The 57,671-nt window shown below is 45.4% G+C and carries 49 protein-coding genes (1 of these 49 running past the window's edge); 7 read left to right on the top strand and 42 right to left on the bottom strand.

All coding sequences use genetic code 11. The annotated features are described in order from the left end of the window. From L2755_RS10735 to L2755_RS10720, 4 genes are all read left to right on the top strand, one after another. Window positions 1–31: the 3' end of a response regulator gene (locus tag L2755_RS10735; protein ID WP_248980691.1), read on the top strand. It extends 767 nt beyond the left edge of the window; only the last 31 of its 798 coding nucleotides appear in the window; its start codon lies beyond the left edge, outside the window; it ends in the stop codon at window positions 29–31. Between the two features lie 136 nt (window positions 32–167). Further along, window positions 168–440, top strand: a complete 273-nt coding sequence (locus L2755_RS10730) for an HU family DNA-binding protein (RefSeq protein WP_248980690.1) — start codon at window positions 168–170, stop codon at window positions 438–440. Between the two features lie 251 nt (window positions 441–691). Next, window positions 692–1,387 (top strand): TorF family putative porin, encoded by a 696-nt coding sequence (locus L2755_RS10725; RefSeq protein WP_248980689.1) that lies wholly within the window; start codon window positions 692–694, stop codon window positions 1,385–1,387. A 477-nt stretch (window positions 1,388–1,864) separates the two neighbouring features. Then, on the top strand, window positions 1,865–2,044 hold the full coding sequence (locus tag L2755_RS10720) for a hypothetical protein (protein WP_248980688.1): 180 nt from the start codon (window positions 1,865–1,867) through the stop codon (window positions 2,042–2,044). 84 nt (window positions 2,045–2,128) lie between these two features. On the opposite strand, the gene L2755_RS10715 is transcribed toward L2755_RS10720, so the two are convergent. The 6 genes from L2755_RS10715 to pmbA form a co-directional block, all read right to left on the bottom strand. After that, window positions 2,129–3,499 carry an alanine/glycine:cation symporter family protein gene (locus L2755_RS10715; protein ID WP_248980687.1) on the bottom strand — a complete coding sequence of 457 codons (1,371 nt, stop codon included), beginning with the start codon at window positions 3,497–3,499 and terminating at the stop codon, window positions 2,129–2,131. 240 nt (window positions 3,500–3,739) lie between these two features. Beyond that, the gene (arsJ, locus tag L2755_RS10710) at window positions 3,740–4,966 is read right to left on the bottom strand and encodes an organoarsenical effux MFS transporter ArsJ (protein ID WP_248980686.1); all 1,227 of its coding nucleotides are present in this window, start codon (window positions 4,964–4,966) and stop codon (window positions 3,740–3,742) included. 656 nt (window positions 4,967–5,622) lie between these two features. Then, window positions 5,623–6,633 carry an ArsJ-associated glyceraldehyde-3-phosphate dehydrogenase gene (locus tag L2755_RS10705; protein ID WP_248980685.1) on the bottom strand — a complete coding sequence of 337 codons (1,011 nt, stop codon included), beginning with the start codon at window positions 6,631–6,633 and terminating at the stop codon, window positions 5,623–5,625. Between the two features lie 64 nt (window positions 6,634–6,697). Continuing rightward, entirely contained in the window at window positions 6,698–7,735 is a 1,038-nt protein-coding gene (gene arsB, locus L2755_RS10700; RefSeq protein ID WP_248980684.1) for an ACR3 family arsenite efflux transporter, read from the bottom strand. A 33-nt stretch (window positions 7,736–7,768) separates the two neighbouring features. Then, the gene (locus L2755_RS10695; protein WP_248980683.1) at window positions 7,769–8,113 is read right to left on the bottom strand and encodes a metalloregulator ArsR/SmtB family transcription factor; all 345 of its coding nucleotides are present in this window, start codon (window positions 8,111–8,113) and stop codon (window positions 7,769–7,771) included. 313 nt (window positions 8,114–8,426) lie between these two features. Beyond that, window positions 8,427–9,767, bottom strand: coding sequence for a metalloprotease PmbA (gene pmbA / locus L2755_RS10690; protein WP_248980682.1), 1,341 nt, complete (start codon window positions 9,765–9,767; stop codon window positions 8,427–8,429). A gap of 446 nt (window positions 9,768–10,213) precedes the next feature. On the opposite strand from pmbA, the gene yjgA reads away from it, so the two are divergent. After that, window positions 10,214–10,756, top strand: coding sequence for a ribosome biogenesis factor YjgA (gene yjgA / locus L2755_RS10685; protein ID WP_248980681.1), 543 nt, complete (start codon window positions 10,214–10,216; stop codon window positions 10,754–10,756). Window positions 10,757–10,904: 148 nt separating this feature from the next. Beyond that, complete coding sequence (locus tag L2755_RS10680; RefSeq protein WP_248980680.1) at window positions 10,905–13,487, top strand: Ig-like domain-containing protein; 2,583 nt, start codon at window positions 10,905–10,907, stop codon at window positions 13,485–13,487. A 156-nt stretch (window positions 13,488–13,643) separates the two neighbouring features. Here L2755_RS10680 and L2755_RS10675 read toward each other — a convergent pair whose 3' ends face one another. From L2755_RS10675 to L2755_RS10500, 36 genes are all read right to left on the bottom strand, one after another. Next, entirely contained in the window at window positions 13,644–14,687 is a 1,044-nt protein-coding gene (locus tag L2755_RS10675; protein WP_248980679.1) for a hypothetical protein, read from the bottom strand. Window positions 14,688–14,710: 23 nt separating this feature from the next. Then, window positions 14,711–15,298: a hypothetical protein gene (locus tag L2755_RS10670; RefSeq protein ID WP_248980678.1), complete on the bottom strand. Its 588-nt coding sequence runs from the start codon at window positions 15,296–15,298 to the stop codon at window positions 14,711–14,713. A gap of 71 nt (window positions 15,299–15,369) precedes the next feature. Next, window positions 15,370–16,503 carry an ABC transporter permease gene (locus tag L2755_RS10665; protein ID WP_248980677.1) on the bottom strand — a complete coding sequence of 378 codons (1,134 nt, stop codon included), beginning with the start codon at window positions 16,501–16,503 and terminating at the stop codon, window positions 15,370–15,372. A gap of 1 nt (window position 16,504) precedes the next feature. Next, window positions 16,505–17,659, bottom strand: a complete 1,155-nt coding sequence (locus L2755_RS10660) for an ABC transporter permease (protein WP_248980676.1) — start codon at window positions 17,657–17,659, stop codon at window positions 16,505–16,507. Window positions 17,660–17,693: 34 nt separating this feature from the next. Further along, the gene (locus L2755_RS10655; protein ID WP_248980675.1) at window positions 17,694–18,665 is read right to left on the bottom strand and encodes an HlyD family secretion protein; all 972 of its coding nucleotides are present in this window, start codon (window positions 18,663–18,665) and stop codon (window positions 17,694–17,696) included. Next, window positions 18,655–20,046, bottom strand: coding sequence for a TolC family protein (locus L2755_RS10650; protein ID WP_248980674.1), 1,392 nt, complete (start codon window positions 20,044–20,046; stop codon window positions 18,655–18,657). Before L2755_RS10650 ends, L2755_RS10655 begins: the two co-directional genes overlap by 11 nt. A gap of 139 nt (window positions 20,047–20,185) precedes the next feature. After that, on the bottom strand, window positions 20,186–21,634 hold the full coding sequence (tldD, locus tag L2755_RS10645; RefSeq protein ID WP_248980673.1) for a metalloprotease TldD: 1,449 nt from the start codon (window positions 21,632–21,634) through the stop codon (window positions 20,186–20,188). 115 nt (window positions 21,635–21,749) lie between these two features. Beyond that, window positions 21,750–22,589: a carbon-nitrogen hydrolase family protein gene (locus L2755_RS10640; protein WP_248980672.1), complete on the bottom strand. Its 840-nt coding sequence runs from the start codon at window positions 22,587–22,589 to the stop codon at window positions 21,750–21,752. Then, window positions 22,513–26,592 (bottom strand): YhdP family protein, encoded by a 4,080-nt coding sequence (locus L2755_RS10635; protein ID WP_248980671.1) that lies wholly within the window; start codon window positions 26,590–26,592, stop codon window positions 22,513–22,515. The genes L2755_RS10640 and L2755_RS10635 overlap by 77 nt, the downstream gene beginning before the upstream one ends. Continuing rightward, a complete protein-coding gene (gene rng, locus L2755_RS10630; RefSeq protein WP_428847793.1) occupies window positions 26,592–28,058 on the bottom strand; it encodes a ribonuclease G in 1,467 nt (488 codons plus the stop codon). The genes L2755_RS10635 and rng overlap by 1 nt, the downstream gene beginning before the upstream one ends. A 143-nt stretch (window positions 28,059–28,201) precedes the next feature. After that, on the bottom strand, window positions 28,202–28,798 hold the full coding sequence (locus L2755_RS10625; protein ID WP_248980669.1) for a Maf family protein: 597 nt from the start codon (window positions 28,796–28,798) through the stop codon (window positions 28,202–28,204). 101 nt (window positions 28,799–28,899) lie between these two features. Further along, window positions 28,900–29,388 (bottom strand): rod shape-determining protein MreD, encoded by a 489-nt coding sequence (mreD, locus tag L2755_RS10620; RefSeq protein WP_248980668.1) that lies wholly within the window; start codon window positions 29,386–29,388, stop codon window positions 28,900–28,902. Further along, window positions 29,385–30,272 carry a rod shape-determining protein MreC gene (mreC, locus tag L2755_RS10615; RefSeq protein ID WP_248980667.1) on the bottom strand — a complete coding sequence of 296 codons (888 nt, stop codon included), beginning with the start codon at window positions 30,270–30,272 and terminating at the stop codon, window positions 29,385–29,387. Before mreC ends, mreD begins: the two co-directional genes overlap by 4 nt. Before the next feature lie 40 nt (window positions 30,273–30,312). Next, window positions 30,313–31,362 carry a rod shape-determining protein gene (locus L2755_RS10610; RefSeq protein WP_248980666.1) on the bottom strand — a complete coding sequence of 350 codons (1,050 nt, stop codon included), beginning with the start codon at window positions 31,360–31,362 and terminating at the stop codon, window positions 30,313–30,315. Window positions 31,363–31,534: 172 nt separating this feature from the next. Further along, on the bottom strand, window positions 31,535–35,662 hold the full coding sequence (locus L2755_RS10605; protein ID WP_248980665.1) for a DUF6701 domain-containing protein: 4,128 nt from the start codon (window positions 35,660–35,662) through the stop codon (window positions 31,535–31,537). After that, the gene (locus tag L2755_RS10600; RefSeq protein WP_248980664.1) at window positions 35,655–36,155 is read right to left on the bottom strand and encodes an MSHA biogenesis protein MshP; all 501 of its coding nucleotides are present in this window, start codon (window positions 36,153–36,155) and stop codon (window positions 35,655–35,657) included. The genes L2755_RS10605 and L2755_RS10600 overlap by 8 nt, the downstream gene beginning before the upstream one ends. Next, window positions 36,145–37,044 carry a PilW family protein gene (locus tag L2755_RS10595; protein WP_248980663.1) on the bottom strand — a complete coding sequence of 300 codons (900 nt, stop codon included), beginning with the start codon at window positions 37,042–37,044 and terminating at the stop codon, window positions 36,145–36,147. The genes L2755_RS10600 and L2755_RS10595 overlap by 11 nt, the downstream gene beginning before the upstream one ends. After that, window positions 37,044–37,682: a type IV pilus modification PilV family protein gene (locus L2755_RS10590; protein WP_428847792.1), complete on the bottom strand. Its 639-nt coding sequence runs from the start codon at window positions 37,680–37,682 to the stop codon at window positions 37,044–37,046. The genes L2755_RS10595 and L2755_RS10590 overlap by 1 nt, the downstream gene beginning before the upstream one ends. Beyond that, the gene (locus L2755_RS10585; RefSeq protein ID WP_248980661.1) at window positions 37,645–38,112 is read right to left on the bottom strand and encodes a pilus assembly FimT family protein; all 468 of its coding nucleotides are present in this window, start codon (window positions 38,110–38,112) and stop codon (window positions 37,645–37,647) included. Before L2755_RS10585 ends, L2755_RS10590 begins: the two co-directional genes overlap by 38 nt. Before the next feature lie 422 nt (window positions 38,113–38,534). Further along, entirely contained in the window at window positions 38,535–39,023 is a 489-nt protein-coding gene (locus L2755_RS10580) for a type II secretion system protein (RefSeq protein ID WP_248980660.1), read from the bottom strand. Window positions 39,024–39,038: 15 nt separating this feature from the next. Beyond that, window positions 39,039–39,566 (bottom strand): type II secretion system protein, encoded by a 528-nt coding sequence (locus L2755_RS10575; protein WP_248980709.1) that lies wholly within the window; start codon window positions 39,564–39,566, stop codon window positions 39,039–39,041. Between the two features lie 79 nt (window positions 39,567–39,645). Next, the gene (locus L2755_RS10570) at window positions 39,646–40,251 is read right to left on the bottom strand and encodes a pilin (RefSeq protein WP_248980708.1); all 606 of its coding nucleotides are present in this window, start codon (window positions 40,249–40,251) and stop codon (window positions 39,646–39,648) included. Between the two features lie 73 nt (window positions 40,252–40,324). Beyond that, entirely contained in the window at window positions 40,325–40,816 is a 492-nt protein-coding gene (locus L2755_RS10565) for a hypothetical protein (protein ID WP_248980659.1), read from the bottom strand. Between the two features lie 21 nt (window positions 40,817–40,837). Beyond that, on the bottom strand, window positions 40,838–42,058 hold the full coding sequence (locus tag L2755_RS10560) for a type II secretion system F family protein (RefSeq protein ID WP_248980658.1): 1,221 nt from the start codon (window positions 42,056–42,058) through the stop codon (window positions 40,838–40,840). Further along, a complete protein-coding gene (locus L2755_RS10555) occupies window positions 42,058–43,794 on the bottom strand; it encodes a GspE/PulE family protein (protein WP_248980657.1) in 1,737 nt (578 codons plus the stop codon). The genes L2755_RS10560 and L2755_RS10555 overlap by 1 nt, the downstream gene beginning before the upstream one ends. After that, window positions 43,791–44,966 carry a tetratricopeptide repeat protein gene (locus tag L2755_RS10550; protein WP_248980656.1) on the bottom strand — a complete coding sequence of 392 codons (1,176 nt, stop codon included), beginning with the start codon at window positions 44,964–44,966 and terminating at the stop codon, window positions 43,791–43,793. The genes L2755_RS10555 and L2755_RS10550 overlap by 4 nt, the downstream gene beginning before the upstream one ends. Continuing rightward, the gene (locus L2755_RS10545) at window positions 44,963–45,871 is read right to left on the bottom strand and encodes an ExeA family protein (RefSeq protein WP_248980655.1); all 909 of its coding nucleotides are present in this window, start codon (window positions 45,869–45,871) and stop codon (window positions 44,963–44,965) included. Before L2755_RS10545 ends, L2755_RS10550 begins: the two co-directional genes overlap by 4 nt. A 2-nt stretch (window positions 45,872–45,873) precedes the next feature. After that, window positions 45,874–47,544: a pilus (MSHA type) biogenesis protein MshL gene (gene mshL, locus L2755_RS10540; protein WP_248980654.1), complete on the bottom strand. Its 1,671-nt coding sequence runs from the start codon at window positions 47,542–47,544 to the stop codon at window positions 45,874–45,876. 4 nt (window positions 47,545–47,548) lie between these two features. Then, window positions 47,549–47,884, bottom strand: coding sequence for an MSHA biogenesis protein MshK (locus tag L2755_RS10535; protein ID WP_248980653.1), 336 nt, complete (start codon window positions 47,882–47,884; stop codon window positions 47,549–47,551). Beyond that, window positions 47,865–48,521, bottom strand: coding sequence for a type II secretion system protein M (locus tag L2755_RS10530; protein ID WP_248980652.1), 657 nt, complete (start codon window positions 48,519–48,521; stop codon window positions 47,865–47,867). The genes L2755_RS10535 and L2755_RS10530 overlap by 20 nt, the downstream gene beginning before the upstream one ends. Further along, a complete protein-coding gene (locus L2755_RS10525; protein ID WP_248980651.1) occupies window positions 48,521–49,132 on the bottom strand; it encodes a PilN domain-containing protein in 612 nt (203 codons plus the stop codon). Before L2755_RS10525 ends, L2755_RS10530 begins: the two co-directional genes overlap by 1 nt. Continuing rightward, the gene (locus tag L2755_RS10520) at window positions 49,129–50,010 is read right to left on the bottom strand and encodes a type IV pilus biogenesis protein PilM (RefSeq protein WP_248980650.1); all 882 of its coding nucleotides are present in this window, start codon (window positions 50,008–50,010) and stop codon (window positions 49,129–49,131) included. Before L2755_RS10520 ends, L2755_RS10525 begins: the two co-directional genes overlap by 4 nt. Window positions 50,011–50,222: 212 nt before the next feature. Next, complete coding sequence (gene csrD / locus L2755_RS10515; protein ID WP_248980649.1) at window positions 50,223–52,139, bottom strand: RNase E specificity factor CsrD; 1,917 nt, start codon at window positions 52,137–52,139, stop codon at window positions 50,223–50,225. A 148-nt stretch (window positions 52,140–52,287) separates the two neighbouring features. Then, a complete protein-coding gene (locus L2755_RS10510) occupies window positions 52,288–53,538 on the bottom strand; it encodes a malic enzyme-like NAD(P)-binding protein (protein ID WP_248980648.1) in 1,251 nt (416 codons plus the stop codon). Window positions 53,539–54,197: 659 nt separating this feature from the next. Further along, window positions 54,198–54,410, bottom strand: a complete 213-nt coding sequence (rpmE, locus tag L2755_RS10505) for a 50S ribosomal protein L31 (RefSeq protein ID WP_202286633.1) — start codon at window positions 54,408–54,410, stop codon at window positions 54,198–54,200. 178 nt (window positions 54,411–54,588) lie between these two features. Further along, window positions 54,589–55,314, bottom strand: a complete 726-nt coding sequence (locus L2755_RS10500) for a FimV/HubP family polar landmark protein (protein ID WP_248980647.1) — start codon at window positions 55,312–55,314, stop codon at window positions 54,589–54,591. Between the two features lie 120 nt (window positions 55,315–55,434). On the opposite strand from L2755_RS10500, the gene priA reads away from it, so the two are divergent. Further along, the gene (priA, locus tag L2755_RS10495; RefSeq protein WP_248980646.1) at window positions 55,435–57,630 is read left to right on the top strand and encodes a primosomal protein N'; all 2,196 of its coding nucleotides are present in this window, start codon (window positions 55,435–55,437) and stop codon (window positions 57,628–57,630) included. Window positions 57,631–57,671: the final 41 nt, after the last annotated feature.

Below are 57,671 nucleotides of genomic sequence, written 5' to 3'. Positions count from 1 at the left end.
ACAAATCCTCTATCAACTGCTCGAAGAGTAGAAAAACTGAGAAATCCTTCCTGTTTTTGACTTTAAAAGCCATTTCATAGGCTTAAAGCGCTTTTCAAATGCAAAAGCTTGTGGCATGTTACATAACGCTACTAACAATAAATCTACGGAAAGAAGAGACGATTCAAATGAATAAGACTGAACTTGTTGCAAAAATGGCTGAATCTGCGGAATTAACGAAAGCTGAAGCCGCACGTGCATTAAAATCTTTTGAAGAAACTGTTGCAGAAGCGATGAAGAATGGAGAGAAAATCTCTATTGTTGGTTTTGGCTCTTTTGAAACATCAGAGCGTGCAGCTCGCATAGGTCGTAACCCACAGACTGGTAAAGAGATCCAGATCCCTGCGGCGACAGTACCTAAGTTTAAAGCGGGTAAAGCGCTTAAAGACAGCGTTAACTAATCACAACTCTTGTGATTTATATAAAACCTCCTTATTAGGAGGTTTTTTTATATCTGTTCTTTGGCTTGCAGTGCCATCTCAGCTTAAACTTTGCACTAATCCAGTGCCACCCGCCCTAAATTGAATCAATTCCGATAACAAGACAGCCTACATAACAATTAAAGACCTGTTTCATAAGGCTAATTTTTTTGGCTTACTCCTTGCTACACCCTCTATGCGTTTAAAAATAATAATTTTCATAGGGGAAGAGAATGAACAAGCTATTTATCAATACCGCTACGCTTGCAGCTACTGCGCTAATGAGTTTAGCGGCGCATGCCGCAGTAGAGGCCAATATAGGTGCCACATCTAACTACTTATGGCGCGGTATTACTCAAACCAATGATGCCGCTGCCGTTCAAGGTGGCATTGATTACAGCCACGATTCAGGCTTCTACGCTGGAACATGGGCATCTAATGTCGATTTTGGTAACGAGACCAGCTACGAGATTGACTTTTATGCTGGCTTTGCTGGCAGCATAGGTGAGGAATTTGGTTATGACATAAACTATCTTTATTATGCTTACCCAGATGCGGATGATAGCGTTGATTTTGGCGAAGTCACAGCGGCGGTGAGTTGGAAATGGATCGAAGTTAGCTACAGCCATGTGGTCAACGCAGGCGGAGACGTCACAGGTGATCCCACACTAGATGAAAAAGAGATGGGCTATGTGCAAACAACATTGAGCTACCCTATCTCAGACACCCTCTCTATTGCTGCGCACTACGGTTACTCAACCGGTGATGTGGTAACGGCTTGGTACAGTAGCGAGGATTACGCTGACTATTCGATTGTACTGAGTAAAGATACAGATTTTGGTAGCGTCTCTTTCAGGGTAAGCGATACCGACTTAGAGGATGATGACGCCAAAGTACTTGTCGGTTATAGCTATAGTTTCGACTTGTAATATCTATCAAACTTTAGATAATAGACCAGCGGTTGCACCGCTGGTCTAAACTACTTCGAATTTCACTAAAATCACGCATATTGAGCTAGCACGGGACTAGAACTCCTTTTTATTAACGGTTGTCGCAGTTCTTTCTCAACCGCAGAAAACACCATCAGTCTAAAATATTGCTCATTAGCACTTCCGATAATCTAAGCATATATTTTCAGTTTTAAGTTATTAAATTCCACAAAAATCACCTATCACACCTTTTTATCGCTTTTTATTGAACAAACTGTAATTTTGTTACATAGATCGCATATTTTTGCCTGACCTCCTGCTAAATTCCTTCTTAAGCGCTCACTAATGTGGCTTGTAATAATGGCCAATGTGAGCACGATAAAATCTGTTATTAACCTAGCGGTATCAATAATATTTTCTTTATTCGACAACCATAAAATGTCAGGAAAATAGGTACTCAAATAAGAGGAATTCGTGATGGCTCAGATATTAGATTTTGTGCCCAACGATGTAGAAGTGGAATCATTTACAGCGCCCAAAAACAAAAAGGCTGCTGATGATTTAGCGCATCAGAAAGATGTAAAGAAACGCTTAGAGGCTTATTTAGAAAGAACCCAGCTCAACAGAGCGATAGGCGAAGATGAATTTTGGGCTTAATACCCCTGGTATAAGCGTAAAAAAGCTCCTGAATCAAATCCAGGAGCTTAGTCATATCACATCAGCAAAAATCACATAAAAAGCTTACTGCTCAGCAGCTTCTGCTTCACGCTTCTTAAGGAAGTACTCTTTCGTCAACGCAAATACCACAGGACTGAGTAATGCCAAGGCGATTAAGTTAGGTATTGCCATCATCGCATTCAATGTATCTGCGAGCAGCCAAATAAACTCTAACGAACTTACCGCGCCTAATGGCACTACGATTGTCCAAAGAACTCTAAAGGGCTTAATGGCCTTCACACCAAACAAGAACTGCACACATTTCTCGCAGTAAAAGCTCCAACCTAATATGGTTGTGAATGCAAACACACTCAAGGCGATGGCCACCACATAATTACCTAATGGAAACGCTTGAGAGAAGGCAAAAGAGGTCAATGCGGCGCCATTTTCACCAGAGGTCCAAGCGCCGGAGACAATAATCGCTAAACCGGTAATCGTACAAACGATTAAAGTATCAATGAACGTCCCTAACATCGCCACTAACCCTTGAGCTACTGGGTTATTGGTTTGCGCTGCAGCGTGAGCAATTGGCGCACTACCAAGACCGGCTTCGTTAGAAAACACACCACGTGCCACACCAAAGCGAATCGCTGCCCAAACTGCTGCGCCGGCAAAACCACCCTGAGCCGCGACAGGGTTAAAGGCACTGTGGATAATCAGTTGAAAAGCGGCTGGAATTTCAGCAGCATAAACCACCAACACTGCGATACCAGCGCCGATATAGAATATCGTCATAATCGGTACAAGTTTACCGGCAACATCAGCAATACGTTTAATGCCGCCCATCAATACTGCACCAACTAGCACCATCAGTACCACACCGGTAACCCAGGTCGGTACGCCAAAGTTACTGCTTAACGCATCAGCGACAGAGTTAGCCTGTACGGTGTTACCAATACCAAATCCTGCCAGAGCACCAAACAACGCAAATGCAGTGCCTAACCAAGCCCACTTAGCGCTAAGACCATTTTTGATGTAATACATTGGGCCACCGACGTGGTTACCATTGTCATCAACTTCACGATATTTAACCGCGAGCACTGCTTCTGCAAATTTGGTTGCCATGCCGACTAATGCCGTACACCACATCCAAAAAAGTGCACCAGGGCCACCAATAAAAATAGCGGTAGCAACACCAGCAATGTTACCGGTACCTATCGTTGCCGAGAGTGACGTCATTAGCGCGTTAAACGGGCTAATCTCACCCTTCATGTTCTTATCTTTGTCAGGAATACGACCAGACCATAACAATTTAAAGCCAGTGCCTAGTTTTAAAATTGGCATAAAACGCAGACCAATAGTGAGGAATAACCCTACCCCTAAGATCAAGACCAGCATAGGAGTCCCCCACACTACATCGTTGATCATGCCAATAAATTCAGTAATAGCTTCCATTCAAACCTCGTCGATACAGATTATTTATAGTTATTTTTTATCGTTTTATTTTTAGGATTTAGGGCTTTTTGATCTTCCCCAACCAGAGCAAGGTCAAAAGGTCCTAACCAGTTGCGCCAGTTCAAACAATACACATCTGCGCAAACAGAGTACAACGAAATGTTAACCTTTGAAAAGACTGCAACCAAGAAAGGCAGTTGAGCAAAATGATAATGGCGCTATTAAACGAGACAAAGTAATTTATAAAGCAGAGTTTGTTCTAGGCAACTTAAAAGAGATTAAATAGGTCAACAGCAAAAAAAACGTTGAGACGGCTAAACAAGTCCCAAGTCCGGCAACTTGATAAACCCAGCCAGACAGTAGCGTCCCGACCAGCCTACCCATAGCATTCGCCATATAGTAAAAACCAATATCGAGCGATACACCATCATCACCGGCGTAACTCACGATAAGATAGCTATGCAACGATGAGTTGATAGCAAACACAGCGCCAAACAGCATCAACCCTGTGATTAATGCAAACTGCGGCTGCAGCCAACCAGTAAACATTACCGCAGCTAATATTGCAGTGACCAGTGTTAACAATCCGGCCCATCGCGTAGCGGTAGCACCATCAGGCGTCTTTGCACCACGACCTCGAGTCAATAGCGGCGCAGCAGACTGCACCACACCATAACCGATAACCCATAGTGCTAAAAAGGAACCAACACTACTGTGTTCCCAGCCTAGCTGACTGGCCAAAAACACCGGCAGAGCGATCACAAACCACACATCTCTTGCGGCGAATAAAAATAAACGTGCTGCCGATAGAATATTAACCCGACGGCTTTTAGAAAATATCTCGGTAAACTTAGGCTTAGATTTTGCCCTACCTAAGTCCGCTTTCAAGTTCAATACACTGTATAACCAAACAATAAACAGCAGTGCTGCCATGATGGCTACAGCACCTGTAAAACCTACTAGCGTTAATAACAGGCCGCCTAAAAAGAACCCTGCACCTTTAAGTGCATTTTTCGAACCGGTAAGCATCGCAACCCAGCGATAAAGCTTAGCTTCAGCATCTTTGGGGACTAAGGTTTTAATCGCACTTTTAGCGCTCATTTTATTGAGATCTTTTGCTATCCCAGAAAGCGCCTGCGCGGCCATAACCCAAGCTACTGTTAGCATAGCGCTCGGCAGCAATAACATCGACAGCGCGACGATCTGCAAGCCTAAGCCGATGTTCATGGTGCGATTAAGACCCAACCTAGCCCCTAACCAGCCGCCAACAAGATTAGTAATAACGCCGAAGATCTCATAGAACAGAAACAACATGGCAATCGCTAACGGGGTATAGCCTAAATCATAAAAATGCAGCACCACCAACATACGCAGCGCGCCATCGGTTAAGGTAAATGCCCAGTAGTTTCCCGTCACCAGCAAGTACTGACGAATACTCTCAGGCAACAAATGATATTTTGCTAACACAGATTTACCTACCTATCAAAAACGATTATGAGCAACTTGGTCACAAGGAACCAAGGTAAAGCCCCCTCAAATAACTTGCCCCGTCACCAGCAGCAGATATTGACGAATACTCTCAGGCAACAAATGATATTTTGCTAACACAGATTTACCTACTTATACCTATCAAAAACGATTATGAGCAACTTGGTCACAAGGAACCAAGGTAAAGCCCCCTCAAATAACTGCCCCCGTCACCAGCAGATACTGACGAATACTCTCAGGCCGCAGACCGATTATTCTTTTACCGTCTTTGCCTTCTCGGCTTTCCTCTGCTCTTCCGGCTTTAATCCTGCTTTATCCGGCTCTATCCTGCTTCACCTATCACTGAATCCAACTTCCCCGTCACCAACAGATATTGACGAATACTCTCAGGCCGCAGGCCGATTATTCTTTTACCGTCTTTGCCTTCTCGGCCTTACCCTGCTCTTCCGGCTTTAATCCTGCTTTATCCGGCTCTATCCTGCTTCACCTATCACTGATCCAACTTCCCCGTCACCAACAGATATTGACGAATACTCTCAGGCCGCAGGCCGATTATTCTTTTACCGTCTTTGCCTTCTCGGCTTTCCTCTGCTCTTCCGGCTTTACCCAGCTCTCCCTGCTTTCCCCTGTTTCTCCTATGATTGATCCAACTTCCCCACCATAATCGCTAGTTCAGCAGTGCGGTTGGCATATCCCCACTCATTGTCATACCACACATACAACTTCACTTGCGTGCCATTCACCACCATCGTCGATAGCGCATCTATGATGCTCGAGCGCGGATCGGTTTTGTAATCAACCGATACTAATGGACGCTCCTCAAAACCAAGAATATCTTTCAGCTCTCCTGCTGCGGCTTCTTTTAGTAAGGCATTAACTTCTATTTCAGTTGTCTCACGCACCAGCTCAAAAACACAATCTGTTAGCGAGGCGTTGGCAAGTGGGATACGCACAGCGTGGCCATTGAGCTTACCTTTAAGCTCAGGGAAAATATGAGTAATAGCAGTAGCGCTGCCGGTGGTGGTTGGTATCAGACTTAAGCCACAAGCGCGGGCACGTCGTAAATCTTTGTGAGGGGCATCGAGAATCGTTTGGGTGTTGGTAATGTCATGTATGGTGGTCATCGAACCATGTTTAATACCAATTTTTTCATGAATGACTTTTACCACTGGCGCTAAACAGTTAGTGGTGCATGACGCCGCAGTTACAATAGGGTGAATATCTTTATTGTAGAGGTCTTGATTGACGCCCATGACCACGTTAAGCACGCCATCTTCTTTTACTGGCGCGGTAACAACCACTCTTTTAACGCCTTGATCAAGATAGGCTTGCAGCAAGGCTTTGGTTTTCATCACCCCAGACGCTTCAATCACCACATCGCAATTTGACCAGTCAGTCGCGGCAATGGTTTTATTGCGGCTGGTAGTGATACGACGCTGACCAACAACAATGTCATCACCTTCGGCTACAGCCTCCTCGCTCCAACGACCATGTACCGAATCAAATGTCAGCAAGTGCGCCAATGTAGCGGCATCACCCGCGTGGTCATTAATCTGTACAAACTCGACATCCTGATTGTGCCAAGCCGCTCTTAATGCCAAACGCCCCATTCTGCCGAAGCCATTTATTCCAATTTTGATTGTCATTGTCGTTTCTCAACCTTAAATATGATTAAACCCAAATAGACTTTTTTAACTCAAATAAGTCCTACTAAGCTGTGGATGCTTCATCTGCAACAAACAGATGTCGACTGCGATTGAATATTGCCACTAGCGATAACATCACCGGCACCTCAACCAGCACCCCCACCACCGTGGCAAGAGCTGCTCCCGAATGCAGGCCAAACAATGATATCGCCACCGCAACGGCCAACTCGAAAAAGTTAGAGGTGGCAATCATGCAGGCCGGAGCGGCGATTTTATGGCTTAGCTTCATTTTCTTCGCCGCGTAGAAAGCGATAAAAAAGATCCCATAAGTTTGGATCAGTAACGGGATAGCAATTAGAAAAATATCTTGCGGTTGACTCATAATGGTTTCGGCTTGGAAGCCAAACAGCAATACCACGGTAGCTAGCAATCCAACCATAGACCAAGGCTTTAGTTTGCCTACAAATGCACTTAGTTGGTTATCACTGCCCCTCTTCTGTAAAAAATGACGTGTAACCACTCCCGCAACTAACGGTAGTACCACATAAAGACCAACTGATGACAGCAATGTCGCCCAGGGGACTTGTATATCACTCACGCCTAACAGCAGTGCGGTAATAGGCGCAAAAGCGACCACCATGATCAGGTCGTTCACTGACACCTGTACTAGCGTGTAATTGGGGTCACCTTTAGTTAACTGGCTCCAGACAAATACCATTGCAGTACAAGGCGCTACACCGAGTAAAATCATTCCGGCGATATATTCAGTGGCCGTTTGTGGGTCCACTAAATTGACAAAGAAAACCTTAAAGAACAGCCAAGCCAACGCTGCCATCGTAAAAGGTTTAATCAGCCAATTAATCACTAACGTTAGCACGAGTCCCTTTGGACTTTTACCTACATCCTTTACTGCTGAAAAATCAATTTGTACCATCATAGGGTAGATCATTACCCAGATTAAAATGGCAATGACCAAATTAACATGGGCGTACTCGAGCCCTGCAATCAGTGCAAATCCAGCAGGCATTACATTGCCCAGTAGCACTCCGATAACTATAGCAAGACCGACCCACACACTTAAATAGCGCTCAAAAATACCCATAATCTATACCTTATCGCAATAGTCATTATCGAATTAACAGCAACGTAATGCTCTTTCTGGGCGATCGCCCATCTGTAACAGCATGGCTAAGTTAGTCTCTATTAACTCAGGTTGTTGCTGGGCTAGCGTTTGCAAAATGTCATTTGCCCATAGTGGTAGTTCTGGATTGATACGATAAAAAACCCATTGCCCCTGACGTCGATCAACTAACAAGCCCAGTTTTCGCAACTGCGCTAAATGGCGCGAAATTTTGGGCTGGATCTCATCGAGTGCCGTCATCAACTCACAAACGCACAGCTCTGATTCCGACTGGATCAGCAATAAACTGCGTAGTCGAGTGTCGTCGGCGAGTGCTTTAAAAAAGGCTAGTGGTGTCATAGTGTGCTCTTTGCAAACAGTGTTTCGAAAACTAATTTAAGCAGTGTTTTCTTCACTTAAAGAATATACGGCAAATAGTATATATGTTTTTTCATATATTCAAGTGGCAATGACTTATTTTATAAAACAAGGGGAAGTTTGAACATAGATCGCGTAATAAGCTTAGCAAGCCAGTTAACAGAGAAGGCAACACAGAACAGTGACATGCAGATAAATAAAAAAGGGCTTCCAATGGAAGCCCTTATTACAATCAATCACAGCTATTTAGCAGCCGATAATGATTAACTTAACGGACTAAATTGACATAGAAAATTTAACTACCTGCGATTTTCATTTTGTCCATCAAGATCCCGCCAGTACGGATCGACGAGCGTAAATCTCTGTCTTTGGCGACGGCTACAATATTGCTGTACATATCTTTTAGGTTGCCAGCAATGGTGATCTCTTCAACGGGATATAAGATAACGCCATTTTCAACATAGAAACCAGCAGCGCCACGTGAATAGTCGCCCGTGACACTATTAACCCCTTGCCCCATCACCTCGGTAACAATGAGTCCAGTACCCATCTCTTTGACGAGCTCATCAAACGTTTGCCCAGTTGATGACAACGTCCAGTTATAGATCCCACCCGCATGGCCGGTATTTTTCAGGCCTAACTTTCTCGCTGAGTAACTGGTCAGTAGATAAGTGGCCAATCGACCATTATCAATAATCTTACGATCTTGAGTCGCGACGCCTTCGCTGTCATAAGCGGAACTGGCTAATGCACCGACCAATTGCGGTTGCTCATCAATACTAAACCAATCCGGAAAAACCTGAGTATCGATAGCATCTAACAAGAAGCTAGACTTACGGTAGATGCTACCGCCACTAATCGCGCCCACTAGGTGCCCCATCAATCCGCTCGCAATCTCAGGAGAGAATAAAATCGGTAATTGAGTGGTCGCAATTTTTCGGCCGCCTAAACGCTCTGCCGTTTTTTTGGCTGCTGAAGCTCCAACCCACTCAGGTGCTAACAGCTCACTGTATTTTCTCGCTATCGTATAGTCATAGTCACGCTGCATGGCGCCATCAATCTCACCAATAGCAACACAACTTAAGCTATATCGAGAACTGCAATATCCATGCAGAAAACCATGACTGTTGCCATATACTTTTACACTTGAATGGGCACTGGCGCTGGCACCATCAGAGGTTTGCACCCGTTTATCAGTGTCGAGTGCAGCCTCTTCGGCCAATACCGAAATGCGGGTTAACTCTTCCGGTGAAATGTCTTGCGGATGGTAAAGATCGAGTTCTGTAAACTCGGTTGCCATCAGTGATTTATCCGCTAGACCATTATAGGGATCGGCTGAAGTAAAACGGGCAATATCGTCGGCCGCTTTTACCGCTTGTTTAATGGCTGCAGGACTGAGATCTGAAGTCGAAGAGCTCCCCTTACACCCCTCTCTAAAGAGTGTGATCCCCAGTGCACCATCTTTATTAAACTCAACTGTCTCAACCTCTTTCATACGAGTTGAAACAGATAGACCTTGCTGCTTACTAATAGCAACTTCAGCACCTGAGGTGCCTAAGGTTTTTGCATATTCCAGTGCCATTGAAACGGCGTCTTGGAGGGAATCTAATTCGATATCAATGCTAGGTGAGGACACAAATCTACTCTTCAATAATCGGTAATGACATAAGCATAACAAACCCAAAAACCAATCACATTAAATAATACCAATCTCATTAAATATCTGGTCAGTTCAGAGCCGCTCAGGCTTTTCAATTCAAGGCGCATTGGTGAAGAAATGGTTATTTCCTTTTAAGTCAATGCAACGCAGAAGTGGAACGCCTGAGTGGCTCACGTAGTGCGGGCTTCAAAGCCCTGTATGCTATGTTAGATACTTTCGATATAGAATAACTATTAGCTTCAATCATCTGCCTTGCCTACAGGGCTTTGAATTCCCGCTGAATGATCACGTATTTAGTTAAATTGGTATAACTGCCTCAGTTTACTTTTTAGCATACTCTCAACTCACCTAGATAAAATATGGCAGGTCAACTGGCTTTATAAATGTTATTATTAACTTAGTATTTGTAAGAGATTTTAGATATGAAGATTGTCGGTGACTCAGAACATTTCCACCAGCCCTATGACAAAGATGATGACTACGAAAGCAGAGCCGATGCTAAACGTGAAATCGCCATCTACCAAGAGTTAGGTAACAAACTGATTTTACTTAGTAAAACACAGATTGAAAGACTTAATCTTGATGAAATAGTCTATGACAATGTGTTAAAGGCTAAGACGATTAAGATCAATACTGAAGCTTATCGTCGCCACCTGCAATATATTGGTAAATTGATGCGCTACGTCGATATTGAAGAGCTACAGGTCAATATGAAAAACGTGCTTAATCAAAATAGTAATGAAAGTGCTAAGACTAACGTTGCAGATAAAGCCCGAGATCTACTGATCAGCGAAGGTGACACTGCAATTCAGGCATTGCTTGAGAAGCATCCAGCGCTTGAAAGACAAAAGTTACGTCAATTTGTCCGTCAGACAAAAAAAGAGCTCACTAAAAATGCTGATATTGCTTTATCAAAAACAGCAAAAGAGTTTAGTAAATATATCCGTAACGAAATCACAGAATAATCGTTACAATCTAGACATTAGCTCGCTGAATAAGTAGATTATTCAGCGAGCTATTTTTTTGCTCAACGGTAAATGCTAACAGTATCGTTTTGACCAAATTAGTTACCCCTTCAAACAGTACTATCATAGTTGCACAAGGAATTTGCGAATGCGCCTCACCAAAAAGCTGGCCGCCATCCCCTTCACTCTTTTATGTTTATCCGTATTAAGCGGCTGTAATGGCGCTTCAGGTGATAACGAAGATCCGGACACCGGAGGCAATTACAGCCTCGCATTAAGCTTTAAAACCGTTGAGAATGGTGTTTGCGCCGCAGCGACCGATACCCAAAGTTTTGATACTACCGACTCTTTTTGTGCAGTAGCCCAGTTAACACAAGACAGCAGTAACAGAAGTGGAAAACTCATCTCATTTGCAGCTTCTTTTGGCGAGTTATCTGCACCCAATAAGCTAACCGATTCCAACGGCTTAGCCGAAGTAATCATTAGTAATGCTGCCGGTACTGAAAATGCTGGCACATTAGCAGCTAACTTTGCTGAAGGTGAAGCTACAGCCGATGCTAGTCGTAACTATGAATTCACTCAATCCACTGCACCATCAGAGCCGACATTTACTCTTAACAGCGCGATACTTAATGGCACCAATGTAGTCACTCAGTTTAAGGCTGATGAAACGGTACAGTTGCAAGCTCAGTTTTTGGATGAACAAGGACAAGGTGTTGCGGGAAAGAAGGCAACCTTTACTGCGGGCAGCGCTAACTTAAACCCAAGCTCAGCGCTGACAAAAGAAAATGGCATAGCCCAAGTAAGTTATACCCCGACTGACAGCGAGCTTGGCGCCGCCAATATGTCAGTCACACTTGAAGATAATGACAAGACATACCAAAGCTCTGGGCTATACGAAGTGTTAGCTAAGGATGCTGTCAGTGATGATGGAATTATTGTCATTGGCTATTTTGAAGGTGATACCTTTAACGAAAACTCACTTGCTACCACTCTTCCACTCGATAATGGCAGCTATACCGTTAGCGCCGGTGGCACATTTGGGATCACTGCTGATTTAGCGAGCAAAAATGATGACGGTAGTTATACTCGTCTGCAAACACCAACCAGTGTTAACTTCAGCTCGAGCTGTGTTCAGAGTAACAATGCCAGTATTGACTCACCCGTCACCACACTATCTGGTACAGCAAGCACCACATACCAAAACACCAGCTGCAGCGGAAATAGCGAACGTGATGACCAAATCATCGCAACGGTTACAGCGGGCAACCGAATACTCACTGCAACACTCGACTTTACCCTTGCAAGCCAGACACTCGCTAACTTAAGTTTTGTCTCTGCAGAACCGGCATCATTACGCATTAAAGGCGCAGGCGGCACAGGTTCAAGTGAGTCATCACTTATCACCTTTAAAGTATCTGATGCTAATGGCCAGGTTATCGCCCAGCAACAAGTTGATTTCTCGCTTGATACCACAGTAGGTGGCATTAGCTTTGCCAATAGTGCAGCGACCACCACCAGCACCAGCAACTCTGCCGGGCTCGTCAGTGCAACGGTATTATCAGGCACGGTGCCAACACCAGTGCGTGTTGTCGCAACAGCAACAAACAATAGCGAGTCAGTCACCAGTCAGTCTGAACAGTTAACCATTAATACTGGTTTACCACAGCAACTGGGCTTTAGTGTGTCAGCAGACTTATTTAACCCTGAAGCGGGTGACTTCAATGGTGAAAAGGTATCGATTACTGCTTACGCATCAGACAGTTTTGGTAACCCCGCACCGGATGATACCACTATCAACTTTACCGCTGAAGGTGGTCAGATCGTATCAAACTGCTTAACCGTTAATGGCACCTGTAGCGTCGAGTGGACATCGGCCAACGCCCGAGTGCCTGAGCACCGCATTACCGTGCTTGCCTACGCCTTGGGTCATGAGACCTTTTTCGATACCAATGGTAATAACGTTTTTGATAATAAAGTTACCGATCCAATAGAACTAGATGATGGCAGCAAAATCATCGAAGCTTGTTTAAAGTCTAACGGTGATACAACCGTATGCTCAGGTAATGGTATGGATATTGAAACTTACCATTCAGAGGGCTTCGTCGATTTGGGTGATGCATTTCGTGATGATAATGAAAACAAAAAGTATGATTTAGGTGAACCCTACTTTAATACAAGTTCTAATAGTGAATATGTTTGCTTAGATGTAGATACCGATGGAACATGTGGGGATAACAAGTTCAATGGTCCTCAGTGCCAAACGTCAGATATTGAAAACGGGCTTTGCGGCCAAGGGCAAGCTAATAAAACCTATATCCGTAAAGCGCTTATTTTGACAATGTCTGGCTCGCAAGCGCATTTTGAGATACTGCAAGATGGGGTCACCATCTATAGCGACGGTGATGATGCATCAACCATTACCACCAACGCCATTGCTGCTGGAGCTTCATCTATATTCAGCGTGCGCTTCTTCGACAGTGCAAATCAGATAATGCCTGCGAAGACCACTCTGACAACGACCGCCTCTCAAGGTGAATTAGATTCAGATCTGTTCGAGGTGCCAAATCGTAATGGCATTGGCGGCAACAGCACCAGCTTTATGCTCAGCAACGACATCGACCCCGCGAGCGGTGAAGCAGATAAAACAAGTAGCGTATCGATTGAAGTCGTTACTCCTAAAGCCGTTAAGTCGACAATAGGCTTTGGTGTTGAACTGACAGGAACTTAAGCTTTAAACTGTTTTGAGTAAAGCATCAAAAAAGCCCGCTGCAATATTATTGCAGCGGGCTTTCGCCAATCTAAATCAAAGTTATAACCGTACTTAAATATATTGATAAAATCGTCAGGAAAACACTCAATAACCTTAGCGCTCTGCCAAAGAATACTATCGTAGCCTTTCAGCCAAACGAGCTTCGTTGATATCAACGCACGGTGTAGTATTAAAACGGTCACTATCCGTTATGCCCAGTTCACTTATAAAAGTCATTCTATTTGGATGCATACTTCGTAAGATAGCAATAGTGCCAGCAAAGTCATTGATGGCTGCTTTTGGTGGGACTTGTACTATGATGCCTAGTTTCTCTTGCTCGCCCTCTATCCATTTCGATAACGCTTGGTAACGCTGTTTAACTTTCTCATTTGAGTTAACCAAAAGCATATTAGCTTCTATATGTCCTTCAAAAGGATCCCTTGAGGTTATAGCTAGATAAGGGGTAAGGCCGCCCACGTTATAATGATCTACACCCCATTGGGCGTAAACCAGTGCATTAACGAGATGTTCTGTAGCCTCTTGAACATCACCAGTACGGCGAAAGTTCGTTTTGGCGGTGGACAATGTTCTTATTACTAAGTACTCAAGTGCATAATAAGATGCACCTTGAACCAATAATTTATTAGCGATTTCATCTATAAGTTTAGTATTGCCATAGGATGACTGAAGCAATGTCACCATTGCCCACTTATCACCACCAGATGCTAACAATTCTAACTGTTCAATGGGGAGTTCTTGATACGAAGCGACAAAACTGTTATTCGGATAACTCTCGTCATCAAAATCCATAGCGTTATAACTCTTTGCGCTCGCTCTGCCTTGGTACTCATTCCAGTCTTCAACTTGGGATTCAGCAAGAAGAATGTCATTAGGATCAAGCTCAATATTAGCGAGACACCACTCTTCATCAAAACTCTTTTTACTTGGCTCAGCAGCCGGCGGTTTAATCAGCTGTGGAGTTTGTCCTTTTAAAGCGGACGTATTAATTTTTGCAACAGTCGCTTTTTCTGCAATAAAAACTTCATCATGCTGTGAACTTGAAGCTGCCAAGCTTAAGTGCTCTGATATATCAGTTTGATTGGAGTTCATAAAAATCAGCCAACCGATTAGGCATAACCCGCTACACACTATAACCCTGAATAGTAATTTGTTTTTCATTTGACTTGATTCCTTCACTGAATTTAGGGGCAATTCACAGCACGGCTTGCTTGAAAAACATTACATACATCAATACCGTTATCCCTTTTCGATGCAGCTAAATCTTTACACTGGTTATACTCATCAATGGATATACCTGCATCAACAAATACAGCATTACCACCTGTTGAAATAGTTGCTTGGCCAAGGCAGTCCATTTGAAGAGTGGTTGCGTAATTGGCCGTCTTCGTCGCTCTACAAATCGCATATTGGACAGCGCTTTTCTCTAAACAAATCTGCCGTTGAGTTTTAGCGGTGGCAGTAGAGGAACTATCGCTGCCATTATTACTTCCCTGACTCCCAGATCCTCCTCCCAGATCGCCTGAACCACTACCTTGATCTCCACTCCCCCCACAATCAGTGCAAGGTCTATGTTCGGGCATAGGTTTTGGGCGTTCAACACACAAATCACCGCCGAAACAACCTTCGTCAGCCACCGCCAAATTTAAAATAGTTAGACTGTTAAAGTTATAAGGTTTGAGGTTTGAGGTTTGAGGTTTGAGGTTTAAAGAAATATTACTTAGAATTAATACCATAACTAGAAAGTTAGATATTTTAATAGCTTTATTCACTTAAATTCCTTATTTAAAAGACTAATGCTCTTCCTGAGCGTCAGTTATGCTATTAGAGTCGGGTTAGCATGTCAATCAGAAGCTAAGCGGGTTTTAACCCCCCAATACGCCAATACAAAGTAAACTGCTGTCATCGCCCATAACTGCAACCACTGCGGCATGATGCTCTGCCATGATGCGCCCATTTGATTAAGCTCTAACATTGCCATAATTCCAGGTACCGCCGGGAATATTTGTGATATCGCCACCACAGAGTCTGGGATCAAGGCCGTTGGCCACACAAAGCCTGACACAAACAAAATTGGCATCGAGACCAGCAGTAATACTTGAGTAGGCAAGTCGCGTCGGCTGAATAGACAACTAAATGCAATCCCTGCAGCAGTCGTAGACAGTAGAAAAGGCAGTAGCAATAATGCCACCGTGCTGAAGCTCGCCTGTAAACTCACCTCATACCAATAGTAGCAATAGCCGACATAGAAGCTGGTTAACAGTGTATAGATACACATAAAGGCCGCCATGCGACCACAGACTAATTTGAGCGGACTCACTTGCTGCCAATAGCCAGTCTCTTTCCACTGGCTCGCGCCAAGAATACTGGTCCCAATCAACAAGGTTTGATGCAATATCAATAGAAACAAGCCCGGCACAACATAAGGGGTGTAACCTAAACTCGGATTAAAAGCGGGAATACTATTGAGCTTAACCACATTCAGGCTCAGCTCTGCCGCTTGAGCGCCGTGTCCTTGAGCGAGTAGCCCCAAACGCTGCACACTCTTGCCAGCATCAAGACCTACTGAAATAAGCCCTTCAGCCACGGCAGAGTAAATTAAAAAATAACTCGCATCGCCGCCGTAACTCAATGTCACGCCGCGGCCCAGTAATAGATCGCGCCTAAAATCTGCAGGAATAACCAACAGCCCATGGGCGCGGCCAGATTCTATCCAGCTTTTGGCCTCATCGATTGAGCCTACCTTGGCAATCACTGCAATTTTGGCACTGGCATCGGCGTGGCGAATAAGCTGGCGGCTTAATGACGAATGGTCGTGATCAACCACCACCAGCTGCTGCTCGGTCGGCACTTGATTAAGGTAGGGTAGCGGATAAAGAATAGCGTAAAAAAGTACCCCGCCGAATACCGTTAGCACTATGGTTTTATCAGCCAAAATAGCTTTTAATTCGCTGATAATAAGCTGTAAGAAGCTCATGCTAGTGCTCCTTCGGTGCAAGTGGGATGTTGCATTTGTCGACTGCATTGAAACCTTTTTTCGTCAATACGCTAATAGGAATAAGCAGTAACAGGAAACCCCAATAACTCGCAAACTGCGGCAAAGTCGCTAACCAACCTTGGCCATAACTGACGACTGCAATATGGGTTTCAATATAATGGCTCGACGGCATGATCTCGCGCCACCACTGGGCCAGCGCTGGCATCTCATGAGTGGGAAAAGTCACCCCCATAAAGGCAAATGCCGGCGCGAACATAGCGGTACAGAAACTAATCACTCTCGCACTGTCTTTAAGCGCAAAGAAAATCAGCAGTACCACCAACCACACCGCCAATAACATCAACAGTTGTGCGACTAACAGTAGCGTGAGGCTTCCTGCAATCGGCACATCTAAATACAGATAGATAAGGGCTAGAATAAAGCCACCATGGAGCATTACTATGGGCGTATAAAACAATACTTTCGCCGCGATACCCTTCCACATACCAAGGGACATCCATTCAGCGGTGGTATTCCAACGTAGTTCTCGATTAAGGCTATTAGCAAACACCATCATGGCAACCAGCTGCAATAAGGCGATCAATACTGGTGGCACCAGAAAACCCACATAGTTGTTATTGCGGTTAAATAGCGCGGTGGTTTGACTACTAACAGGGCTTAGATTTACCGCCACTTTGGCTTTAGGCACTCCGGCAGCAAGTTGTTTCAATGCCGCTAAGGGCTTTAAGCCATCTGCCATGCTCGCTTGTAGCTGACTCGATAGTAACTTACCCACCAGCAGAAACTGGCTGTTATATCGAATGTCTATCGTCGGACTTTTACCGGTAAGCAGGTCACGTTTAAAGCCGTGGGGGAAAACAAGCAATGCATAGACCTCTGCTTGTTGCATGGCGTCGACAGCACTAGAGAGATCGGTATAGCTAATGGGCTTTGTCACCGGATTTGCTTGTAACTGCCGAGCAAGAGCACGACTGATTTGACTTTGGTCTAAATCAACCACAGCCACTGGCAGCTGCCTTGGTAGGCCCGCACTAAATAACAACCATAAGCCAATAATACCCAATAGCGGAATATAGCTGATAAGCGCCAGCTGCCAAGGATCATCCAACAGGGCAGCGGTTTCTCTTTTTAGCATGTTAATCAAAGCATCTGCCCCGGGCTACAGAGTGTTATAAAGCAAACAAGATAGACATACCGACTCTCAAGTCCGCAATCTCTTCATTAGGGCGCAGCTCAACTTGGAAAGTACGCATATCAAAATCATGGCCGCTTTCAGTTGCACGCCAAGTGGCAAAGTCACCCATGACCGCAATATGGCTAACGGTAAACTCGACATCGCGTTCGAGCGCGGGGATAGTTAATAACAATGTTTGCCCTTTTTTGACATGCTTAAGCTGATCTTCACGCAACTGAAACACCGCCCACGCATCGCTCATATCGATTAAGCTCACCACCGGGAAACCGCTTGGCGCTAGCTCACCCGCTTGCAACAATACTTCGCTGACTTCGGCTGTTTTTGGCGATCGCATTTGGCTATCAGCCAATATGGCATTCACTTCGTTAACCGCACCCTCTGCCATACGCGCATTACCGGCTGCAGCGGCTTTGGTTTCGTCACGAGCACCTTCATCTGCCATTTGGTACATAGCCAGCGCTGCTTGTTCGGTGTACTTGGCGGCTTGCCATTGGGTAAAGGCTTCATCGCGTTTCTGCCGCGCAAGTACACCTTCGTTAAATAATACTTCTATGCGATCGAAAGTGATATTGGCCAGTTTAGATGCCGCTTGCGCCTTCAACCATTGCTCTCTCGACGCCAAAATTTGCTGTTTACGCGCGCCATTGTCAGCCTCTTGCTGCATCGCTTTCGCTGCGTCACGGCCACCTTCGGCTTGCATCAATTTAGCTTGTAACTCAGGGCTGTAAATCGCGTAGAGCAGATCGCCCTGATTGACTCTGTCGCCACGGCGCACTAAAACCTGTTCAACACGACCAGGGACTTTTGAGGAGATATTATATTCACGGGCTTCAATCTGCCCCTGTAATACTTGTGGTTTAGGGGTGTAAGCTAGCACCAGTCCGTAAGCTAATATCCCGATGAGTGCAATAATTGTTATTGCGGCCAAGATACGGTTAGTGCGCATTTTGTTCCCCTTGCTGAAGGCTTCTGCCAATAAATTCATCTAACTGACCACTAATGGCCATCAGTCTTGCATATGATTGTATGTAGCGGTATTGGGCGCCCAGTTGCTGCGTTTCTACCGCGGTGAGTTTAAGTTCAGCATCGACTTTTTCAATTGAGGTCGATAAACCCTGCTTGAAAGCGATGTCACGTAAGCGCTTATTCTCTTGGGCTAAGCTAAGTGAGGTATTGAGTGATACCACCTCCTCTTGCGCCTGCAGTAACTGGCGGTAACTTTGCTCGAGCAGAAGGTTCAAATCTTGTTGGGTTTGCGCTTTGGTATATCGAGCCTGCAACAGTGCACTCTTCGCTGCTTCAACCTTGCCACTGCGGCCATCACGGCTTAGCAGCGGAATATTAACCCCAACGCCCAACATCCAATCGGGTTCCATTTTTGCAAACAGGCTGTCGTCTTCATACAAGGTGTAATTGCCGTAAAGAAAAACGGTAGGGTAGTAACTGCCCTTTTCAACCTTGATAAGCCCTTGCGCTTGCGCCTCTTTAGCTTCAAGTAGCTTTAGTGCCGGATGCTGGTTCATGGTGAGTTGTGAAAGCTGCGGTAATGAGGGCGCATTGTTTAGCATAAACAGTGTTGAGGTCGCATCAACCTCGCGCTCATGTAACATGCGCGACAAGGCAATCATTGCCATCTCTGATTGTCGTTTGGCACTGCCGTAATTCACCTTGGCATTTTCGAGTGCCACTTGTGCATTGAGGCGCTCTACTTTGGCAATCTGCCCCTGCTGCTCGAGCTTTTGTGCGTGTGACGCATGTAGCGTAAGCGAGTCAACCAACTGCTTTTTTGTTTGCGCTAAGGTTTCTGTCACCGCCACGGCATAGTAGCGATCGACCAGGGTGACAAAGAGCTCTCGAGTCGTCAGCGCTAGCTGCTCCTCTTTTTCTGCAACCTCGGCTGCGTGTATGCTTTGCGCAGCAGTGATTTTGCCACCGGTGTAGATAGGCCACATCGCTTGTAAGCTAGAGCGGAAGATATCTTGTTCGGTAAAAGGGGTAATAAACTGTGCAGCGGGGATCCCAGCCAATGCACTACCTAGAGCAGGAGGTAAGGTTGCCGGATCCATCGAAGCTAACGGATTAAGATCACGCAAATCCATCTCAAGCGGCTTTTCTAAACGGGTATAACTGCCAGTGAGGTTAATAGAAGGCAAATTCATGTCTTCGCCAGCCACTCGCTCAGCCTCGGCACGATTGACCTCTTGCATGCCCGCTTGCAATTTATCACTCACCTTGAGCAACTGATCCCAGGCTTGATCAAAGGCAATGGGTTTGGCTTGTATCGACAGGGGGAGAACCAACAAGAGAGCACAGAGCGAACGTTTCATTTACACCTCTAGAGTTATTGCTCTATTTAATGCACGAATGGTAGCATTGCTAACCGTTGCTCGCTAGGACCTAGCGCAATACGTACGACTAAATCCTAGTTTACTTTAACGTTTTATCCAGATGACTGACTATTTACCTTTAGGCTGTTCCACCTACGGTCAATTTATCCAGTTTCAATGTTGGCTGACCAACACCCACAGGCACGCTTTGACCATCTTTACCACATACCCCTACGCCTTTATCCAGCTCAAGATCATTACCGACCATCGAGATCTGGCGCATGGCCTCAGGTCCATTACCTATCAAGGTTGCCCCTTTAATCGGCTGAGTGATCTCACCATTCTCAATGAGATAAGCTTCAGAGGCAGAGAACACAAACTTACCCGAGGTGATATCCACTTGGCCACCGCCAAAGTTAGGTGCATAAACCCCTTTCTTAACTGATTTGATGATCTCTGCAGGATCAGACGTGCCCGCTTCCATATAGGTATTGGTCATACGTGGCATCGGCAAATGAGCATAAGACTCACGGCGACCGTTACCCGTAGAGCGTTCACCCATCAGGCCTGCATTGAGTTTATCTTGCATATAGCCTTTCAAGATCCCCTCTTCAATCAATACGGTCTTCTGGGTAGGCGTTCCTTCATCATCAATGCTCAACGAGCCACGACGATCGGGAATGGTGCCATCGTCTACCACGGTGACTAATGTAGAGGCGACTTGTTGACCCATTTTGCCACTAAAAGCACTACTGCCCTTACGGTTGAAATCGCCCTCTAAACCATGTCCAACCGCTTCGTGTAGCAATACACCAGGCCAGCCAGCCCCGAGTACCACAGGCATCTCTCCTGCGGGTGCATCAATCGCGTGTAAGTTTACTTGAGCTTGGCGCACAGCCTCACGTGCAAAAGCAAAGCAATATGGCAAGCCATCGTCACCATCCGCCAGCAGCACATCGTAGCTATGACGTCCGCCACCACCTGAACCACCGCGTTCACGCTTGCCATCTTGCTCCAAAATGACACTGCAGTTAAATCGAACCAGTGGTCGAATATCGGCTGCTAAGGTGCCATCACTGGCGGCGACTAATATCTCTTCATACACCCCAGATAAACTAACCACCACTTGAATAATTCGCTCATCGAGACTACGAATATAGACATCGGCCTCTTTTAGCAGGGCTATTTTCTTAATCTCTTCCATTGCAGCAATGGGATCTGAACTGAGGTAAAGCGCTTTATCATGCTGTTGCTTCCACGCATTAACTTGTCCGCTACCACCCGATTTTGCAATACCACGAGCTGCGGTTACAGCCGCTTCCAATGCTGCAGGGTTAATTTCATCTGCGTAAGCAAAACCTGTTTTTTCGCCGGTAATGGCTCTAACACCAACGCCGCGTTCAATATGGAAGCTGCCGTCTTTAACGATGCCATCTTCTAAAACCCAAGATTCGTGGCGACTACCTTGAAAATACAGATCTGAGAAATCGATTTTATGCTCATGAATACACTTTAAATAGCGTTGTAGATCGTCTATCGCCAGTCCGTCTTGCAGCAGGCTGTGTCCAACTTGGGTTAAAAATGACATCAATTCTCTCTCTTCGACCAAATATAGTTCTGTTTAGAAACCCTTAAAAATAAGCATCTCTAGATGATTTTAAATGTACGTGCTAAATAGGCTAACCGACTTGAGCCTTACTCGCTTAGCATGACTCGTTCAGTTGCGGCGACTGAAAGCGATTATGCTTTATTATCGGCATTTTTGTGCGAATAGCATGTAGATCACACATATTAAGTTCTGCACTGAGCCAACCGGTGCCCGTTGGCTTTTGGGCTACAATATCACCCCAAGGACCGACAATCATACTTTGACCCCATGTCTCACGGCCGCCGTCATTGTGAACTCCCCATTGCGCAGCGGCTAACACAAAGCATTGGGTTTCAATCGCCCGAGCTTGCAGTAGCACTTGCCAATGCGCTTCGCCTGTCACCTTAGTAAAAGCCGCTGGCAGTGTAATAATCTCAGCTCCAGCTTCGCGTAGCGCCCTGAAGAGATCGGCAAAACGAATATCGTAGCAAATCGCTAAACCCAACTTACCAAAAGGGGTATCGACCACAGTAATGTGTTTACCTGGGCAAAATGCATCGCTTTCACGATATTGCTTAGTGCCATCTGCTACTTCAACATCAAATAGGTGCAGCTTATCGTAATGGCCTAATGTACTGCCATCAGTGTCAAACACATAGCAGCGATTATAGATCCGCCCATCTTCAGCTAAAATAGGAATACTACCCGCCACTAACACCACGCTATATTGACTCGCTAACGCGGCTAAGTCTTGTTTAAGTTGACTGTGAATTTCGTCTGTTGCGTATTCGAGTTGCTGGCTTTCTTGACCACCAAATAACAAGCAACACTCAGGCAATACCACCAACTGTCGATTGTCATCTTGCTGGGGTAATGACTTAAGCTGCGATTCGATAAATGCGAGATTCTCGATTACGCTGCAACTGCTCTGACATTGCAGTAGGCTGACTTGCATCTGACTCTCCCGGTATCAACTTTAAAGCTGGCATCTCTTCGCCGCTGTTTTTCAAATTAGATTCTGACGTTACCCTAGTGTCTTTTATACTTGGCTCTAAAGCACCGCCTTGACCATCATCCTGAGCAGGCTCAACTGCCTTTTTAGGCAGCACTGACTCTGGGATCACAATCTCTTTGCTCTTACGCTCTAGCTCTTCAAGCTTAGGTTCCGTCATGGTGCCGGTTAACCTGAAGCGAATTTCTGAAATAACTTCAATCACTGGCTCAAGCACCTTGGTCAGTGCAAAAGCGCCTAGCCCTAATGTCCAACCTCCTGTACTGAGTAGCACCACGGTAGGCACACTTGAGGCCAACTTCGGCACAAAACGAATATCGTAATTTAAGCTCTCGCTCATTAAATCGGTATAGCCACGCACTCGCATATTACCTGCTACCGCATTCATCTCGGTATCCGTGGTTTTAACCACGCCGTTATCGAGCATCAAGGTGCCGGTGAATGAGTCAAAGTATAACCCTTTACCAAACACATCTGAGAAATCCAGTGATAACTTGCGCAATAGTGAGTCGAGACTAAATAACGAAAATATCCGCGCCCCTTTATCACTCACTTCTGACAAATGGCCTTTCCCTAACTCAAACTCCACCTGGCCATTTAAGGTTTCTAATGAAAAAGCGTAAGGTGCCCCAACCCAGGAGACCTCTGCTGTCGCTGCAGTTGGCGCATCTTTTAGCCCAGGATCAAAGCCAAACTGCTCAGAGAGATGATCGAACTTTGTCGCATCAAGGCTTAAGTTAAAAGAGGTAAAGCTGGCGCCATTAACCATTGACCATGAACCATTACCGCGAAGTTTCACCTCCGGCGTTTTCATCGACAATGTCTGGATATTGTAAGTATCCCCTTCAGGCGCCGCTTGCAGCACTAAATGGCCCATAGGGCGCTCAAAAATCATAAAGTCATCGACGTCGACTGCTAACGGTGGCAAGTTTGCCAGCACCGTGTCTGACTTATAATGGGCTGTGTCATCCGTTTTTGCTATCGGCGACAGGTAAAGCTTACTCGCGACAACTTTAAGCCCTTGTTGTACCCAATCAGGATAAAAGTCTATGCGCCCATCAAACTGTTGCGATGTCGCTTCAAAGCGCCAAGAATGCTCATTCGGTGCGGCATCAAAATGAAGATCATTAAGCGGTTGCCCCATCAAGTTCAGCTCATCGAAATTAGCTTCAATGGATTGCAGCGGCGGGAAAAATGCTTTTGAAGTCGCTGGTTTATCTTCGCCCTCTTCAAGCGGAGACTGCGATGACTTTGCGGTAAAGCCTTGAATGATAGATAGCCAAGGGGAAAACTCAGTTTTGTCTAAGTCTATTTGCAGGTGCCCTTGTTTTTTACGTAGCTGATCGCCAGGCTTAAATAGACGCCCCAGTAGCAGATCAAAGTGCGCCAGCGCATTACCTGATTCAAGATCAAAGCCGCCCCAAAACTCCAACTGTTTATTGAGCTTTATCCCAAGAGATGATTGCTTGTTATCGCCAATAAGCTCTGCCGTAAATGCCGCCGGTTGCGACGCCGATTTTGCAAAAGGTGCAGGAAGCGTCAGTTCGGTACCCACCATATCACTATCAACATGCGCTTGGATCCGATAGCCAGTTTGATCAAATATCAACATTAAACCGCCAGACCAATCGATACTGCCCTTATAGTAATCACTCAAGGGGTTATCGAGCGCTTTAGGCAGGTTAGCCAGCTGCCACTGGCCTTGCAGATCTACATTTACCCCGTAGTTTTTATTAACATTGCCAGTGTCAAAGCTAAGCAGCAGTGGTTGCCCATACATCAATGCATGAATGTCACTGCCGGTAACGACATCATTAGTAAACTGTACTTGCCCGGTCACGTTATCAAGCTGAATGCCTGGCTCACTAACATACACCGGCGTGTTGTCAAAATTCACCGTGCCTTTGATAACGGCATCGGCACCTTCATACAAGGGAATATTGAGATCGATTTGCCCAATAATATCGCCATTAATTTGCACCACATCTAATGTGGAACCCACCGAATCAACCAAGGGTGAACGTTGAATAACGGCATTGGCAGCTTCGGCTTTAGTGGCTAAATCTGCTTTGACGATTAACAAACTCTCATGGGTCATTGCAGGAATACCGATATAGGCGCCATCGGCTGACACGTCCATCAACTGACCTTTATTGACCCATAAATCCATCGCAGCATTCTCAAATAGCGCCGAAAGATTTAAATCTGATACTGCTGGCCAAGTGTCCTGAAATTTAAAGTTAGCATCCGCTAAGGTGAAACCTGCTTGGAAAATACCATTGCTTGTTGAATAAGGGTAATCCTGCAAAGCCCCGTGCCATAGGATAACGGCATCATCGGTTTTACCTGCTTTTAATGCGCCAGTTAAATAATCAACTAGGCCATCACTCATTCCTTTTAGTGGAAAGTAGCGATGCACATTTGCCACATCATTAATGTCGAGCTCGGCCAGCAAGGCCATATGAGTCGCGCCTGAAAATTCGAGTCGGGTGGCTGCCTCGAGAGTGATGTCGGCATTACTAAAATGCAGTTTAGGCAGTGATAGTGCTGAGGTGGCAAAGTCAAACTCACCTTCAAAGGCATCACCGTTAATATCGAGTGGCGCTTCAAAGCCACCATCAAAGTCGACCACATATTGCTGTGCAGGCAATGAAAACTGTAACGTTTTATCCGTAACCACTAACTTGGCATCAATAGCCGATACCCCGGGAATCCCGGCATGTGCTTGCCAACTAATATTATTGATATCAGCAGACAAATGGGGTTGCTGTTTATCATGCAGCCATTGAAAACGAGCATTATCTAATTCGCCCGTTGGGTTCAAAGATTGCCAGGTATTTAAAGCGGCTAAATCAATACCAGGTATAAGAGGAAGTAGCGGCAATACGGTGGCTAAATCTAATTGATTTAAATAAGCGTCGATACTATCGCCTTGCTTCGCAGCACTCAAAACTGGCGATGGCCAATGCTCGCCATTGGTTGCAAAAGTGAGCTCGTGGCTGCTTAAAGCCCAACCATTGGCATTGGGCTGCCAACGCAGTGCTCCCGCTTGGATTGAAAACCTCTGCACTTCATCATTTAAAAACCACTCCAACCAGCTAGGCTGAAACGCTACGGTCGCACCATTAATCTGGCTATTTGCAAAGCTGACCCAGGCCTCTAAATTAACCACACCTTCAAGTAATAGCTTTTTATTGGCATCGAATGGATTAGGTTGACGTGATGCCCATTCGCCAATATCGAGTGACGCTGCCGCCAAATAAAGCTGCCCAACTAATGAGTTAGGTTTATGGCCGTCACCTTTAATATCTACGCTTAATGCCAGCTGTTCTACTTCTGAGGCTTGTTCGTCTAAAAACAACTTCCCTTGACCTCGGTGACGCTTGTTGGTGTTTCGCCACTCCAGATCTTTAATGAAAATGGGCCGATATTGATGCTTTTGGCTTAATAGCTGAATGCGTGCATTGGTTATCGAAAAACGCTCTAATTGCTCTAACATCAACTGATAGATCCAATCGGTCTCCATCTTTGCCTTTGATTCCGCTGGAGAGGATGCCAAGCGGTCGAGATCGAGTGCGATGTTAACCCCATCAAAAATAACATCTTCAATTTGCGGCGTTGCCGTCAGCAAAGTTTGCCAAAAATCAAATTTCACATGCACTTGCTCAAACAGCAAGGTCACCGGCAGTTTATCTTGAGAAGGAAGCACAAAATTCTTAACCGTTAGCGCAGGACCAAAGGCCTGCCATTCGGCTTGCAACTTACCCACTTGCACTTCAACTTGATACTGATTATGAATATAATCAACCAGCTCTAATCTGACTTGATCAAGCTGAGGCAATAGCCCTCGAAACAAGCTTACCACCAGCGCAAAAAGCACCAAGACGATAGCCAGAGATTGCAGGCAAACTCTGGGAAAGTTAAATTTACGAAGCTTACGTGACACTACATTATCACCACATCAAATTTATTTTGGGTATACATAGGCTCACTCTGTAAACGAACCCGTTTAGAAACATACACTTCAAGCTCCGCCAGTATATGGCTCTCATCACCCTTAAGGCTGTGGTAAACCGCTGGCGCGCAATAAACTAAAAATTCATCGGCATCATAGCCTTTGTTTAAACGAATAATCTCGCGAAAGATTTCATAGGACACGGTTTCAACCGTCTTTAAACTGCCGGTGCCGAGACAAGCAGGGCACTCACCACACAAGACATGCTCTAAACTTTCGCGAGTACGTTTACGTGTCATTTCGACTAAACCAAGACCAGAAAAGCCACTGATGTTGGTCTTTACTCTATCGATTGATAATGCCGCCTGCAGGCTCGAAAGCACCCGTTTTTGATGTTCGCTTTCTTGCATATCAATAAAGTCGATGATGATAATGCCACCCAAATTACGCAGCCTTAGCTGACGCGCGATGGCCTGAGTGGCTTCAAGGTTGGTGTTAAAGATGGTTTCTTCAAGATTACGATGGCCGACAAAAGCGCCAGTGTTGATATCAACAGTGGTCATGGCCTCAGTTTGATCAATAATCAAATAGCCGCCTGACTTTAGCTCGACCTTACGCCCTAATGCGCGCTGCACTTCATTTTCGACATCGTAGAGGTCAAAAATGGGTATAGGACCGTTGTAATGTTCTAGCTTGTTAGCAATCTCAGGCATGAATTCTTGCGCAAACTGCTGCAGTTCTTCATAGGTTTGCTGGGAATCCACTTGAATTTGGTCAAGCTCTGTACCGACAAAGTCGCGTACGATCCTAACCTGTAGTGCCAAATCTTGATAAAGCAAAGACACGCCACGGCGCTTACGGCGCTCGCTGACCTTTGCCCATACACGTCGTAAAAAAGCCGCATCTTGCACCAGTTCATCTTCACCCGCACTCTCTGCGGCGGTACGAATAATAAACCCGCCATCGTCATCCACAAAAGGCTCGGTGATCTTTTTAAGTCTGGCACGGACCTCTTCAGATTCAATGCGTTGAGATACGCCGACATGGCTCGAACCCGGCATAAAAACCAGGTAACGCGAAGGCAGGGTTATATCTGTGGTTAAGCGTGCGCCTTTAGTGCCGAGCGGATCTTTAACCACCTGCACCATAATATCTTGGCCTTGCCTAACCAGCTCCGCAATGTCACGTACAACAAAGTTACCCTTCTCAACATCAGCCACACATTCGGTGTGCGGTACAATGTCTGAAGCGTGTAAAAAGGCGGCTTTATCTAAGCCAATATCGATAAAGGCTGCCTGCATACCGGGTAATACTCGGCTGACTTTTCCTTTATAAATGTTGCCCACTAAGCCACGTTTCATGCGTCGCTCGATGTGTACCTCTTGCAAAACACCATGCTCTACCAGTGCGACTCTCGCTTCAGTTGGTGTCACATTGATTAGCAGCTCAGAACCTATTTTTCGCTGTACTCTGCCTGGCACGATTCGACCTATATTCACAACTCACCCCACTTAGGGAAATAGCTAATTTAAAAAGGATTTGGCGTTACTGACACATTTTAAAATCTAGAGTTTAATTTTTATTATTAATTATCAATAGATTAAAAAACATTCATCTCACACAACAACGCACGGGTTTCTACCAAAGGTAACCCTACTACCGCGGAATAACTTCCCTCAATAGCTTCTACAAAACTGCCACCTAAACCTTGGATCCCATAAGCGCCCGCCTTATCCATAGGCTCGCCAGTGGCAATATAAGCCAAAATATCAGACTGCGTCATTGGGCAAAACTGCACGCCAGTGGTCACTAATTTTGTCAGCGTTTGCTCCCCATCTGTGACCGCGACAGCCGTCATCACCTGATGCGCTTTGCCCGCAAGGCGAGTTAATATCGCCTTGGCATCGGCTTCATCTTTTGGCTTACCTAAAATATCATTGCCTAATACCACTATCGTATCGGATCCCAGTACCACAGCCTTCCCCTTCGCCGGGTATAAGTTCAGCCCAGCGAGCGCCTTTTCTTTCGCTAAGCGCACCACAAAGCTAGCTGCCGATTCGCCAGCACGATGACTCTCATCAATATCCGCGGCCAAAATGTCGAAGCTAAATGGCTTTTGCGCAACTGAACTTAAAAAGCTCAATTGAGCTAATAATTGTTTACGCCTTGGCGACGCCGAAGCGAGTACTAACTTCATCTTACAATACCTTTTAGGTAATTCGCGATTATGCTGACAGGGTCAAAGTGCATTGATTTCGATACTGACAATAAGCAAACTTTAGTTACAGTTTGGCCACGCTAACGGACCTTATATAAACGCCTTACACGGCGTAGGATCCAAAATAACCATGGCCACATGATCAAACTTGAAAATGCAGGGTAAAACAGGCTGATATCAAAGTTGGCAGTATCGGTGACAAACTGCACCCAAAAGATAATCAGGTTATAGAGGGCAACCTGTGTTGCCACCAGCAGTGCTTGTTGCCACATGGGGAAGTTACGTAAACGCTGAAAATGCAGCACCACAACATAGACGACCACAGACATGGCAAATGCTCTAATGCCTAGGGGGGCTCCGAGCAATATATCCAGCATTACACCCAGCATCCATGCCGTTAATATGTTGTATCTATGTGGCAGTGCCATCGCCCAATAGATAATCACCAGCAGCAACCAATCGGGTCTCCATGCCTCGACAAGTTCCGGCAGCGGCATAATCTGAAATAACATCGCCACCAATAAGCTTAGCCAAACGACCCAGCGGCCATTTGCAACATGTAAACTCATTGCGCGGACTCCTTAATGGCGTTTAGCGCTTCTTCGACACCTGCAGGTGTTATCAATTCTGCTGCGTCCGCTGCAATATCGGGCCAAATTAACAGCAAGTAACGAATTCTGTCTAATGCGGCTAACGGCTGTGCAATCACAGTGGCATAATTTTTACCATCATCTTTCTTGACCGTCATCACTCGTGCAACTGGATAACCTTCGGGAAAACGCTTTCCCAGCCCAGATGTCACTAATAAGTCACCCGCTCGCACATCAGTACTTTTAGCAACATGGCGCAACTCAAGCTCATCAATAGAGCCCGTGCCCACCGCCATCATTCTGACATCGTTGCGAGTAATTCTAACGGGAATACCATGGGAGATATCAGAGAGCAGTAGCACTCTGCTGGTCAACTCGCTGACCTGCACCACTTGCCCGACGACACCTTGTGCGTCGACGACAGGTTGGCCAACATAAACACTGCTACGTGAGCCGCGGTTCAGTACCACGTATTGATGAAAAGGATCGCTGGCAACTTCCATCACTTCGGCGACGACTTTTTTAGCATCCATATGCACCGGAGAGCCTAACAGGCCACGTAAACGGTCGTTTTCTTGGCGCAGATGCTCGAAACGTTGTAAGCGTTCACTCATTAACAGCTGTTGCCGTAATAGCTCCTTATTTTGTCTAGCCAACATATTACGAGTAGCCAAACTCTCTGCAGACTCATCAAGTATGACCCCTGGGATATTGGCAATATATTGCAGTGGACTTAAAAGGGAGGAGAGAGAGTTACGCACAGGCTCAAGCCTGTCATTTGCAACAAGCAAAATCACTGACATGATGACAGCTAAGGTCAATCTAAATTGGTTGGAAATACCACGAACAAAAATAGGCTTCATAAAAAGCGAGGGCGGTAATCACCGCCCTTTTTTTACCGTCTTAAGTTTCTTCAGAGAAAAGGTCGCCGCCGTGCATATCGATCATCTCGAGGGCTTTGCCACCACCACGAGCCACACAGGTAAGTGGATCATCGGCAATCATCACTGGTATACCGGTTTCTTGCATTAATAGACGGTCCAGATCACGAATAAGCGCACCGCCACCCGTCAATACCATACCGCGCTCTGAAATATCAGAGGCCAATTCTGGTGGAGACTGCTCAAGTGCGACCATTACGGCACTGACAATGCCCGATAATGGCTCTTGCAGCGCTTCTAAAATTTCATTGCTATTGAGTGTAAAGCTGCGTGGAACACCTTCTGCAAGGTTACGGCCACGCACTTCAATCTCTAATACTTCATCGCCAGGGTAAGCGGTACCAATGGTATGCTTAATACGTTCAGCAGTTGCTTCACCGATTAGGCTACCGTAGTTGCGACGAACATAGTTGATGATAGCATCATCAAACTTGTCACCACCGATACGAACAGATGAGGAGTAAACGACGCCGTTTAGCGAGATAATGGCCACTTCAGTGGTACCACCACCGATATCGACAACCATAGAACCTGTTGCTTCCGATACTGGAAGGCCTGCACCTATTGCGGCAGCCATTGGCTCTTCAATCAAATAGACTTCGCGTGCTCCTGCACCCATGGCTGATTCGCGAATAGCGCGGCGTTCAACTTGAGTGGCACCAACGGGTACGCATACCAAAACGCGAGGACTTGGACGGAAGACACTGTTGTTATGAACTTGCTTGATAAAATGCTGTAGCATTTTTTCGGTCACATAAAAGTCGGCGATAACACCATCTTTCATTGGACGAATTGCTTGAATATTGCCAGGAGTACGTCCTAGCATCAGTTTTGCTTCAGTACCGACGGCCGCAACCGACTTCTGACCTGAACCAGACCGCTCCCCACGGATGGCAACCACTGAAGGTTCGTTCAAAACGATGCCCTCATCGCGGACGTAAATTAGCGTGTTAGCTGTACCCAAATCGATCGAAAGATCATTAGAAAAAATGCCGCGTAGCTTCTTGAACATGTAACCAGCCTGTCTCTGTGGAGTCGAAGAAAAAAGAAATCAGCTAACTTTATCATGCTTCTTGAATTCCACAAGACCACAGACGTTAACATTTGCTAATGAAGCCAAGTTTTTGCAATATCTGCGCTAAAGAGTGAGTCAAAAGTTTGCCTTATTCACGGCTTAATGACGCTTAGTTAACTTCTCGCCAATATATAATGCGATCATGGCCACGATAGGTGCCAAAGTAAGCCGTCGCCCGAGGATCTTCTAATGCGCTGCTGTCGTAATTCCAATACCACTGCAGCCACTTATCAACATGCAGCTGTAAACCCACTTCGCCCTCGGCATTAGGCGCGGGAAAATAGATAAAGCTATTACCCAAACCTACAGTGCCGACTTTGCCAGTACCATTAGATCCAGTAAAAGCGTTAACATTACCTAATGCGACGTCTCGTGTTAACTCAAGCCCATCATCGTCAGTACTAAATCCTGAGCAACTATCAGCACTATTGCGCACCCATTCAGCATCAGTATTAACATACTCTGTGCCCAGTTCAAGACGAAGTTGTTCCGATGACGGCCCATAGGCATTTTGCATCACCAAGCGGCCGTAACGCATTTCAAAGCTGTCATTTTCTGCGATATCTTCGAAAGTGAAACCGATACAGTTTGGATTGAGAGCCGATTCCTGGTGGCAGATACCATCTTCATCGGTGACATCAGCAGCAGATAAATCTAAATCAAACTGAGCATTAAAGGGCTTTGCAAGTGACGCAGTGCGGGCATAATGCACCTGAGCACCACTTAAGTAAGCACGTCGGATCGTATTACTGCTATCAAGCGAGTAGTATTTCACGGTGCCAGATTTTGGGGATTCGTCTAAGATTTGCAACGCGGCAGCATCTTCAGACTTAGCGCCTGAAGTGTCACTGTAACTGCGATCATTCCAAACTCTGCCATCATAGCGCCACCAATCATCAAGTTGGTAATTGCTGGTGACTCCATTGGCTTTATTTCTGCCGACGACCTTAATGGTTGGCTCACTACCAACCGCAAAACCAAACGGCTGGTCCATATAAGTGAAGCTGCCGCAAGTAGCACTTAGCGCTGGTGTGTTCTCTTCAATCGAAAGGTAATAGGGGCTGAACCTGCCAAACGTCTCGCTCATCGATTGCGATTCGGTAATAGCCACTCCCATGTAATCAATGTCGCCATCTAAGGCAAAACCAATCGCTCCAACTTCTGAATATGTTTGGTTAGTCAGTTTTAGCGGCGCACCATTGGCCTTAGTAAAGCTAATTTGGCTTTGCCCGATTGCGCCTATTGCGCCATCAACTGAATCCTTAGCATTAATCGCTAACGGCGCCTTAAGTATGGGTTTTATCTTAATATCGTTCAGCTGAAAGTTCTTTAACGCAGCCCGATCTTTATAAGCCGTATTGTCATCAACGCCGCAAACGGCTTTGACATTCAACTTAAAATCCTCTCCCGCTCTAGTAAACAGCGTGCAATCAGCTGTGATACAGCCATCACTGCCTGAATCATTAAAAAAGTGAAAACCATCGGGTGCTGACACAAACTCATTGGTATGTTGTAGCAATTCAATATCACCACTGCCATCTGGCGCTTCAATAGACGCACTCGCGATTAAGGCTACTTTGCCTGCTTCGGGGTAGTTAACGCTTAAGCTGGCTTTACCATCATCATCAAACTTGACCTGTAAGCCTTGGGGCGTGCCACTTTCAAGCGTCACTGAACTTGATGGCGCGTTTTCACTACTAACCGTAAGCTTGGCGCGCTCAATGACATCACTACTGTTAGGGGTAACGTAGTTAAAGTCCATGTCGATAAGACGAGTTTCACCGGCAAATAATGGCACGCACTGCTGAGTTTGAGTGTCCTTTTTCACTGCAAACAGCTCAAAGCTATTACTATTTTTACACGCTGTGGTGTTGTCTACGTCAAAATATAAGCCACTATCTGCAAAGGTTAATGTACAATTTTCATTCGCCACCAATGCATTATCAATGTAGCAAGTATAGGTGCCTGAAGGGACTGTCCCACCGAGACCGACTTTGATGGTTCCAGCATCGGTGTGCCATAAGTCAGTCGTAGTTGAACCTTCGAAGGTGACCGTTTTATAGCTTTGGTCATCTTTAGTTAACTCGACAGTCGCCGGATCTGCTAATTCTGAGTTACAGTCCGCGTCGCTACAGGCTCTAATGGTGATCTCTTTCGCCGCGCAAGTGAGCCCGTTGGAGCTAAAACTAATGCGATAATAGTTGGTTGCAGGAGGTTCTGCTGTATATTCAAAAGCAAAGTAACCAATGTCTTCAGCTAGGTGGCTGCGATCAGAGTCTCTTTGCTGATCTTCATCCAGACCAAAGCTGACTTGATTAGCAAAACTGTCCTTAGCACAACGTCGAACCCAACCACCATCACCCCCACGGCGTTGATTTTTATTCGCGATAGTCACAGGCAGTGCAGTATAGGTTTGTTGATACGTATTGATAAATGCACATTGCTGGCTTAAATTCCGGGTGGAACTGCCTGAGCCATGATTTAGTGCATTAGCAAATTCATACTTAATGCTTTCACCATCAATAACCATAGCGCCCTGACCTACACCAGCAACATAGCCTAATAGCTCATTACCACTTATAGCAGTGTTGATCTCTGAGGCTTCAATAGCGATGTCGAACAAATTCCCATTGCCACTCACATTGTTAATAACAGTACTAATAAAGCGGCCATTATTTTGAGTTAAGGTTTGACCTAACATGGAAGGTGCTAACCCAAAATCATGGTCAAAAGTGACAGTTTCATATCCTCGACCGCTAACGGGTAATCTACTGCCCTGATATAAACGAGTAGAAACAATCCCGGCCTGTAAAGCTTTGCCTCGCGCTAAAAACCGATAACCAGGTTCCATAGCGAAGAAATCAACCTTCTCCATCGCTTTAGCGGGAACTTGGTTTCCGGGTGGATTTAATTGTGCAATATTCGCTTCTGACGCTGTTCTCGAAACAACTCGAACGCTGGATGGGCCATCACTAACTGGAGAGGAGTATGTTGAAGCATCAATCGTCGGCATGACCATTACAATAGGTGCTACTGCATAATCATTTTTAAAATCTATCACTGCTTGACCACCACCATCCATAGTCGCTCTGCCAAACTCGAACTGTGGCGCAGGACATGTCAATAGACTACTAGCTGGTACGATGGAGAGTGAGCTGTCTGCAGGTTTTTGCCAATATAGTTGAAAAGATTCATATCCAAAGGCTTCATGGAACCGCAACTCGATTGTGTGAGTCCCCTGCTCTAGTGAGACTTTTCCTTGGTAGCTTGTACAGTCACAAATGGCATGAGCATCATAAAACCCAGTGATCACTTCCCCATCAATCAGTAATTCGATGGCATCATCACCATCTATTGCAAAGGTGTATTCACCGGTTTCAGGGGCATCAATGAATCCTTCAAAAATACCTAAGTACAGATCTTGATCAGCCGAATTGGTTGAATGTGGGTTAATTCCATTACCTTTTTGATCAAAATCGACTTCAATGGATTCACCAATTTGGTAAGTCGTCTTTTTAACCTCGCTAATGAGATCTTCAAAATCATCATGATCTTCTGGACTGTCACCGTCATCATCCCAATCACTCGCATCATATGTACGGTAGGTTAGGCCATTAACGTTATCTTGCTCTGTCAGACATTGAGCTGGGATGGGAGGGTTTGGGGTAACAATAGGGCCGTTGTCACACATACCTCCAAAGTCTGCATCTTCGATAGCATCAGGGTCAAAGTCTACGTCACCATTACCACTTATATCTAAACTCCCCCCAGATGCCAACGCTCCATCAATACTGGCATTGCCACTAAAAGTAACAGAGCCTGCTGCGTAAACAATACCATTTATATAATTTTTACCCGCAATATCTAAACGACCAGCAACATAGATAATAAGATCTTCAGGATTACCGCCAGCATTCACATTTGCATTGGTCAAAGACAAAGAGTTGAAATAAAGCCGAGTTGTTGTCCCCGATGTAGAAACAACAGACTTATTAGCAAAAACGCCAACATTGTAGTCATAATCCCCAGGGCCAAAACTACAATTGGAGTTTCCACAGGTCAAATTATTCAAAGGAGGCACTAAAATACCGCTTGGGGGTGCTAGCCCATTAGGAGCGTGATTACCTGTTGCGGGATCGGTAAAAATCTCGTCACAACGCGGTACAGCATAAACCGAGGTAGAGATTAAGGCTGTTAAAATGACTAAGCCACACATAAACTGTTTTAGATTAGTCACGTGCTTCTACCTCCACGGTGCGATTCACGCGGATGCAACTGGCATCGCTATTGGTGCCTGAGTCGCATTGTCCTGTACTGCAGGTTGCTGTGCTAGTGATGAGATATTGGGTCATATTAATCGGCAATGAGTTAGTGGTGATAGCCTCACAGCTGATAACAACCGCGCAGCCATGGAAGCCGACCAAACCAGTATCAGTGCCGATATTCCAAGTAGTGTTAGCATTACAGGAACCAACGGCCACTTGGTCAACAGGAAACAGTTCGGCCAATGCGCGGTCAGCACCGCTGTTCGCTGCGGCAAATGCCCGTGTACCCCAGACTTCAAGGCTAATTTGCTGATCGGCATCATCAAGAACATTGATCAATGTCGCTGCCAATAAGAACATCACAGTGATGATAAAAACGCCTATTATCAATGCGCTGCCGCGCTGCTTAGTTAAAAGCGGCACCAGAATACGGTTCATTCTTTTTTGAGACTGATTACGGGACATTTATCACCTGCACTTGATGATGATACTGTAGCGATTGCCCCTGCACATCAAATAAAGGGTTGAGGTGAACCATGGCATTATTCTGCAATGTGCCTGGCGTATAGGCCATTGGGTTATTTGTCGAAATAGTATTCACTACATTTTCGGCCATCAGCACCCCCTTTACAACTACAGTTTCAATATCATCAGGCCCACGCTGTACTGCGTGATTAAAGCCATAACCTGAGTAACGCTTGAGCAGGCTGAGCTCAGCAGTGATCCCTTCAAAGCAGTAACTCACTGCTCCATTTATCCCAAAATAGCGCTGACGCGGGGACGATTCGCTAAACTGAATCGCCCTTTCGAATTCAATGTCAGTGGCATTTGTCGTTGCACTATTGGTTACCTTTTTAATAGCAAACAATTTCCCTGAAGTACCGTCAGCTGATGTATAAACATCTGCGGGACTTAATGGATAGATGAGTAAAAACTGATTTTCAGTTAATAACGCACCGTCACTACCTTGCATTACCGTCGCTGTATTAGCCGCAGGCAAAGGCAATAATGGCACCGTGATATAAGACGCGCTAGAGGTAATTGGCATCATCTCTAAGCACTGCCAAGCACTACCATCGTTGCTCATACCATTAGCAACGCGAATACTATTGGGCACTGCATTACGAATATCCCGAGTCATGCGCTCTATCGCAAAGCGGCTTTGACTCATCACCTGTTCAACCGAGGTTGAATCGATAAATATGCGAGTACCAAAAAGAAGAAAACTACTCACGCCCAGCACCAGAATGCCTAGAATGATAACCACAGTGACCATTTCGACCAAAGTAAAACCGCGAACCTGAGTACTTAGCCCTCCTCTACAGCGAGGATTAATCATTAATGGCTTAGACATTAATAGTTGCTCCGGATCGCGTTATAGGTGATCACCTCACCACTCGGGGTGGTGACATTTACCGTTACCAACTTACTGTTTAAACTGGATGAGTCGTTGTATCCAACAACGACCTCTAACGCATAATTGATATATCGACTGGCATAAGTGTCGCTGATATTAAGCATATTGCTGTTAATGTTCAGCCCCATGTAATCATCGACATCGTTATAGTCATTGCGGCTCTCAGCAACGCCTGAAATAGTATCAGGCCCAAGGTCGCCCTCACTAGTACAAGCCAATCCAGCGGGTAACCCAAGTAAAGGCTTAGCCACAGCGCCACAAGCGGGGACGCCGCCATTTGAGTTGGTATTTTGATCGTAACGCTTGCCCCAAATTTCATTTAGTATCGAGTGAGCCAACTCGGCAGAGCGTACTCTATGCAGGCTGTCAGCGGCCCGATCTGCTTGGGGAAACAATATGCTTGTGAGCATCACAAAGGCGATACTAATGACTACCATGCCGACGACTAACTCTATCAGTGTAAAGCCCTGACGGCGCTGTAAACCACAGCGCTGTGGTAAATAAGAGTTTTGTCGTGAGCGCTTATTCAATAATGATTTACCCCCCATGAATATAGCCCTCGGATTCAATGGCAATCCATTGGGTCTCGTCCGCTTTAACGGTAATACACCGACCAGAGCAGCGACTGCCATCAACTATTGGCACGCCTTGAGTATTAAACTCAACGTGAAAGCTAGTTTTAGTGCCAACAAACAACGCTGCGCCACCTTGAAAGGTTTGCGCTGCATCCGTACGCACTGGCGTACCGCTACACGCGCCATTAAAACGGGAAATTTGATACTGAGTTGGCGTGACAGATAAACGATAACAGCGGTCTTGATTGTTCATCGCCATGATCTGCACTTTACGCAGCTCAGCAATAAACTCTTCCCGCAGTGTAAAGGCACTGTAGCTTGAGGCTGTAAACAGACGTGGAATGGCCACCACCGAGAGAATGGCAATAAGAATGATGGTGGTCACCAGCTCTACTAAGGTAAAGCCTGCGCGTCGGTGCGCTGTAAGCATTGTCAGTCCTGATTGATGCTGTGGAGCAGTGATAGCGGGTTCTAGGCTCGAGTACTAGAGGTTCTAGGCTCGAGTACTAGAGGTTCTAGGCTCGAGTACTAGAGGTTCTAGGCTCGAGTACTAGAGGTTCTAGGTTCTAGGTTCTAGGTTCTAGGTTCTAGCAAAGCATAAAATCAACATCAAAAGCCAAATGGTGTTTTCTGTTGATTTCCTAGCAGGACGTAGTCCGTCCTAGTAGTGAGCTAGCGAACGTCCTAGTACCTAGGACCTTCTCTGCTTTCAGATAGGTTCTAGGTTCTAATACAGTAAACACTTTAACCTCAGTGTCTAACAGTTTAATAATTATGGCAAATAAATCATCTTTATAACGGCATTAGTGACAAAAAAGGCCTGCTTAGCAGGCCTTTAAAAAAAGGTTTAATTTAACAACCTGTGTCTTCTACTTCATATTTTGGAGCAACACTTGCGCTTTGTGCTGGAGTGTATTCAAAATGGCAATCTACAGCTGGATTTGCGTCCTTGTCATATGGAGAACCGCTTTGATAAATAACAGTGGGCTCAGTTAAATCATCGCCAGCTACAATAGTCCAATCATCAGTACTTATGTCTAAAGCCTCTAAAATAGAAGCTGAATCATTCTGTAAATAACCATATGCTATTTTTACAGAGTCTGCAGCTACAGCACCAATTTGTACCGTAGTATCTGCTTCTCTCTCTTCGCCTGCTATAGCAGATTTTGAGTACACTAATGAATTAGCACCCTGCATTGAGCCTTTCAAACCTTGTAGCGTTGACGCTCTTGCATCACTTTGCAGGTTGATAAATTTAGGTGCTGCGGTAACCGCAAGAATACCCAAAATAATAATAACGACCACTAACTCGATCAGCGTAAAACCATTTTGCTTTTGCATTTGCATTAATTCCTATTAACAGCCGTTATCTGTAATGACGTATGTTGGTACAGTATTTTCATCTGCTGCTTGGGTATAAACGAGCTTACAAGCCTCAAGCGTTGCACCCGAACCAGTTTCAGCTGGGGCACCAATTTGCGTTATCGTCATCTCACCACTAGCAACACCAGATACAATCCAATCAGAATCTGCAGTATCAAAGTTTGCATCAATCGCATTATTAAACTCAACTAGAGTAGCTTGAAGGTAACCATAATTAGTAACTGCGAATTCTCCGCTGCCAATATCAACACCTTCTTCTGGACTAGCTGGATCAGTAATAGTCCAATCTCCTGTAGCTTTTTTCTCATCACCACCTAAAGCGGCTTTAGCGAAAACTAGCCCATTTGCACCTTGGATTGCGCCTTTAACACCTTGAAGAGCAGATTCACGCGCATCGCTCTGCAGATTAATAAATTTAGGCGCTGCGGTGACTGCCAAGATACCCAAAATAATAATAACCACCACTAATTCAATTAGCGTAAAACCATTTTGCTTTTGCATATTCATTTTCATACCTCTATAAAGCGAGTTACAGCTGACGATTGACTCTAATGATAATCCATCATCAGCTGCAAAAAAATTAGTTAATAAAGCTTTCAACTTTGCCATTACCAGGGTTGTAGGTTACACCCTTAGCATTATTGGTATCTTTATCGGGCGAATTGGCTGGAATGCCCGTAGAGTCAGTTAACACTAATGATTCAACTAAATGGTAAACACAAAGATCGACACCAGCAACATCATTACCATCCAAGTCGATAACCGTTCCACCTTCACCATCTTCAACACTTACCGTATAGCGCATGCCTCTTGCATCTTGGTTCAACTGCACGTTACGAGGTGCATTTTGCAATACGTTATTGAACACTTCACTACAACGCGCTACGTTCATATTAGCCGCATTGTTGTTACCGGCAGTGCCTGTCGGATAGCCAAAACGGTCATCGAGTTGAATACGTGCGCCATCGAGCACCACGTTATCAACATTACGGCCATCAACTTCCCACTGTGAGCGCACAAAGCTGACTGCAGTTGCTAGTCCACCAGAAACACCATCAACACTGGCGTCTTCAGCTTCTTCGGTTACGTTCAAAAAACGTGGAATAGCTGTTGCTGCTAGCAAGCCCAAAATCACGATAACAATCACTAACTCTATAAGGGAAAAACCCTTTTGCTGCTGTCTAATCATTTTAATCCCCATTTGGTTATAAGTTTATTCTATCAGTTTGTTAACAATAGAAAACAGATAATTTCACTATTTACTCAAAGTCCGTCAAAAATATGACTCGCCCAGAACCTATTTGGTAGCTGATACTTCCGCCAGATATGCCAATATACCGACACACACCTGTATTAAAGTTGAACTTGGTGACAACTTGTTGGGCGTAACTGACACCCAACAACTCTTCTACGAGAGCACGACAGCCAGCAACAGTTGTTTCATCCGGTATTGGCCAGCCCCCTGCAGCCATAGAGACATAGCTTATGGTCTCTACGCTATCCGTTAAATCGCTACGCCAATCCAGTTGCAACCGGTCAGGTTTACCTTGGATCAGCCACTGGGAGCGAATAACCCCCAATACATTAAGTAGTCGATTATGTTCGACTTGCATGCTCTGCTTGCCGACTTTGTTTACGCTATCAAAATAATTAAAAGCTAAATAAGATAACACTAACGATAGTATTACTAGCGCAAAAACCCTCTTTAACAGGGTCAATAATTCACCATCTGCCTTCTGCTGACTAAGCACTTGCCACTCTCTGCTCTAGCATCAGTTACCGCCCTTAACGACACTCAACATGTCCCACATGGGTAGATAAATGCCTAACGCCAGCACCAATACGATACAGGCAACAAAACCGATTAATATCGGTTCCAGTTTAGCCGTTAGGTTTTTAAGATCGTAATCGACTTCGCCTTCGTAAAAGTCTGCCGCATCGTTAAGTAGCTGATCAATTTGACCGGTCTCCTCACCCACCGCAACCATCTGCAACACTAATGGGGTAAATAGCTGGCTACTATTGTGTACCCTTAACATGGAGTCACCGGACTCGATACCACGGCGCATAGCCACTATACGGTCATGCATATAAGCGTTATCCACCGCATCCGCCACTAGGCTTAAGGCTTGCGTCATAGGAACACCGGCACTCAGCATCATCGAAAAGCTACGGCAATAGCGAGAAAGCGTTGAACGTTCAATAATACTGCCCACCGCAGGAATATTGAGTTTCCAGCGGTCCCATTGTCGTTCACCTTTGTCAGTGCTGTGCCAGTAACGGATCCCCACATAAGATGCAATTAAAATCACGATCATCAAAGCCCAATAATTAACAAACAGGCTCGATGTGTTGATAAGCAACTTGGTTGCCCAGGGGAGATCGGCGCCAAAACGGGAGAACATCTCCGCAAACTTAGGAATGACCATAATATTGAGGATCACCATCGCGATGGAAATCGCAATCAGCACAAATATGGGGTAGCGCATGGCCGCTTTAATCCGTCGCCGTGTCTCTTGCTCGCGCTCTATATAGCCAGACAGCTGAATAAACGCATCTTCTAACTTACCGGTGTTCTCACCCACATGGATCATCGATATAAACAGTGCATCAAACACATCTGGGTGTTGGTTCATCGCTGATGAAAGCGGCCTACCGGAGGTGAGCTGCACTGAAATATCGTTGAGAGCATCTTTCATACGCTGTGAATGGGTGGTCTCTGAAAGACCCGCTATCGCGCGTAACATTGGAATACCCGAGCGCGTTAATGAATACATTTGCCGAGTAAAAATTTGTAGTTCTTCAAGTGCGACCTTGCCTTTAAATAACGACTTAAGACTAAACTCTTTCAGCTCTTTTGCGGGAGAAAGCTCAAGTGGGATCACGCCGCGAGACATTAGTTGGTCGGCCGCTGCACTTTCTGAGCTAGCATCTAACTGCCCAGTAACTTGCTCTCCTTGGGCACTGCGCCCGCGATACTGATAACTCGGCATTATGCACCCTCACCGACATTAAGCGTGTCATCGCTGACATCCTCAACCAGCTTGGCCACTTCCTCGATGGTCGTCATACCTTGTGCTAAATACGCTAAGGCAGAATCTGCTAAGGGGGTAAAGTTAGGGCTGTTATAGGCTGCGTTAGTAAACTGCTGCGGATTGCCTGAACGCATCGCCTCGACCATAGGTTCATCTAACTCTAGCATCTCAAACACACCGATACGGCCGCGATAACCGCTACCGTTACAACTTTGACAACCGGTTCCGACTCTAAAGGTCGCCTTTGAGATATCAATTTTACTGACGGTTGTAAGCCATACCTTTTCCTGCGCGGTTAACACATAAGGACTGGCGCAGTTTTGACAGACCCGGCGCACCAAACGTTGGGCAATAATAACTCTTAAGGCACTGGCAACTAAGTAAGCCGCAGCGCCCATGTCTAACAGTCGTAACGCACTGGTTACCGCATCATTAGTGTGCAGGGTTGAAAGCACGAAGTGACCCGTTAAGGCACCACGAAGCCCAATCTCAACCGTCTCTTGATCTCGCATCTCACCCACCATGATGATATCGGGATCTTGACGCAAGGTGGTTCGTAGCACGTTAGAAAAATCGAGGCCTATCTTGTGGTTAACTTGCACCTGATTTATACGGGGCAGCTGGTACTCGACAGGATCTTCAACGGTGATGATTTTTCTGTCGGCAGTATTGAGCTCACTGAGTACACCATACAGGGTGGTGGTTTTACCGCTACCCGTTGGCCCGGTGACTAAAAGCATGCCATGAGGACGCTTAATTTGTCGACGAATACGTGCCAGCATGGCAGCTGGCATCCCGGTTTGGTTTAAGGTCAGCAAACCTGCTGATTGATCAAGTAGACGCATTACCACGGACTCACCATGGTAAATAGGCATAGTCGACATACGCACGTCGATCTTATGCCCTTTGATCTCCATGTGAAAACGACCATCTTGTGGCAAACGTTTTTCAGATATATCGAGTCCTGCCATCAGTTTCAAACGCAATACCAAGGCGGCGGCGATATTCACTTCGGGTAGTATATTTTCATGCAGTTGACCATCTATACGCTGGCGGATCCTTAATGCATTCTCGCCGGGTTCAATATGAATATCCGATGCTCGCATCTGCACTGCATCTTCAAATATTGACTGTAATAACTTAACCACGGTGGTTTCATTGTCAGCGTCGCCGTCAGTTAGGCTCGCGAGATCGAACAGGTCGTCAGCCGCATACTCCTCTTCTAACTTACCGGCTATTTCCGCAATTTCATCAGTACGGCGATAAAGATTGTCGAAAGCATCAAGCAGTTGATTTTCAGTCACGACCGCGATGTTAATACGTTTAGGGACAAGCAGCCCCTCTAGCGTATCCATTGCCTGTAGATCCGCAGGATCGCTCATGGCTACTAAGACCGAATCACCATTATCTTCAACCACTAGGGCACGATAACGTCGGGCCTGCACCTCAGGTAGCAGCCCAACAACCGTTGAGGCAATGGCACGTTTACTGATATCTAAAAAAGGAATATTGAGCTGCTGAGACAAAAACTTCAGCAACTGCTCTTCTGTGATCGATGAAAGATCGATTAACGTGCGTCCAAGCTTTTTACCGCTATTACGCTGTTCACTCAACGCTTGGCCGAGCTGGTCATCGGTAATGATGTGCTCTTGAACGAGAAGATCACCTAAACGCATTTTTAACTTAGGTTTCACTGGAATGCTCCTAACTGCACCAATCGATTATCAACATAGGCTTGCGCTTGAGAAGAGAGGTTCCCTTGTGCCAAGGCTTGCTTGTAGGCATTTTTGGCCTCGGTATAGTTTTTCTGAGAGTCGAGTGCATAGCCCAGCCCCATCCACCATCGCCCCTGGCTAGGTTCATTTTTGGCGAGTTGCCTAAAGCTTTGCTCTGCAACGGGGAAGTCTTGCTCTTTTTGTGCTAAATCACTTTGTTGATGCCACTTCTTTAACGCCAAGGCACTCGTGTCGGGAATTAGCCCCAAGCTGTCCAACGCTTGCTTATTCTGCCCCGCTGCCTGCTGCACGCGTGCTAACAGCAGTGAATACTCATACTCTTCAGGGAATAATAGTTGCCCTTGCTTTAATAGCTGCGCAGATTCTGACAACTTGTTTTGCCCATAATAAAGCGCTGCGGCCTGCTTTCTGGCTTGATGTAGAGCAGGGTTATAAGCCAAAGCCGCCTTATAATAAGTGAGTGCATCGCTATGCAATCCCTGCTGCTGGGCATCATTTGCCAATATCATCTGTTTCTGTGCCAACTGCTTAGGGGTTAACTTGACCTCTTTTATCGCCATATTGCTGCCGCTATAAGATGCGCGAGTCGCCGGTTTAGTAGGCTCTATACTCATCGAGCTGACTTTTTTGCTAACGGGCAAACTTGCAGGACTTTTAGTGGCTGTCACTCCGCTCACTTCATTGCTAGTTTGGCTACTAGCGAGTGTATTGTCATCGAGGCCTGTGGTACTTTCGTCAGTCACATCTGCTGCTATCACTTGCACAGGGCTAACCGCTGGCGGCGTCAATTCCGCTGCTGCGGAGTGATCGTCATGGCTGTTCCTGACAACACTCGTCGCTGCAGCCTCGTCTATAACCGCTGGCTCCGTTAGCCGATCAGCAATTTGATGACTTGGCGCTTCGCTTTGCAAAGCCGTAATCACATCATCAATCATGCTGGGGTTACTAGGCTCAATAACAATAAAGACAATCAAGCCACCCATCAGCAACGACAGTAAACTGGTCATGACGATAGCTAGCTTAGATTGGCGCTGAGGTAACAGCGCACTTTGTGGCTTTGCCATGCTCTCAATGCCGTGAGGTTGTTGTCGCTTATCTAAATCTTTGAGCATCTTATTGATTACGCTCATACAACACCTCCCTTAAACCAATATAGAGTCGCTAATACCATGCTGGTTAATGCACCTGCAGCCAATGTCCAATGCAGTAATGAATGCTTGTGAGAGGATGCATCTTCGGTATCTGCGATAGCGGCATCAACATGATGCTTTGAAATTTTCATCACCCCTTCACCGAAACAAACCAGTAGCGCTTTATGAGATAAAATATTGATCAAACGCGGGATCCCTCGCGCCGCTTTCGCGATACGCTTAGCATTGAAGTCTGTAAACAAAGTCTCATCTTTATTGCCTGCCACTTTTAATCGATGTTGAATATAAGCGGAAGACTCATCTAATGTGAGGGAGCGAAGACAGTAGCTGAAGGTTATTCGTTGTCTCAGCTGCCTAAATTTGCTCATGGCAAGACGTTCATCGAGCTCTGGCTGAGCAAATAACACCACCTGCAATAGTTTTCGACTCTCTGTTTCTAAGTTGGTAAATAACCGTAACGCCTCTAAACTATCGTCGGGTAAGGCTTGTGCTTCATCCAAGACTAAAATAATTGAGTGCCCATGTGCACTTAGCGCCATTAACTGCTGTTGAATTAAACCGGTGAGCTGCTGCTGCCCCATCTGGCTAGAGTGTTTAAGTCCAAGTTCCATCGCTACAGCCCAGCGAAGTTCGGCGGGTGTAAGGTACGGGTTAGGCAAATAAGCACAGTGAAAACGCTCAGGCAGCTCATTAATGAGCTTTCGACAAATCAAGGTTTTTCCAGTACCAACTTCGCCGGTAACCTTGATAAAACCTTCGCCGGTTTGTAACGCCGTTTGCAGCACTTGCAAGGCTTCCACGTGCGGTGCTAATCCAAAAAAGAACTCTGTATTCGGTGTCAATGAAAATGGCGTTTCAGTTAACCGAAAGTGCTGCAGATACAAGGCTACTCCTCCTCTGGATACCAGCGGTCGAGTAGATCTTGAGAGCGTTTAAGCTCGCTCTTCCATGTGTCAGCACCAACAACGATAGGTTTAAGTAGGATAACCAATTCTGTCTTTACGGTGGATTTAACACGGTTAGTAAATGCCTCACCAATAAATGGAATATCCCCAAGTAACGGTACCTTAGAAACCAGCTCAATGTTCTCACTCTTCATCAAGCCACCGATGACGACCACATCGCCACTTGCAGCTCGAATGACAGTATCGGACTCACGGATTTCACTTTGCGCCAATGGGAGCTCCAAGGTGCTATCGGCGATCTTAATCGTTTTAGTCTGCTCTTTAATATTAATGACCGATGGGTGGATATGTAATAACACATTCCCTTCTGCATCGATTTGCGGGGTAACATCGAGTGCGATGCCGGAGAAAAATGGCGTAAGCTCAACTTCAGGGCTGGTGACAGGGGTGGTGCCAGCAATCGTCGTTGAAGAAACATCGGTGACAAAGTACTCGTCAGTGCCCACTTTAATCACGGCTTTTTGGTTATTTGACGCGGTAACACGTGGGCTCGATAGCACATCAACATCGCCTTGCGTATCAAGCAAACTAATCATGGTGCTAAAGTCTGAACCTTGAAGATTTATAGAGGTCACCCCACCTAGCGCACTGGTGATAGGATCCGTTAAGCCTGTCGATGGACTGGTGCCAAAGGTAATATCGGTACTACCGGCATGGCCCAATACGCTTTCCCAATGGATCCCTTGTTGGTAACCATCAGACAAGGTCACTTCAAGCACTTTCGCTTCGATAATGACTTGGCGTTGCAAGTGACTTTCTGCCATTTTGATAAAATTACGCACTTGTCTTATCTCATTGGGGAAGGCCCGCACGGTGACGAGTCCAGCCAGTGGGGTAATCACCACTTGGCGTCCGCCGCCACTTTCGCCCACAATGGAGACTAATGTTTCTTTTAACTCGCCCCAAAAATCAGATTTAGTTGTTGAGCGGATAAAAGTACCGTTGGTTTGCTCATTGCTACTATTGCTTGAATTTGAGTCACTATTGGAGCTATTACTCGAATTATTATTGCCGCTATTGCTGTTATTACTCCCACTGGAGCTGTTGTTATCATCTGAAATACGCCCAGAATTAACCGAGGTTAAGGACAGTCCTTCGCGCTGCATATAGAGGTAGTTGAGTGAAAAGGTTTCGGTACGCATGCCAGCAGGGTAAATACGTAAAATGCGCCCTTCTCGGCTCACTTCATAACCATAAATATCTTCAACAACTTGCAAGGTTTCGTTAAGGGTAACCCCTTTTAATGAAAGCGAAATCTGTCCTGAGACATCAGGGTGCACAGCCACACTCAATGGTGTGCCCTGCACTAGACTGGGGAAAAATACTTTAGCGTCTACTTCATGGGCTGACACGTCAAAACGACGCTCAGCTCTTCTCGCTGGTGTAAAGCCGGCCAGTAAACTGTCTGACGCGAGCTCTCTTTGCACGTCTTTAGGCAGTACAGCAGGCGGTGGCGCTAAGGCAGCGGTGTCAGCGATGGTGATAGAATCAGCTAAAGCTTGTTTTGACTCTACTGGGTTCGGCCGGTCAACAGTTTGGCAAGCCACTAATAACAATGCCAGTAAAGGGGTTATATATCGTGTTGAGCGCATCTGTTTATTGTCCCTTAATCTCTGTAATCGTTTTAAACATTGTCAGTTTACGGCCATCCGCTAACGACACAGTATCCTTGCCAATATGCACAATCTTTACACCTTGTACTCGTTGACCCTGCTTAAAGATCTCATTATTAATCACGGCCAAAGAGCCATCTTGTTTAATTAGCACACTGTTCAATGTCAATGACTTATTCACTGACACAGTTGCTGTATTGGTTATACTTGCGCCTGCACCAGGTAACGTTGGATCACGTAAACTAGCGGCACTTAAGTTAACACAATAACTGCCTACAACGATTAGCAGTACTAAGCGACTAATTTGTTTTAGCAACACTAATAAAGTCCTTATTTATACTTAGGGTATAAAGCTCTAACGTGATTGCCGCTTTGGGATAGGCATCCACTTTATAATCCATGCTGCGCCAGTAGAGTTTATTTGGCATACTCTCAACAGCTTCAACAAAGCGCAATACCGAAAAGTAATCACCAGTAAACTCCAGCCTGATCCCATGGCTATACAAATTCATTTTTTTCTCTTCGCCGACTTCCAATAATGCCGTTGGTGCGATTGAGGTAAAGGCGTTCAATTTAATGCCTTTTACATTTGAAAGTAGCCCAGCAAGCAAGGCCGGCATATGATCTGCTGGCACCATATCAACCATTTGAAAAGACAGTTCTTCATCTATTTGAGCTGTTTGCTGAATAATATTAGCTAAGCGCTGGCGATACACGGTGTCGGGGTCGCTAGCCAAACTTTGCTCATAGAGCGCAATCTGCTGCTGTGAAATATTGTTGTCACTGTTTAAAGAGGAGATCTGCTGACTTAACTGAGTATGCTTGGTTAACAGTGACTCTAACGGCAAATAAAAAAGCAACCCCGCAACGATAAGCACCGCAGCCGCCACTAACACCCTTTCACGTTGGCTAAGCTCATCAAACTTGCTAGCTAAATCATACCAGTGCTGTTTCATTATCGAGCCTCCACGGCATTGCTGCCCGTTTCGACATCACTGGTTAATTTAAATGCCAGCGGTTGGTCTTCACCTAGGCTCATGGTCATTGATGCAAATGCATGACCTCTTAATGTGGTGGTGGTTTTAAGTCTATCAATCCAATTGGGAACGCTTTGTGGGCTAGAGGTGTAGCCTTCGAAGATATAGCGATTCTCGTTAACCTGAATGCGGTTCAGCCAAATGCTGCGATCAGCCACGCTGGCCAAATCTGTCAGCAGCGGTGAGTAACCAAAACTTGTCAGCGCTTCTTGTTGACTCAACTTACCCATTAACATCTGCTTGAGCGCTAACTGTTGCGCTTTTAATTCGACTTCAGCAACCAGCGATGCACTTGGCAGTCTTTTGGCTAGGTCAGCTTCGAGCTCAGTTTTCTGCCTATCTAAAGTGGCCTTAGTTTGTTGCAATTCAGCTTTTTCAGACGCTAAGCTCGACACCAATCCATAGGCAATAGCACTGCTCAGTAGCAACACTAAAACCAAGCCAACGAGCACTTGGTTCAATCGTAAAAAAGATAAACCTAGTTCAGCTGGAAAGAGGGACTCCGAGTAGAGGTTAACTCTTAATTTCATATCGTTTCACCTCGCGAAAACTCGGCCAAGGCCATCTGAGAGAAGATCACTTCTACCGACTCAGCTTGGAAAGGTGTCACACTTTGACTGAAGTTTTCACTCACTAATTCGGCTAGTTTGTCCCGGGCACCCAACATCAGTAAGTCAATCGAGGCGACGGGGGCTTCACGCAGCTGGCTTTCAAAAAAGTCCATTGAACGTTGGATCTCTAAACTCAAATTGTCAGCATGACCAAAAGCCAAATCATCAGCGGCTATGCTATCGAGCTGTAAAAACCCTCTGACTCTGCGCTGCATAAATAGCTCGCCATTCTTTACCACGGCAAGCAAAAGCTCACCGCCAGTGCGGTGACTGAGTAACAACCTTGCTTGGCTATCATTAAACAGATTGGTAACAGCCATCTCTTCAATCGTTACGCCGCACGTTTCATTGCCCGTCGCCCTTACGGCGAGTAGTAGGTTTGTGAGTTGTTTTTTTTCAGCAACAACAACACTTAATTTGTTGGTCGTTTGCTTAGATGATTCGAAGTAATCTAAATGGATGTCGGTTACCGGTTGGCTAACCAGATCTTTTACTGACCATAGCAACGCAGCATTCATCTCTTCGGCTTCGACATTTGGCCTATCAACCTGCATCACTTGATAAAACTCGGCAGATAAAACGATTTGAATTTTTGCAATGCCGAACGATTTTACGATCTGCTCGAAGGCATAGATCCAATCAAATTTTTTGAAGGTAAAAGTGGATGAATTGGCGGCAGACTTTTCAGTTGCCCCTTGATATACAAATATTTTATCGGCACAAACATATAACCCCAACGCTGTTGTTGGAACGGCTTTCCGCCAAAATTGGAGTTTACTTAACCAGCTATCTTCCATTCATCCATGCCTTAAATACTGTCAATTTCGACCAAAAAAATATCACACTGCCGTACTATTGATAACGACTTGTTAATTAAATACTAATGGCACTCATTCAAGTTAGAACAATAGTCTTCTTATGTCATTAGTGTAACCACTAATAGCTGAATATTATAGAAAAACATCCATAATACCGTTAGATTATCTGGCGTAATGAAAATAAAAACAGCTTACGTCTCCTCTATCGGCTCACTAAAGAAACTTCCCTGCCCCGCACTCACCCCTAGAATTTGTAATGTCTGCCACTCTTCAAAAACTTCAACACCTTCAGCGCAAATCTGTACGTCAAGACGATACAGGCCAGCAATGAGACTGCGTACAAAGAGTTGATTCTCCGCTCGTAAGTGGATTTGACTAACAATAGAGCGATGCAGTTTAATTAAAGAGATGGGGTAACGTTGAAAGTATTCAGTACTAACAACCTGTTGCCCAACCCTATCAACACAGATCCCCGCGCCCATTTTACTGATCATGTCGAGCGGCTCAGTGAGCACATCTTGGTTATTCACCAATATATCTTCATTTACCTCAAAGATAATCCGTGGCACTAGATGTCGATACTCCAATAATGTGGTTTTCAACCAGCGCACAAATGCGCGGCTGGTTAATGTATCTAAACTCAGGTTTATACTGAACTTAAGGCTAGTATCCTTTTGTTTCGGTAACACATCAAACAACACCATCTCAATAACCTGTCTCTCGATTTGAGGAGTGAGGCCGCATTTAATTGCCATGGGTAAAAAGAGTGTCGCGCGGACCAAATTGCCTTGAGTATCCCGCAATCGGCACGATACCTCCTGGTGATGTGCATTAAAATCACCATCAACAACAGGCTGCGAGAATAAAAACACGCGTTTGCTTACCAGCACACTCTCCAAAAAGCTGCGCCAACGTACAGAGCCTTTGGACAAGTCACCATCAACCGCGCCCTTATCATACATAAACCAGCTACTACCGCCCTGAAATTGAGCTGATCGCAGCGCGAGTTCGGCCTCTTCAACTAACGCATCTTTATCATCACCCACTTTGAAATAGGCGCCACCTAGATGCAGGAAGTCATCAGGTGTGTCGAGTAAGCTATCAATCTGGCTCAAACTTGCCCGTAATAACTTAGCCGCTAATTGGTCCGCTTCTTTTTGAGAAATTTGTGGCACAACGACCGCGAACTGGTTATAAGAGCGGCGCGAGAAAATGCTGTTAGCTTTGCTCACTAAAATTTGATTTATGGTGGCGATGATTTGTGAAAGTATCTCATTGACCTCTTCATCACCAATCTCTCGGGTTAACAGGTCTAGATCTTCCATCTCGAACAGATACAACACGCCCGGTGTCATCATGCCGCTATTATTACTCAGTGCATCCAATCGATTTTTGAGGAACAAACGGTTACCAACCCCGGTTTCAGCATCAAGAAAAGTGTTGGCACGTATAAACTGATCAAACCTTGCGCGCTCTTTATGCGCATCATGTAGCTCTAGCAGTAGCTGCGTCATGGCACGGTTTATCATTCTAGGCCTGCCATGGCCCTTCTCAGCTAAGGCCTTATCACGCTTGCCACTTAAGATGAGATTGGCTCGTTGTGCAAGATCTTCAATACCAATAAGTTCGTCCGACAGCCACCGAAATCCAAACCGAACAAATAGTGCTACAGCAATACAGCCGATCAATATAATCAGCCACTCATAGGCCCCCATCTCATGCTTATTAAATGGCTGTGGTAACACAAGTTCCATGACTAGACCATCGCCAAGGTCACTGCTGTAGCGCACCCCTGCCGACTGCGGCTTTTTAGCCTTGAACTCAAAAAAAGTGGCGTTATCTTTAGTCAGAATAAATGATTTCGCTTGGTATGCATGCAGCACTGGCGGCAACCAATTATTAAGCTGCCACTTATCTTCTGGTGCCACAGATACCGCTAACTGCTGTTGCAACATCCCCTCAAGTTCCGACACTTTTTGCTGTTGAAATGCATAGGTCAACTGAAAGAAACTGAACATGGCGGTTAAAAAACCGATAAAGGCAACTCCAGCTAACGACATCAGCCAAAAGCTAGTGAGTTTCTTAGTAAGCATTCGAGTAAGGATCATATATCTTATTTTGATTTAGAAGACTTATCCCGCATATAGCGGCTTATTGAGGATTATTAAACAGCGGATGGTAAAAGGCAAAATAAAAACGATAGAAAACAAAAAAGGGCCCTAAGGCCCTTTCATTAATCGGTGTAACAATACCTGATTACGACTCCATATAACCGATAGGAAGTGTCGTAATATGGGCAACACCAGATTCGATAGCAGCAATCGCTACGGCTTTGGCAATATTCGGCAATAAACGCGGATCCATTGGCTTTGGAAGTACATACTCAGCACCAAACTCAAGCGAGCTCACATCTGGATAAGCAGCAAGCACTGATGCTGGAACAGCTTCTTTCGCTAAGCTTGCAATGGCGTGCACTGCAGCAATTTTCATTTCATCATTAATCTTTGATGCACGCACATCTAATGCACCACGGAAAATAAATGGAAAACATAATACGTTATTAACTTGGTTTGGATAGTCACTGCGACCCGTTCCCATAATCAAGTCTTTACGTGTTTCATGAGCAATTTCGGGTCTAATCTCAGGATCTGGATTTGAACAAGCAAAAATCACTGGCTTTTCAGCCATCAAAGCAACATCTTCAGCGCCTAGAACATCTGGGCCAGACAATCCTAAGAAAGCATCTGCGCCTTTTATAACATCTTGTAGCGTGCGCTTATCAGTGTTATTCGCAAACAACGCCTTATACTCGTTAATGTCTTCGCGACGCGTGTGGATAACGCCTTTTCTATCTAGCATGTAGATATTTTCGCGTTGCGCACCACACTTAACGATCATGGTCATACAGGCGATTGCAGCTGCGCCAGCACCCATACAAACAAATACGGCCTCTTCAATCGACTTGCCTTGGATCTCTAACGCATTGATCATGCCAGCGGCAGTCACAATCGCAGTACCATGTTGGTCATCATGAAAAACAGGCACATTACAGCGCTCAATCAATATTTTTTCGATCTCAAAACACTCTGGCGCTTTAATATCTTCAAGGTTGATACCACCGAATGTATCGGCAATCGCTTCAACGGTATTAATAAACTCTTCAGACGTTCTGTGTTTCACTTCGATATCTGTCGCATCAATATTGGCAAAGTGCTTAAACAGAAGTGCTTTACCTTCCATGACAGGTTTAGAGGCCAACGGACCTAGATTACCTAAACCTAAAATGGCGGTACCGTTAGAGATCACAGCAACTGTGTTTCCTTTACCGGTATAGCGATATGCATTTTCAGGGTTTGCCGCTATTTCACGAACGGGTTCAGCCACACCGGGGCTATATGCCAGTGCAAGGTCCATGCTCGTTTCTGCGGGTTTTGTTAGGCAAACTGCTGTTTTACCTGGAACGGGTAATTCATGATAATCGAGGGCTTGTTGACGAAGATCGGCCATTTTTCTAATCCTGAGTGCGACTAATATTATCCAAAGCGAAAGGTCGACAGCTAAACGGTTATTTTGGCTTGTTTAGGTTACTGTGGTTTGGTGCAAACCTAAACAAAAAACGTAAGCTGATAGACGCTAAGATACTCGAATATAGAAGCATTTCAATTAAGATCTTTGAAAAACTCGACTTTATCGCTATATATTATTTCAACTTGTCTTTTTCATCGGTTATCTGCGACAAATGAGTGCCATTTACCCATTATTTCCTGTAATAAAAATACACGCTATACCGTGTTACCAGCTGGCTTTGCGGCAGAGTAAGATTAAAAACGTTACTAAACTTACTAATATCTTGCTTAAACATCATCAAAAGCAAATTATCATCGATTAACAGTGCAAAAACATGAGCTTTTCTTTCACATCCATTCACCACCCCTTTGACCTATCGTCATTGGTTGGCATTATCTGCCGAAAGTCTTTCAGCTGACTTGGGTTGATAATCGATATGACGGCATAAACCGAGTTTATTTATCCGAACATCATCTTCAATGTTTGATTTTACTTTGCAGAAATAATTTTGCCTCGGCGGCTTTTGGAGCGGAAAGGTCAATTTCAGGATAGCAAAAAGGCGCCATAAGGCGCCTTTTTTAAATTCATTGCAGAAGTAATTACTTCTTGCCAAGTGCACCAAAGCGCTTGTTGAACTTATCGATACGTCCGCCAGTATCCGTCACTTTCTGGGTACCAGTGTAGAATGGGTGACATGCACCACAAACGTCTAAATGTAAGTTTTTACCTACAGTAGAGTTAATTTTGATGATGTTACCACAAGTACAAGTTGCAGTGATTTCTGCATAATCAGGATGAATGCCTGCTTTCATTGGAATTACCTCAAGTTTAAGGCCATGTCGCTCTTCCAACCCGAAGTCGGACACCACATGCAGTTAATAATAGTTTAAGGCGCAGGATGGTACAGCATCTAACCAATAGATTCAAGCGCCCCGTCTTTAATCACTATAAATAGACTCAGTAAGCGCCCGAGCCTAATTTACCAAATCTTTAGTACATTGTATCAAATAATTTCTCGGCAGTCCTAGCATCGGCATATTTATCCAGTATCGCTACAGAGGGACACCCCAATGATGCATCCGACTTTAAGCCATTGATGTTGTTATTTTTAAAAGCCTCTGGATTAGCCTCATAAATGGCCAACATTGCACCGTAAGTGTTGATGCCCCACACTTTAGACTGACGTACACCAATACGCCAAAGCGTTTCGGTGCCATTAAAATCGATCCTGCAGTTGTCTTCGAGATTAGCGGCTATTGCCGCCGTTCTAGCCGATAATAGCTCTTTTGCACCACTATTCGCCTTCTCATCCACTTTGGCTGGCAATGGAGCGGGTTCAGCATATGCCGTTGTCGGTAAACTTTTTACAGGATTGTCACCGAATAAGCTGAGCACAGTCACTTCTCGCCAACGGTTTATTTTATGCTCTTTCACCACCAATACCGCTTCACTATCGACCACATCATCAACGCCAGTCACTAACACCAGAAAATTAGTCAGCGGCGAGCTAACAAGGCGCTCCTCCCCTATCGACTGCCGTAAGAAGTACTGCACTTTATTAGGGTTAGTATGGCTAGAAACGATATTAAGTTTCAGTTTGGGATACTCTCCCAGTTCAAATAATCGTTGATTAATGCTGACATGAGATACTTCGGCAGTAACCGCTGTGCTAAACAGAACTAACGTCGTTAATGCTAAAATTATTATTCTTTTCATCGTTTCCCTTTCTTCGCTCTCAGGCTTAGCAGTTGAATCGCGATATAAATTAAATCTGACTAGCTCTCCTAGACCTGCCTCGGTACACTACAGGCTTATCTCCTATCGAAATAGAGTTTTATGCCTTTGTTTGTTGAGGTCGCACTGCCCGTTCCAATGCGGCAAACCTTTAGTTACCAAGTTCCGGATCATATCGTCATTGCTCCTGTAAAGGGCATGCGAGTACAAGTGCAGTTTGGTCGTCAGCAGCTTATTGGCCTTATTACGGCCATAACGGATACCTGTAAGCTAACCCCTAAACAAATAAAGCCTATTATTAGCATTTTAGACGATGCACCGCTATTACCTGATTCACTCTATAAATTAACTGCTTGGGCTGCAAGGTATTACTTCTGTAGCTTAGGACAAATGCTATCACAAGCAATTCCTGTGGCACTGAGAAAAGGGGCGGAGTCAAAAGCGGCGACCGCGACCTATTGGAGCTTAACTGATACCGGCCGAGCCGCCGACATTAACCAACTTAACCGTGCACCGGCACAACGTAAGTTGTTTAACACACTAACAGAACGCGATCTTGAGCAACACGAGATAGCCGCCTTAGAACTCAGTAAAGCCGCGCTCAAAGCACTCGATGATAAAGGTTGGATAACCAAAAAATCACGAGTAGTCTCAATTGATTTAGGCTGGCGCACCCAGCTTGAAATGACCGAAGAGCCACACAGACTCAACCCTGAACAAGCCATCGCCGTCGCGACACTCACTCAACAATCGGGCTATAACAGCACCCTGCTCGAAGGTGTTACCGGTTCGGGTAAAACAGAAGTCTACCTAGCTTTACTAGAAACAATATTAAAGCAGGGCAAACAAGCGCTAATCCTAGTACCAGAAATTGGCTTAACCCCACAAACCATTAGCCGCTTCAGACGGCGCTTTAATGTAAAAGTGGCAGTCATTCATTCAGGTTTAACTGACAATCAACGCTTAGATGCCTGGCGTAACGCCAAAACAGGTGAAGCGGCGATTATTATCGGCACTCGCTCAGCGCTATTTACGCCGATGGCTTATCCTGGGGTGATCATTTTAGATGAAGAGCATGACTCAAGCTTTAAGCAGCAAGAGGGTGTGGGTTACCATGCGCGTGATCTTGCTGTCATGCGTGGCCATTTAGAAGATATCCCTGTGCTTTTAGGCACAGCGACACCGTCACTTGAAACCTTACAGAATGCTCTTAGTGGCCGATATCATCATCTACAGTTAGGTAAGCGCGCAGGCAATGCAGAAAAAGTACGTCAAGGCATTGTCGATATTCGCAATCAGCCGCTGCGCTCAGGGATGTCCCATGCATTATTAAATGAGATGCGTATTCACCTTGATGCCGGCAACCAAGTCATTTTATTTCTCAATCGACGTGGTTTTGCACCTGCACTGATTTGCCACGAATGTGGCCACCTACACGAATGCGATCGCTGTGATGCCTTCTTTACCGTGCATCAAGCTCTAGGTGAAATTCGCTGTCATCACTGCAGTAATCAGTATGCTATCCCCAAGCAGTGTCATCAATGTGGCAGCACCATGCTCGCGGGCCAAGGTGTCGGTACAGAGCAACTCGCCAGCTTCCTTGAAAAAGAGTTCCCCAACCACCCAGTAGTGCGCATTGACCGTGATACCACCCGTAATAAAGGCTCACTCGAGGGGCACCTCAACGCGATCCATAAAGGTGAATACAAAATTTTAGTCGGCACTCAAATGCTGGCCAAGGGTCATCATTTTCCCGATGTCACTTTAGTCGGGCTGTTGGATGTCGATGGCGCGCTGTTTAGCGCTGACTTTAGAGCACCTGAGCGTTTCGGCCAGCTTTACACCCAAGTATCGGGTCGTGCTGGACGGGCGAATAAACCAGGCACAGTGTTACTGCAAACGCGTCAAAGTGACAATACCATGCTGCGAGAACTGATGCATAAAGGATACGGCGAGTTTTCTCGCAACCAACTCAATGAGCGAAAACAAGCATTACTGCCACCCGCTTGGCATATGATCCTAATTCGTGCAGAAGCTCTCCTTGCAAGCGACGCCGATGCACTGCTCAGCCAAATAGCTGCGTTACTGCCGCAAAACGAAGAGTGTGAGGTGATTGGACCCATGCCCGCGCCACTTGATAGAAAAGCGGGCAAGTATCGTCGCCAGTTACTGTTTCAAACAAAAAGTCGCAATCAACTGCAACAAGCGTTTGAACAAGCACTACCACAAATTGAGCAGTTACCGCTGGCTAAAAAATGCCGCTGGAGTCTAGATCGCGACCCGCAAGATCTGCTTTAAATCGACTTTATTGCAACTAAAGCAGAAAAAGTTCATTAGAG

This window comes from Shewanella abyssi (genome assembly GCF_023284025.1).
Lineage (GTDB): Bacteria > Pseudomonadota > Gammaproteobacteria > Enterobacterales > Shewanellaceae > Shewanella > Shewanella abyssi.
Note: the sequence above shows the minus strand (reverse complement) of the source record. Positions and strands in the feature narration are given on the sequence as shown.

Excerpts from the sequence above, each read along its gene's own strand:
- L2755_RS10705 (WP_248980685.1), bottom strand. The coding sequence starts at position 6,633 with ATGACAATCAAAATTGGAATAAATGGCTTCGGCAGAATGGGGCGTTTG.
- L2755_RS10525 (WP_248980651.1), bottom strand. The coding sequence starts at position 49,132 with ATGAAATTAAGAGTTAACCTCTACTCGGAGTCCCTCTTTCCAGCTGAA.
- mreD (WP_248980668.1), bottom strand. The coding sequence starts at position 29,388 with ATGAGTTTACATGTTGCAAATGGCCGCTGGGTCGTTTGGCTAAGCTTA.
- L2755_RS10665 (WP_248980677.1), bottom strand. The coding sequence starts at position 16,503 with ATGAGCTTCTTACAGCTTATTATCAGCGAATTAAAAGCTATTTTGGCT.
- L2755_RS10675 (WP_248980679.1), bottom strand. The coding sequence starts at position 14,687 with ATGAAAAACAAATTACTATTCAGGGTTATAGTGTGTAGCGGGTTATGC.
- L2755_RS10680 (WP_248980680.1), top strand. The coding sequence starts at position 10,905 with ATGCGCCTCACCAAAAAGCTGGCCGCCATCCCCTTCACTCTTTTATGT.
- L2755_RS10655 (WP_248980675.1), bottom strand. The coding sequence starts at position 18,665 with ATGCGCACTAACCGTATCTTGGCCGCAATAACAATTATTGCACTCATC.
- L2755_RS10500 (WP_248980647.1), bottom strand. The coding sequence starts at position 55,314 with ATGAAAAGAATAATAATTTTAGCATTAACGACGTTAGTTCTGTTTAGC.
- L2755_RS10520 (WP_248980650.1), bottom strand. The coding sequence starts at position 50,010 with ATGGAAGATAGCTGGTTAAGTAAACTCCAATTTTGGCGGAAAGCCGTT.
- L2755_RS10580 (WP_248980660.1), bottom strand. The coding sequence starts at position 39,023 with ATGCAAAAGCAAAATGGTTTTACGCTGATCGAGTTAGTGGTCGTTATT.
- L2755_RS10730 (WP_248980690.1), top strand. The coding sequence starts at position 168 with ATGAATAAGACTGAACTTGTTGCAAAAATGGCTGAATCTGCGGAATTA.
- yjgA (WP_248980681.1), top strand. The coding sequence starts at position 10,214 with ATGAAGATTGTCGGTGACTCAGAACATTTCCACCAGCCCTATGACAAA.
- mreC (WP_248980667.1), bottom strand. The coding sequence starts at position 30,272 with ATGAAGCCTATTTTTGTTCGTGGTATTTCCAACCAATTTAGATTGACC.
- L2755_RS10725 (WP_248980689.1), top strand. The coding sequence starts at position 692 with ATGAACAAGCTATTTATCAATACCGCTACGCTTGCAGCTACTGCGCTA.
- L2755_RS10560 (WP_248980658.1), bottom strand. The coding sequence starts at position 42,058 with ATGCCGAGTTATCAGTATCGCGGGCGCAGTGCCCAAGGAGAGCAAGTT.
- csrD (WP_248980649.1), bottom strand. The coding sequence starts at position 52,139 with ATGATCCTTACTCGAATGCTTACTAAGAAACTCACTAGCTTTTGGCTG.
- rpmE (WP_202286633.1), bottom strand. The coding sequence starts at position 54,410 with ATGAAAGCAGGCATTCATCCTGATTATGCAGAAATCACTGCAACTTGT.
- priA (WP_248980646.1), top strand. The coding sequence starts at position 55,435 with ATGCCTTTGTTTGTTGAGGTCGCACTGCCCGTTCCAATGCGGCAAACC.
- L2755_RS10640 (WP_248980672.1), bottom strand. The coding sequence starts at position 22,589 with ATGCAAGTCAGCCTACTGCAATGTCAGAGCAGTTGCAGCGTAATCGAG.
- L2755_RS10650 (WP_248980674.1), bottom strand. The coding sequence starts at position 20,046 with ATGAAACGTTCGCTCTGTGCTCTCTTGTTGGTTCTCCCCCTGTCGATA.
- L2755_RS10625 (WP_248980669.1), bottom strand. The coding sequence starts at position 28,798 with ATGAAGTTAGTACTCGCTTCGGCGTCGCCAAGGCGTAAACAATTATTA.
- L2755_RS10585 (WP_248980661.1), bottom strand. The coding sequence starts at position 38,112 with ATGCTTACAGCGCACCGACGCGCAGGCTTTACCTTAGTAGAGCTGGTG.
- L2755_RS10595 (WP_248980663.1), bottom strand. The coding sequence starts at position 37,044 with ATGTCTAAGCCATTAATGATTAATCCTCGCTGTAGAGGAGGGCTAAGT.
- L2755_RS10610 (WP_248980666.1), bottom strand. The coding sequence starts at position 31,362 with ATGTTCAAGAAGCTACGCGGCATTTTTTCTAATGATCTTTCGATCGAT.
- L2755_RS10715 (WP_248980687.1), bottom strand. The coding sequence starts at position 3,499 with ATGGAAGCTATTACTGAATTTATTGGCATGATCAACGATGTAGTGTGG.
- L2755_RS10510 (WP_248980648.1), bottom strand. The coding sequence starts at position 53,538 with ATGGCCGATCTTCGTCAACAAGCCCTCGATTATCATGAATTACCCGTT.
- L2755_RS10575 (WP_248980709.1), bottom strand. The coding sequence starts at position 39,566 with ATGCAAAAGCAAAATGGTTTTACGCTAATTGAATTAGTGGTGGTTATT.
- L2755_RS10530 (WP_248980652.1), bottom strand. The coding sequence starts at position 48,521 with ATGAAACAGCACTGGTATGATTTAGCTAGCAAGTTTGATGAGCTTAGC.
- L2755_RS10695 (WP_248980683.1), bottom strand. The coding sequence starts at position 8,113 with ATGACACCACTAGCCTTTTTTAAAGCACTCGCCGACGACACTCGACTA.
- L2755_RS10600 (WP_248980664.1), bottom strand. The coding sequence starts at position 36,155 with ATGTCCCGTAATCAGTCTCAAAAAAGAATGAACCGTATTCTGGTGCCG.
- tldD (WP_248980673.1), bottom strand. The coding sequence starts at position 21,634 with ATGTCATTTTTAACCCAAGTTGGACACAGCCTGCTGCAAGACGGACTG.
- arsB (WP_248980684.1), bottom strand. The coding sequence starts at position 7,735 with ATGGGTATTTTTGAGCGCTATTTAAGTGTGTGGGTCGGTCTTGCTATA.
- L2755_RS10550 (WP_248980656.1), bottom strand. The coding sequence starts at position 44,966 with ATGAGCGTAATCAATAAGATGCTCAAAGATTTAGATAAGCGACAACAA.
- L2755_RS10720 (WP_248980688.1), top strand. The coding sequence starts at position 1,865 with ATGGCTCAGATATTAGATTTTGTGCCCAACGATGTAGAAGTGGAATCA.
- mshL (WP_248980654.1), bottom strand. The coding sequence starts at position 47,544 with ATGCGCTCAACACGATATATAACCCCTTTACTGGCATTGTTATTAGTG.
- L2755_RS10660 (WP_248980676.1), bottom strand. The coding sequence starts at position 17,659 with ATGCTAAAAAGAGAAACCGCTGCCCTGTTGGATGATCCTTGGCAGCTG.